The following is a 57,671-nucleotide window of genomic DNA, read 5'->3' as shown; positions in this document are numbered from 1 at the left end:
GCCGTGATGCCGGCCAGGTCGCCGCCCATGAAACCGCGCAGCTTGGCCGCGTCGTCCTTGCGGCCGTATGCCAGGTCGTTCGCCTTGTCGCCGTTGTTGAAGCGGTCCGTCAGCAGGAAGTAGACGGTGGCGTTCTCCCAGACGAAGGGCTTGCCAGCAGGCTTGCTGGTCGGGGTCTGTGCGTTGGCCTGGGCAGCGAAGGCCAGCAGCATGGAGGCGGCAAGGACGGGAAGTTTCATGCGGGTTCCTGTGGTTGGTGGGTGGGTCAGGTGATCACGGTCGGGCTCTCGCGGCCGGTGCGCTGGCGCAGTTCGGCCACGCTGTCGGCGATGGCGATCAGTTCGGAGAGGGCCTGCTGGGTGTCGAGTTCGTGGTGCGCCGGGTCGGCCTCGTAGCGCTCGAGATAAAGGCGGATGGTCGCGCCTTCGGTGCCGGTGCCGGACAGGCGGAACACGATGCGCGAGCCGTCGGCCATGATGATGCGGATGCCCTGGCGCGTCGCGACCGAGCCGTCGACCGGGTCGGTGTAGACGAAGTCGTCGGCCAGCGAGACGCGGAAGCTTCCCAGCGGCTGGCCCGCGAGGGCTGGCAGCCTGGCGCGCAGCGCCGCCATCATGCCGTCGGCGGCGCTGGCATCGACCGCCTCGTAGTCGTGGCGCGAATAGTAGTTGCGGCCGAAGCGGGCCCAGTGCTCGCGCACGATCTCGTTCACGGATTTTCCGCGCGCGGCCAGCAGGTTCAGCCAGAACAGCACGGCCCACAGCCCGTCCTTCTCGCGGATGTGGTGCGAGCCGGTGCCGTAGCTCTCCTCGCCGCACAGGGTGGCGAGATTGGCGTCCATCAGGTTGCCGAAGTACTTCCAGCCGGTCGGGGTTTCGAAGCAGGTAATGCCGAGCGATTCCGCCACGCGGTCGGCCGCCTGGGACGTCGGCATCGAACGCGCGATGCCGGTGATGCCGCCGGCGTAGCCCGGCGCCACGGTGGCGTTGGCGGCGATGATGGCCAGGCTGTCGGACGGCGTCACCGCCAGGCCGCGACCGACGATCATGTTGCGGTCGCCGTCGCCGTCGGATGCCGCGCCGAAGTCCGGTGCGTCAGGGCCGTTCATGTGGGCGATCAGGTCGGCCGCATTGACCGGGTTCGGGTCGGGGTGGCCGCCGCCGAAGTCTTCCAGCGGTTCGCAGTTGACCACGGTGCCGGCGGGGGCGCCCAGCATGCCCTCGATGATCGCCTTCGCATACGGCCCCGAAACCGCGTGCATGGCATCGAAGCGCATCCGGAAGCCGCCCGCGAACAGCGTACGGATGGCATTGAAGTCGAACAGGCGCGCCATCAGCTCGGCGTAGTCGGCGACCGGGTCGATGATCTCGACCACCATGTCTTCGATGCGGGTGGTGCCGAGCTGGTCGAGGTCGACGGGGCCGGCGTCGCTGATGTGGTAAGAGACCAGCGCCTGGGTGTTGGCGAACATCGCCTCGGTGATCTTCTCGGGCGCAGGGCCGCCGTTCTCGATGTTGTACTTGATGCCGAAGTCGCCTTCCGGGCCGCCCGGGTTGTGGCTGGCCGAGAGCACGATGCCCCCGAAAGCCCCATGCTTGCGGATCACGCAGCTCACCGCCGGCGTGGACAGGATGCCGCCGCGGCCCACCAGGCAGCGCGCCACGCCGTGGGCGGCGGCCATGCGCAGGATGGTCTGGATCGCTTCGCGGTTGAAGAAGCGGCCGTCGCCGCCGACGACCAGGGTGCGGCCGCGGCCTTCACCCAGGGTCAGGAAGATCGCCTCGACAAAATTCTCGAGGTAGCCCGGCTGCTGGAACTCGGTTACCTTCTTGCGCAGGCCCGAGGTGCCGGGCCGCTGTCCAGCGAACGGCGTGGTCGGGACGGTCTGAATGCTCATGCTTCGCTCCTGTCATTATAACGTGATGCAACATGTTGAAATGTTGGTAAAACGTTACGATACGACAGGCGCGAAATCACTGGCGCGCGGGGTTTAGACGCTCGACTTCACAGGGGCTGCGCGGTCGGTGACGAACAGGGTCAGCACCGCCGCCAGCAGCATCGAGGCGCCGCCCAGCGCCACCGTCATCACGGTGTGGCCGCCGAAGAAGTGCTTGGTCACGCCGCCCAGCAGCAGGCCGCTGCAGATTTGCGGGATCACGACGAAGAAGTTGAACAGGCCCATGAAGTAACCCATGCGCTTGGCCGGCAGCGAGCCCGCCAGGATCGCGTACGGCATGGTCAGGATCGAGGCCCAGGCCAGGCCGACGCCGATCATCGGCAGCATCAGCATGTTGCGGTCGGTGATCAGGACGATGCTGGCCAGGCTCAGGCCACCGATCGCGAGGCAGGTCGCGTGCACGGTCTTGCGGCTGGTGGCGCGCGCGAAGACCGGCAGGATGAAGGCGGCCAGCGCCGACACGCCGCTGTACACCGCGAACATGATGCCCACAAAACTGCCGGCCGACTGGAAGGCGGACGACTGCGCGTCGGTGGTGCCGTAGACGTTGTCGGCGATCGCCGAGCCGGTGTAGATCCACATCGCGAACAGCGCGATCCAGGTGAAGAACTGCACGAAGGCCAGCTGCACCATGGTCTTGGGCATCTTGGCGAAGCCGCCAATGATTTCTTTCAGCGCCACCTTGAGGCTGCGCGCGTGCTTGCGCTCCGCATTGAAAGCGTCCATGTCGGCAGGCGGCAGTTCGTCGGCGGTGACGACGGTCCACAGCACGGCCAGGAAGAAGATGGCGCCGCCGGCGTAGAAGGAATAGCGCACGGTGTCGGGGATGGTGCCGCCGATCGCTTCGTTCGACACGCCCATCGACTCGAAGAACCAGGGCAGAAGCGAGGCGATCACCGCGCCGCAGCCGATGAAGAAGGTCTGCATCGCGTAGCCCGCGGTCTGCTGCGAGGCGTCGAGCTTGTCGCCCACGAAAGCGCGGAACGGCTCCATCGACACATTGATGGCGGCGTCCATCAGCCACAGGACGGCGACGGCCATCCACAGCGCGGCGGAATTCGGCATCAGGAACAGCGCGATCGCGGCCAGCACCGCGCCGATGAAGAAGAAGGGACGGCGGCGGCCCCACTTTGGGTGCCAGGTGTTGTCGCTCAGGTAGCCGATGATCGGCTGCACCAGCAGGCCAGTGACGGGCGCGGCGAGCCAGAACAGGGCCAGGTCGTCGGGGTTGGCGCCCAGCGTCGAGAAGATGCGGCTGGTGTTGGCGTTCTGCAGTGCGAAGCCGAACTGGATGCCGAAGAAGCCGAAGCTCATGTTCCAGAGCTGCCAGAACGACAGGCGCGGCTTGAGCACGCCAGTTTGCATATCCATGTGTGTCCCCAATGTGGCCCGGACCTTGCGGGCTCTCGTGTGATGCAGGCAGCCCGAATGCGGCTAACCTACAGGTAGCTGTAGCAAAATAACATGGCGATTTCTGAGTGTCAATCGAAGAGCTCTCATAGTAGAATCGCCACAACAGAGGTGGCTTTACGGCACAGCTCTGTAGTCAAACAACATAAGAATCGATCCAGGAGACCCTGCCATGCCATCGCTTCGCCCTAGCTTCCTTCCCCTGCTGCTGGCCACCGCCCTAAGCGCGCCGGCAGTTGCCGCCGACAAGCCCGAACCGCCGAAAGCCTCGACCGCCCTGCCCGGCGTCAGCCTGCTGGGCAGCCCGATCGAGATCCCGGGCCTGGCGCGCAAGCGCCAGCTGCGCCTGTACCTGCCGCCGGGTTACGCCACCTCCGGCAAGCGCTACCCGGTACTCTACATGCACGACGGCCAGAATTTGTTCGACGTCGCCACCGCCTATGCGGGCGAATGGAAGGTCGACGAGACGCTCGACGCGCTGGCCAAGGAAGGCAAGCTGGAACTGATCGTGGTCGGCATCGACAACGGCCAGGAAAAGCGCATGACGGAGCTGAACGCCTGGGACAACGCCAGGGCCGGCAAGGGCGAAGGCCGCGAGTACACGGACTTCATCGTCAAGACCGTCAAGCCGATGATCGACCAGAGCTACCGCACCCTGCCGGATCGTGCGCACACCGCGATCATGGGCAGCTCGATGGGCGGCCTGGCTTCGCACTATGCGCTGGTGCAGTATCCGGAGGTGTTCAGCAAGGCGGGCGTGTTCTCGCCGGCCTACTGGACGGCCCAGCCCTCGTTCGACTTCGTGGCCGCGAAGCCGGTGCCGAAAGACGCGCGCATGTTCTTCCTGATGGGTGGGAAGGAAGGGCCGCAGATGAATGCGGACGTCAAGCGCATGGCCGAGGTGGTGAAGAAGACCGGACACCCGGCGGCGAACACGGTGCTCAAGATCGTGCCGCAGGCGGAGCACAATGAGGCGTTCTGGGCGGGGGAGCTGCGCGAGGCGCTGTTGTGGATGTTTGCGCCGGAGGGGGCGCAGGTCGCGAGTAGCAAGTAAGGAAGTGACTGATCAGCCCTAATCCTCGATTACACCGTTAACCCGTCGTTCCGGCGAAGGCCGGAACCCAATTTTGCGTGCGTCTGGCGAACTCCGATTGCACCACTTAGCACGCTAACTTGGATCCCGGCCTTGAACTGCCACACAAAAGTTGGACATCTGTTTTATGTAGCCTGAGCGTGCTTGCCCCTGCATTGAAGCGGGGTCAGGCCGCCCAAGGTGGTACTGATGCGTTTGGTATTGTAATACCCGATGTATTCATCGATCGTGGCTCGTAGTGCCTTCGCGTCAGTAAAGCTCTGCCCGTGGAAGCATTCGGTCTTGAGCACGGCGAAGAAGCTCTCCATCNGTAGTGCTCTCGGCGCCTGCAAAACGCTTCATCGCCATGCAGTCGATACGCATCCACCCAACGCCGGATCACCGGCGCTGGGATGCCCTGCTGGGCTGCCAGGCGGTGATAGCCTAGCTGCCCCTCCAGATATTGCTTGATGACCCTGAGCTTGATCTCTTTTGTGTACTTAACCATCTACCCCTCGAAAGTGGACAATAGCTGTCCAACTTTCTTGTGGCAGTTCACCTTCGCCGGGAGTCATGGGCGCCAGTGGCGCGCATGACGGTTCAACAGGTAGTGGCCGTGATCAGCCTTTGCGGTGCGGCTTCTTGAAGCCCTTCTCCGCCACACGGCGATCCGCACCCGGCTTGGCGAAGCTCTTCTTCTTCGGCGCCGTGACGATCGGCGCTTCCTGCCCGTCACGCGTCATGTTCAGCTGCTGCCCCGCCACCCACACGGTCTTCAGGTGGTCGACCAGCTCCTGCGTCATGTCGTCCGGCAGGTCGATGGTGCTGTAGTCGTCGTAGATCTCGATGCGGCCCATGTACTTGGCGGGCATGTTGGCTTCGTTGGCGATGGCGCCGACGATGTTGCCCGGCTTGACGCCGTGCTGGTGGCCGACTTCGATGCGGAAGGTGGCCATGCCCGGCTCGGGCGCGCGCTCCACACGCTCCTTCTTGAAGGCCGGCTCGCGCGCTTCGCGCACCGGGCGCGCCGGACGGTCTTCCCAGCTGCCGGTGTCGCGCGGTGCAAACTCCGCCTTAGGCTCGCGGTCGGGCTTTTCCAGCAGCAGCGGCACGTCGCCTCGGCCCAGCTTGGCCAGCGCGGCGGCGATGTCCACGGCCGGCACGTTATGCTCGCGTTCGTATTCCTCGATCAGGCCACGGTACTGCTCCAGGCCGCCGCCGGCGAGCATCTCGGTGATCTGTTCCTTGAACTTCGCAATACGCACGTCGTTCACCGCCTTCATGGTCGGCAGCGACATCGGCTCGACCGGCTGGCGGGTGGCGCGCTCGATCGCCTTGAGCAGGCCTCGCTCGCGCGGGGTGATGAACAGGATCGCTTCGCCGCTGCGGCCGGCGCGGCCGGTACGGCCGATGCGGTGGGTGTAGCTTTCCGGGTCGGACGGCACGTCGTAGTTGATCACGTGGCTGATGCGCTCCACGTCCAGGCCCCGGGCGGCGACGTCGGTCGCCACCAGGATGTCGATCTTGCCGTTCTTGAGCTGTTCGATGGTGCGTTCGCGCGCCTGCTGGGTCATGTCGCCGTTGATGGCCGTGGCCGCGAAGCCGCGCGCCTGCAGTTTGCTGGACAGTTCTTCCGTGCCCAGCTTGGTGCGGGCGAAGATGATCATGCCGTCAAAAGGCTCCGCTTCCAGGATGCGGGTCAGCGCGTCGAGCTTCTGCATCCCGGACACCAGCCAGTAGCGCTGGGTGATGTTGGCGGCGGTGCCGGTCTTGGCCGCGACCGTGACTTCGGCCGGGTCGCGCAGATAGGTCTTGGCGATGCGTTTGATCGCCGGCGGCATGGTGGCCGAGAACAGCGTGGTCTGGCGCTCCGGCGGGGTCTGCTGCAGGATGTGCTCGACGTCGTCGATGAAGCCCATGCGCAGCATCTCGTCCGCTTCGTCCAGCACCAGCGTTTTCAGCTGCGAGAGATCGAGCGAACCCTTTTCGATGTGGTCGATCACGCGGCCCGGCGTCGCCACCACCACGTGCACGCCGCGGCGCAGCGCCGACAGCTGCGGGCCGTAGCTCTGGCCGCCGTAGATCGGCAGGACGTGGAAGCCCTTGATGTGGGCGGCGTAGCTCTGGAAGGCTTCGGCCACCTGGATCGCCAGCTCGCGGGTCGGCGCCAGCACCAGCGCCTGGGGCACGGCCTGCTTGATGTCGATGCGCGACAGGATCGGCAGTGCGAACGCGGCGGTCTTGCCGGTACCGGTCTGGGCCTGCCCGAGCACGTCACGGTTAGCCAGCAGCAGCGGAATGGTCGCGGCCTGGATCGGCGATGGCGTTTCGTAGCCGACGTCCTTCAGCGCTTTCAGTACGGGCGCGGAGAGGTCGAGGTCGGCGAAGTTCGGGAGGGGGGTGTCAGACATGGCAAAACTTTCAAAGTTGATACTAAAACCGCAGTTTACTCTCTCACGCGGAGAGGGCGGGCACTATTTGGAACGGGACCGGCTGTATCCGTACGGCAAGCCCCAAAGAAAACGGCCCCAGGCGCTGCCGCGCATGGGGCCGCAATGATACAGGTTCGCGCGCTACATCTTCTTCGCGGCGCACATCCTGGCGATGTACTCATTATGCGAAGGCATGACCTCGACGCATTTGGCGATCACCTCGCGCACGCTCGCCAGGTAGTCGGCGATGTCCGCTTCGGACTGCGTATCGGCCAGCGGGTGGTAGCCCTCGATCGGCATGTTCTGCCCTTCGAACACCTGGATCCAGCCGACCTCCGAGAACAGCTCGTTGTCGACCCGGACCACGCGCCCGTGCGAGCGGTACATGTCCATCTTGTGGCGCAGGGTGTCGGGAATGGCCATGTTGGCGCACTCCTTCCAGTACTCCGAATCGGTGCGCTGGTTCAGGTGGTAGTGCAGGACGATGAAGTCGCGGATGCGTTCGTACTCGAAGCGCGCCTGGCGGTTGTATTCCTCGCGGTCGACACTGCTCCAGCGGCGGTCCGGGAAGAAGTCGATCAGGCGCTGGATCGAGGACTGAATCAGGTGGATGCTGGTCGACTCGATCGGCTCGAGGAAACCGCTGGCCAGGCCAATGGCCACCACGTTGCGGTTCCAGGCCTGCTTGCGCATCCCGGTCTGGAACTTGATCAGGCGCGGCTCGGCCAGCGCCTTGCCGTCCAGGTTGGACAGCAACGTGCTTGCCGCTTCGTCGTCGCTGATGAAGCGGCTGCAGTAGACGTGGCCGTTGCCGGTGCGGTGCTGCAGCGGGATGCGCCACTGCCAGCCCGACTTGTGCGCGGTCGCACGGGTGTACGGCGTCATGGCGGCCACCGACTCGCAGGGCACGGCCAGCGCACGGTCGGCCGGCAGCCAGCGGGTCCAGTCCTCGTAGCCCGTTTCCAGCGTCTGCTCGATCAGCAGGCCGCGGAAACCCGAGCAGTCGATGAACAGCTCGCCCTCGACCCGCTCGCCGCTCTCCAGCACCACCGCATCGACATGGCCATCCGGTTCACGCTGGGTAGCGCGCTGAATCTTGCCTTCGATGCGGGTCACGCCGCGGCTTTCCGCCAGCTTGCGCAGGAATTTCGCGTACAGGCCGGCGTCGAAGTGGTAGGCGTAGTTAATGTCGCGCAGCGGCGAATTCTGCACGTCGAAGCGCGGCGGCATGAACTTGTTGGCCTTGGCCGCCATGCGCGTGATCGAATATTCCTCCAGCGGCGCGGCCTTCCCCGCCATGCGCATCTTCTGCCAGTACTGGTCGAAGTTGACGGTGGCCAGGTCCTGGCCAAGGCGGCCGAAGCCGTGCATGTAGCGGTCGCCAAGGCGGCCCCAGTTCACGAACTCGACGCCCAGCTTGAAGCTGCCCTGGGTCTCGCGCATGAATTCGTGCTCGTCGATGCCCAGCACGCGATTGAAGCGCTGGATCATCGGGATGGTCGCTTCGCCGACGCCGACGATGCCGATCTCGTCCGACTCGACGAGGCGGATGTTGTAGCGGCCATTGAGCATGGTGGAGAGTGCCGCCGCGGTCATCCAGCCGGCGGTGCCGCCGCCGACGATGACGATGTCCTTGAGTGCTTCGTTTTGCATGAAATATCCCGGATACGAAAAACGACCCCTGGCAGGCACAGGCCCGGCAGGGGTCGTTACTTTACCTCAGTTCAGCTTAGAACTTGTAGCTGGCGCCGAAGTGGTAGGTACGGCCGTAGGCGCGGCGGTTCGACGGATTGTTTTCGTCGGTGGTGTACTCCAGGAACGGTGCGTTGTTCCAGTTCTGCGCCTGGGCGTACACGCTCAGGCCCTTGAGCCAGCCGCCCTGGAACTCGTACGACGCCTGCAGGTCGACGATGGTCTCACCCTTGATGAAGGTGAGCTGCGCGTTGTCCTGGAAGTCCGACACCTGGCCCAGGAAGCTCGAACGCTTGCGCGCCGCCGCGGCGATCTGGAAGCCGTTCTTCTCGTAGTACAGGCGCAGGTTGCTCACCTTGCGCGACAGGCCTGGCAGCGGAATGCTAACCGGGCCGCCGTTGATGTTCGTGAAGCCACTGCCCGGCAGTTCCACGTTGCTCTTGGTGTCCGAGTGGTTGGCCATCACGCCGAAACCGTCCAGGTACTGGGTGAGCATCGAGAACGGGATGTTCACGGCCAGCTCGAAGCCCTTCAGGTTGCCGCCGTCGCCGTTGACCGGCTGGTTCAGCAGGCCGATGGTCGAGCCGGCGTACGGACCGGTCAGCGGCAGCGGGGTGGTCGGGGTCACGAACGGGCCGAAGTCGTACACGCGCGGCACGCGCAGGATGTAGGTGTCGAGCTTCTTGTAGAAGATGGCGGCGCTGACATAACCCTTGTTGCCGAAGTACTTCTCGTACGACAAATCCAGGGCCTTGGCGCGGAACGGCTTGAGCTGCGGGTTGCCCGAGCTGCCCGACAGGATCGGCACGCCGGTGGTCGAGACGCCGAAGCCGTTACCGGCGCGCAGGTCGTCCAGGTTGGCGCGCGAGACCACCTTGGCCACGCCCAGGCGCAGCATCTGCTCGTTCTTGAGGTCGAAGCTCATGTTCAGGCTCGGCAGGACATCCCAGTAGCTGTCGCCTTCGCTGGTACGCTGTGCCGGGCAGGTCGCGGCGGTGTTGCCGGTGCAGCGCGAGCGGTCGACGACGTAGCCGCCGCCGCGCTGGTTGGTGTGGATCGCCTGCAGGCCGACGTTGCCGCGGTAGTTCAGGCCGAACAGCTCACCGTCCAGGTCGCCCATGAGGTAAGCGGTGTTGATACGCTCGCTCACATCCCAGAACTTGTTGTAGATGTCCGCGTCGACCTTGTTGGCCAACTGATAGACCGAACCGAGCGAACCGCGCGGATCCCAGGACACGACCTGGAAGCCCGAGTTGCCGGCGAAGGCGACGTCGCTGCCCGGCACGGCGGCGGCGGCGTACGGACCGCCGGCGATGACCAGGCGACCTTCATCGCCGGTACGCGCCTTGTCGCGCGAGGTGTGGTTGAAGCCGAAGCTGGTGGCGGCGATCGGGCCGAACTCGACGGCGCGCTTGGCGGTCAGGCGGATCGACTTGACTTCGTCTTCGATGTACGGCTGCGCGAGGTAACCGGCCTGCGGCGAGGCTTCGCCACCCGACCAGCCCATCACGTCGGTCAGGCGCGCGATGCTGCGGTCGGCGTAGTTCGAGCCCGGGGTGTACTTCACTTCGGTGACGTTGGCGCCGTTGAAGTTGGTGTAATTCAGGGTGTCCTGGGCGCGGCCGGCGATACCGGCGGTGGTCTCGTAGCGCGAGCTCAGCTTGGTCGCCTTGGACCAGGTCAGGTCGGCCGCGGTGGTCCAGTCGGCGATCTTCAGTTCGCTGTTCCAGCCGACGGTCTTCAGATCGTCCTTGGCGCCTTCGTAGTGGTTACGCACCACACCTTTCCAGTTGCTGATGGTGCCGCTGGTGGCCACGCCGTTGCTCACGGTCGCGGCGCTCAGGACGTGCGGCAGCTCGTAGGCGCCGCCGCCGTTGTAGGCCACGCCGCCTTCGAAACCGGTCTTCTTCTGGCCGGTTTCGCCGGCCGAGTAGAACAGGTCGACGGTCGACTTGAAGTTCTTGTTAGGACGGAATTGCAGCGAGGCGAAGGCGCCGTCGCGTTCGTGCGAATCCACCACGGTGTCATAGCCGAAGCCGCCCGGGGTCTTCACGGTGCCGCCGTTGTACGCCATGTCGGCCACACCCCAGGAATTGAAGGTGGTCTGGCCGCCGCCGGTTTCTTCATAGCGGGTGAAGCCGACCGCCACACCGATGGTGCGGTTGGCGAACTGGTCGACGTAGGACAGGGTGGCGCGCTTGCCGTCGCCTTCCGGCAGGCCGTCCGGGTGCTTCACGCCGAGGCGGGTCTTCTTGTAGCTGACGGCGACGGTGCGCTTGCCGAAGTCCAGCGGCTGCACGGTGCGCAGGTCGATGGTCGAGGCCAGGCCCTGGCCGATGACGGCTGCGTCCGGGGTCTTGTAGATGACGATGGAACCCATCAGTTCGGCCGGGAACAGGTCGAACTCCGGCGAACGGGCATTGCCGGTCGAGGCCATTTCGCGGCCGTTCAGCAGGGTGCCGTTGAAGCTTGGCGACAGGCCGCGGACCGAGATGTCCGAAGCGCGGCCCGAACCGCGGCTACGCTGGGCGGTTACGCCCGGCAGGCGGGCGATCGACTCGGCAACCGACTGGTCCGGCAGTTTGCCGATGTCTTCGGCCGAGACGGCTTCGACGATCGACGAGGAATTTTTCTTGATCGAGATGGCCGCTTCGATACCGCGGCGGATACCGGTCACCTGGACGGTGGCGACGCCCGGCTGGGCGGTCGCGCCCGGCGGCGTCGGCTCGGCGGCAGCTGCTGCCTGCTCGGCCGAATTCGGCTGGGTCGCGACGCTCGAGGTGGCGCTGGTGGTGGTCGTGGTGTTGTCCTGTGCCTGCGCGTAAGCGCTGCCCGCGAACACCGACAGGAAGACTGCGCAGCCGGCGGCTACCGGGCTCAGCTGGAATGCATGGCGAACCGGCTCAGCGGTGCGCTTGGTTGCGAAGATACTCATTTGTCCCCTCATATAGACCAATAATTTTTTCCCGAAACTACAGCGCGACAGCCAGCTGCACGGCAGCCTCAAGCAAACGCATTTAGACGTTCTGTCAAGGATTCTGTATTAAAACTAGATGCACTGTCAACGGGAGTTGCTTGTTACTACGATAACCACCACATTTTAACTATTTCGCGGGTTGAGCACGTCTTTTTCGTTGTATTTGAGCTACAAGACCACGTACAGACGGCTGTAGTCGGACTACAAATGCCCTACCCAGCGGCATTTTGTTGATTATTTGCACCAAAACAGTGCAACTCTCGAAGCAAGCTGAATTCGAAGTCTTTAAGAAACACCGTTACGGTCAAACAAAATCTGTACTTTGACTAGATCATGAACGGCTGGGCACGCTAGGCGATCCATAGTATTCTCGGGGCACCACAACCACATGCGGCTGTACCTCTGCTTGCGTCGTTCTGTAGTCTGACTACGCCAAGGCATGGGAAGCGCCCGATACCGACATGAGACACTTCCTCGCGAGCCTGCTGATCGGCAGCGCCGCCCTCGCCCCCTGCGCCGTCCTTGCCCAGTCTCCCGCCATCGCCCACATGGAGCCGCCATTCTGGTGGACCGGCATGCAGCACAAGGGCTTGCAGCTGATGGTCCATGGCGAGGGCATCGCCGAGCTGGCGCCCAGCCTGGCCTACCCCGGCGTGCGCATCGCCTCGGTAACCCGCGTCCCCAACAAGAACTACCTGTTCATCGACCTGGACATCGGCGCAGAGGCGCAGCCCGGCAAGTTCGACATCGTATTCAGCGGCGCCGGCCGCGAGACGCGCTACGCCTACCAGCTGCTGGCGCGCGAGCCCGGCTCGAGCCAGCGCGTCGGCTTTAACAGCAGCGACGCCATCTACCAGGTCATGCCCGACCGTTTCGCCAACGGCAATCCGGCCAACGACAACACCCCCGACACGCTGGAAAAGGCGAAGCGCGCGGACGGCTCCGGGCGCCATGGCGGCGACATCCAGGGCATCGTCGATCGCCTCGACTACATCCGCGACCTCGGCTTCACCCAGCTGTGGCCGACGCCGCTGGTCGAGAACAACATGCCGGCCTACTCCTACCACGGCTATGCGGCCACCGACCATTACCGCATCGATCCGCGCTACGGCAGCAACGAGGACTTCCGGCGCTTGTCTAGTGAGGCAAAGAAGCGCGGCATCGGCCTGATCCAGGACGTGGTGCTGTCGCACATCGGCAGCGGGCACTGGTGGATGAAGGACATGCCGACGCCGGATTGGATCAACTACGGCGGCAAGTTTGTGCCGACCCATCACCACCGCGTCGCCGTGCAGGACCCGTACGCCTCCAAGGAGGATGCCGACAACTTCACGCGCGGCTGGTTCGTCGAGTCCATGCCCGACCTGAACCAGTCCAATCCTCTGGTCTCCAATTACCTCATCCAGAACAACATCTGGTGGATCGAATACGCGGGCCTGTCGGGCCTGCGCATCGACACCTTCGGCTATTCGGACACCGCCTTCCTGTCCGAGTACACCAGGCGCCTGATGGCGGAGTATCCGAAGCTGAACCTGGTGGGCGAAGAATGGACCAAACTGGTGCCGGTGGTCGCCCGCTGGCAGCGCGGCAAGCAGAACTTCGACGGCTACCGCGCCTCGACCCCGAGCATGATGGACTTCCCGCTGGCCGAAAGCATGCGCACGGCCTTGAGCGACAAGAACGGCCGCAATGTGTTCGGCGAAGTCTACGAGACGCTTTCGCTCGATTACCTGTATCCGGAGCCGGGCAACCTGGTGCTGTTCGAGGCCAACCACGACGTCTCGCGCATCTGGAGCGTGGTCGGCGAGGACATGGACCGCTACCGCATGATGATGGTGTTCCTGATGACGATGCCGCGCATCCCGCAGCTCTACACGGGCGACGAGATCCTGATGACCAGCGCCACCGGGGAGCGCAACGACGCCAGCTACCGCAACGACTTCCCGGGCGGCTGGACCGGCGACAAGGTCGACGCCTTCGCCGGCAAGGGCTTGAGCAGCCAGCAGCGCGCAGCGCAGGAGCTGGTGCGCAAGCTGGCCAACTGGCGCAAGGGGCAGCCGCTGATCCACCACGGGAAGCTGATGCACTACGGCCCGCGTGACAATACTTACGTCTACTTCCGCTACGACGGCCAGAAGAAGGTGCTGGTCGCCTTCAACAACAATCCGAAGGAGATGGTGCTGGATGCGCGGCGCTTCCACGAGATGCTGGAAGGCGTATCCGGCGGCGTGGATGTCCTGAGCGGCAAGCGCTTCGAACTGGCGAAGGAGCTGCGGCTGCCGGCGAAAGCCAGCGTGATCCTCGAGCTGGACGCCGCGCGATGAAGCGCCGCCTGCTCGCCTCTGCCGCCCTGCTCGCCTGCCTGGGGGCAAGCGCGCAGGAAAAGGACCTGTACATCCGCGGCGCTTTCAACGGCTGGGGGACCGACAATGCCCTGGCCCACAAGGGCAAGGGCGTGTACGAGGCCGACATCCTGGTCAGTCCCGGCAACCACGCCTTCAAGGTGGGCAGCCGCGACTGGGCTGACGAATGGGTGGCCAATGCCAACCAGAGCGTGACCGTGGCGCCCGGCACGGCCTACCGGCTCCAGACCCAGCCCGGCCCGGAAGATTATCTGTTCGTGCGCCAGACCGGCACCTACCGCTTCACGGTGGACGCCTCGAACCCGGCCGCGCCGACCCTGCGCGTGCTGCGCCTGGAAACGCCAGCAAGCGCTGCCGCACCTGATCCGCATGCGGGCCATGAAGCGGTCGCCCTCACCTGGCCGACCTGGGACGGCAAGCAGGAAAGCGCACGCTTTTCCTCGCTAGATGCGGCAGCGGCGCTGCGCCGTTATGCGCACTCCACCACCCTGAGCCTGCGCGACCCCGGTCCGCAGCATAGCGAATACGCCGAGCAGCCCGGGCTGCCGCGCATCCGCAGCGGCAATCTTGCCTTCGACGCGCTGTTCGCGCTGGCCGGTGCGGAGATGCGCCTGGATGCGGTCAGCCAGATCCGGGACGGCAATTACAACGGCGGCGCCGCGATCCCCTGCGAATGCTTCGCCACCGGCGAGAAGTGGCACTACGTCTGGACCCGCGACCTGTCGTATGCGGCCGACCTGGGCCTGGCCCTGCTCGACCCGCAACGGGTGCGTAACTCGCTGGAGTTCAAGCTGTCCGGCTGGCGCAAGGGCGTTTCGGTCGCACCGCAGGTGGCGGGGACGCCGGACGGCCTGCAGATCGTGCAGGACACCGGCAGCGGCGGCAGCTGGCCGGTCAGCACCGACCGCGTCACCTGGGCGTTCGCCGCCGAGGAAGTGCTGCGCACCCTCCCCGCCGGCGACCGCGCCCCCTTCGCAAAACGCGCCTTGCAGGCGCTGTCGAACACGATCGATAACGACCGCCTCGCCGCCTTTGACGCGAAGACCGGCCTGTACATGGGCGAGCAGTCCTTCCTCGACTGGCGCGATCAGAGCTACGCCGCCTGGATCCCGAACGAGCTGGCCTCGATGTCCACCTCGAAGTCGCTGTCGACCAACGTCGGCCATTACAAGGCCCTCACGCTGGCGGCCAAGCTCGCGGGCGAACAGGGCGACCGGGCCAGGGCGCGCCGCTACACGGCCTGGGCCAATGCCCTGGCGCGCGCCATCAACAGCCAGCTGTGGCTGGAGGATGCCGGCATGTACAGCAGCCTCACTGCCGGCCACCTCGACGGCGCGCCGCTGCACAAGTTCGACTGGCTCGGCCAGTCGCTTGCCATCGTCACCGGCATCGCCAGCGAGGAGCGCGCGCGCTCGATCCTGGCGCGCTATCCCCATGGTCCGATGGGCGCCCCCGTCATCTGGCCGCAGCAGCCGGGCATGCCGGTCTATCACAACCGCGCCTTATGGCCTTTCGTGACGGCCTACGGCCTGCGCGCGGCGACCCAGGCGAAGAACGTGGCGGTGGCCGACGCGGCCTACGACTCGCTCATGCGCGGCGCGGCGCTCAACATGTCGAACATGGAGAACCTTGAGTGGCTCTCCGGCCAGCCGCTGCTGCTCGACGAGCGCCATCCGAACCTGATCGGGCCGGTGATCAATTCGCGCCGCCAGCTGTGGTCCGTCGGGGCCTACCTGGGCTTGGTGGTGAACAGCGTGTTCGGCGTGACGGCGCAGGATGACGGCATCCTGCTGCAGCCCTTCGTCACCGCCAAGCTGCGGCGCGAGATGTTCGGCGCCGCCGGAGAGATCGCCCTGCACGAGCTGCGTCTGCACGGCAAGCGCATCGACGTGGTCCTGCGCCTGCCCGCGGCGAGCCGGGACGAGGGTTACTACGCGATCCAGGACATCCGCGTGAACGGCCGGCGCAGCGGCGAGCGGATCGCGCTGGCGCAGCTACAGGACGAGAACCGCATCGAGATCGTGCTCGGGCGCCTGGAGCGCGGCCAGCAGGATATCCGCCGCGTCAAGGACGACCCGTACGCCGATGGCGGCACCACTTTCGGCCCGCGCGAGCCCGCGATCACGCTTCTCGAGCGCGGCGCGAACGGCACGACGCTGCGCTTTGAATCCGGTAGCGGCGATGTGCGCTACAACGTCTACCGCGACGGCAAGCTGGTGGCCGAGGGCCTGGGTGCGACCAGCTGGACCGACCGCGGCGCCAGCCCTTACGCCTGCTACGCGCTGGAAGCGCAATCCGCCAACGGCAACCGCAGCCACCACAGCATGCCGCGCTGCCTTGATCCCGGCATCGAGATTCCCATCACCGATCCGCGCACGGTCTCGAACCTCACGCCGAGTCCACCGAACGCACGCTTCGCGGCGCCGCGCCTGGAAGCCTGGGGCCAGCGCGCCGACCGCTACGCCGTCGAGCGCATCGAGGTGCCGGCCGTCGGCAGCTATGCCGTGCAGGTGCGGTACCACAACGCCGCCAACCAGGTGAACCTGGGGATCAGCGGCGGCGTGAAATGGCTGGCGGTGAAGGATGCGCGCGGGAAGATCGTGGCGCAGGGCGTGGTGCAGCTGCCCCATGCCCCGCTGGCAAAGGCGAACACACCGAGCGTGTATTCGACACCGCTGGCAGCCCAGCTCAAAGCGGGCCGCTACCGCGTCGAGATGAGCGACTTCTATAACATGAGCTATCTCGACAGTAACAGCAGCTTCAGCGCGGCGGGCGGAACGACGGGACCATCGAATCGCTTCGATATCTATGGAATCAAGCTGCTGCGGGTGAATTAGCTCAGGCGGCTTCGACTTCCCCAGGCTCCGGTCGCGCTTCCTTGCGCGACGGTCCCTGCACCATCAGCAGCAGGCGCCCTTCCAGCACGCGGAATTCGAGCGGCATCGCCATCTGCTCCACTTCGCCGTCCGCCGCGACCTTCATGCGCTTGCGGCCATACACTGCCGGGGTGCGCACGGTCAGGCGCTTGAAGGCGAAGGCCTCGACCTCGTCGTCGCTGCCGAGCTTGCCCAGCATGCCGCGCACCAGCAGGCGCAGCAGGCCGAGCTTGCCCATCGGCCGCGGCGCGATGGCGACCAGCTGGCCGTCCTCTACCGCTTCGATCAGGCCGTCGCGCATGCCGACCTGTTCCAGCTGCAGGCGGTTATTTCCTACGAACAAAGTCGTGGTGCGGATGCGGCGTTCCTTGCCGTCGAGTTCGAGCGAGATGCGCAGGTGGCGGTGCGGGCGCAGCGCCATCTTGACGGCCGAGAAGAAAGCGACGACGCGGCTGCGCCCGTACTGGCGCTTGTCGTGCTCGCGCTCTTCCAGCAGTTTCGGATAGAGACCGACGCTGGCGTTGACGAGGAAAATCTTGTTGTTGAGCAGGCCCACCTGCACCGCCCGCATCTTCGCGCGCAGCAAGGAGTACACGGCTTCGGCCAGGTCTTCGGGTATGCCGTGGGTACGGCCAAAATAGTTGAAGGTTCCCTGCGGCAAAACGCCGAAGGGACAGCCGGCCAGCACGGCTTCGTGCGCCACCGTGTTGATGGTGCCGTCGCCGCCCGCCGCCACCAGGATGCCGCCTTCGGCCAGCGCGCGCGCCGCCATGCTGCGCGCCTTGTCCGCCAGCTCGGCTGGATCGTCCACCAGTTCGAGTTGGCAGCGGCGGCCGGCGCCGGCAATGACTTGTTCAATGGTAGTACGCCGCAACTCGGTCTCGGAATGGCCGGATCCGGCGTTCAGGACGACGAAGAACGGGGCGTCGGGGCGCGGCTCGGTGGTCGGCATCGATGGCTCGTGTGTCGGTTGGTGGATAGGCAGGGCAATGCTACCACCACCGCACGAGGCGCAACGTGCGTTAGCGCTCGTCCAGCAGGTCCATCAGGTAAAGGTTGAGTTCCGGCTCGCCCGCCACCACGACCCGCCGGCCCTCGTAGCGCATGCCGAGCCTGAGCAGCAGCTGGATCGAGGGCGTATTGCCCTGGGTGGTGATGGCCGCCAGGCGCGGGATGCCGAGCTCACGCGCATGCGCCACCACGCCCTGCGCCGCCTCGAACGCATAGCCCTGCCCGCGGTAGCCCGGCAGGAAAGCGTAGCCGAGGTCGACGTCCTCCAGGCCGTCGCGCTTGATCAGGCCGGACAGGCCCACCGGCTGGCCGTCGCCGAGGCGCTCCACCAGGTACATCGAGTGCCCGCGCTTGCGCTGCATGGTCATCGGCCCATTCTCGATCGACGTCCTTGCTGCCTCCATAGTGCGCACGCCGCGGTCGCCGATATGCTCGATGAAGGCGGGATCGTTGAGGATTTCGAGGTAGACAGCGGCGTCGCTCGGGGCGACCAGGCGCAGGCGCAGGCGTGCGGTGCGAAGGATTTCAGGAGGAAGTGTCGTCATGCGTCCGTGGTTGGCCAATGGTCGGGGTCCTGCAGCAGCTGGTACATCACGTAGGCGTCCACGTAGCCGAGGCGCTTGTGGCGGTAGGCCTTGGGCAGGGTGCCGACGATCGAGAAACCGAGTTTCTTCCACAGCCGGATGGCGGCGGTGTTGGTGCTCACCACGTAGTTGAACTGCATCGCGAGGAAGCCCTGGCGCTTGGCTTCGAGCAGGCTATGCTCGCCGAGCATGCGGCCGATGCCCGCTCCCTGCGCCGACGGGCTGACCATGTAGGAGGCATTCGCCACATGGTGGCCGCGCCCGACCTGGTTCGCCACCAGGCGGTACATGCCGAGCAGGCGCGCGCCGGCGCTCGCGACAAAGGTCGACACCTCGGGCCCGAGCCAGTAGGCGTGGCCCGCCTCGCGCGAGGTGGCGGTGGTGAAGGGATAGGTCTCGCCGGCGGCGACGTGCGAGCAGAAGATGCCCCACATCGCGTCGAAGTCTTGCTCGCCGGCCGGGCGAATCTGGATGTCTTTCACGGCTGTCTTGAACGCGTTACTGAACTGGAAAGCGTTCTATTCTAGCCTCAAATCGCGGCCCGCTTCAGGAATCGTGCGGCCCTGTTGTGTACATTAATTCCCACTTAAGTCCTATTGCGGGCCTTGATGCGGCATCCGGAAGTCGGTGCTGGCCGGGCGTCCCGGCAGGTGCAGCGTCGCCTGCGCCGGTGCGGCTTCGGCCACGACCGCGCCGCGCCGCAGCACCATTCGGCGAGCCGCGCGCAGGCGGATCGCTTCCACCGTGGACCCGGCGTCCAGCAGCACCAGGTCGGCGTAGCAGCCCGGCGCCAGCCCGTAGCCCTCGAGGCCGAGGATGCGCGCCGGCGTCTCCGTCACCGCGAGATAACACTGGTGCATCGCCTCGGTGCCCGTCATCTGCGCCACGTGCAGTCCCATGTGGGCCACCTCCAGCATGTCGCCCGAGCCCATGCCGTACCAGGGATCGAGCACGCAGTCGTGGCCGAAGGCGACGTCGACACCGGCGCCCAAGAGCTCCGGCACGCGCGTCATGCCGCGCCGTTTCGGGTAGGTGTCGTGGCGGCCCTGCAGGGTGATGTTGATGAGCGGGTTGGCGATCGCCGCGACGCCGCTTTCCGCGATCAGGGGCAGCAGCTTGCTCACGTAGTAGTTGTCCATCGAGTGCATCGAGGTCAGGTGCGAGCCGGCCACCAGTCCCCCCATACCGAGGCGCTGGGTCTCGGCAGCCAGGGTCTCGATGTGGCGCGACATCGGGTCGTCGGTCTCGTCGCAGTGCATGTCCACGCGCCGGTCATGCTGGGCCGCGAATTCGCACAGCAGGCGGATCGATTCGGCGCCGTCCGCCATGGTGCGCTCGAAGTGCGGGATGCCGCCGACCACGTCGACACCCATCGCGATGGCGCGCTTCAGGTTGTCGAAAGCGCCGGGGCTGCGCAGCAGGCCGTCCTGGGGAAAGGCGACCAGCTGCAGGTCGAGGTAGGGCGCGACCTGCTTGCGCACGTCCAGCAGCGCCTCGACGGCGAGCAGGCGGTCGTCGCAGATGTCGACGTGGGTGCGGATCGCCAGCAGCCCGCGCGCCACCGCCCAGTCGCAGTAGCGCAGCGCGCGTTCGATGATCGCCTCCTGGGCCAATTGGGGCTTGAGCTCTCCCCACAGGCGGATGCCTTCCAGCAGGGTGCCGCTGCGGTTCACCCGCGGCAGGCCGTAGCTGAGGGTCGAGTCCATGTGGAAGTGCGCATCCACGAAGGGCGGGCTGACCAGGTCGCCGTCGGCGTCGATCTCGCGCGCGCCCTGCGCGCCCAGCCGTTTTTCCACGGCGACGATGCGTTCGCCGTTGATGCCGATGTCGATGCCGCGGCTGCCGTCCGGCAGGGTGGCGTTGCGAATCACGATGTCCATGCGCACTCCTCCTTGTCAGCCTGATTGTATCCATTTCCGCACAGACTTGACGGTTGAGCAAAGTTTGATGCGCATCGCAATGCTGCAGTGCAATATTTCCTTTATAAAACTATACAAGAACGCTTGGCAAGGTCGTGCATTGAGGGCTACACTAGCCGATATTGCAGTGCGCCATAAATGACTGACAAGGAAACCACATGACCCCATTTAGCGAGCAGTTTTCCGCAGTACGCAAGGCACAATTCGATTTCTTCGATTCAATGACCAACCAGGCCATCGAGAGCGCCGGCCGCCTGGCCGCCCTCAACCTGGCGGTCTCGCGTGACGTGACCCAGCGCTCGCTCGGCGCCGGCTTCGCGCTCTTGAATTCGCGCGACCCGCGCGACGTCCTCGTCCTGGGCGGCCAGGCCGAAGAACAGGTGCGCAGCCTGTTTGCCTATGGCCGCGAACTGCTGGGCATTGCCAGCAGTGTGCGTCCGTATGCAGTCCCGCTACGCCCGCTGGCGCTGGCAAAGGAGCAGGCCGTCGAGACCGTGGAAGTGGTCGAGCAAAGCGTCGCCGCGCCGCTGGAAGCTGTCGCTTCCACAGTTGTCGAAGCGACGACCGAGCCCGTGGTCGTGGCCGAGCCGGAACCGGTGCCCGAACCGCTGCTCGCCGCGGCAGAACCAATCCCGGTCGCCGAGCCGAAAGCCATCGCCAAGGCCGCCGGCAAGGGCACGGCCCGCGCCGCAGAGGTGCCGCACCCGGCCGCCGCCCCCGTGGCGCCCCTTGATGTGGCCGAGCTGCCCAAGGTCGAGCTGAACGCCGTCTCCGCCAAACGGAAGAAGTAAGCAGCGCACAGGGGCTCTGCGCCGGATTGGCAAAGCGACTACACTAGCGGGCTTCGGCCCGCTTTTGTTTTTGCGCGCACCAATCTCCAAGGAAATACTGCATGAGTCTCGCAAGGCTGATCGGCGGCTTCGTCCGCCGGCACTGGCATGCCTATGTCTCGTCGGCCTTCATGCTGGCCGGCGTGGCCATCTGCACGGTCTTAATTCCGCGCAAGGTCGGCAAGCTGGTCGACGGCCTGGCGGCGCACAATCTCGACCAGCACGCGCTGCTGGTCGGCCTGGCCCAGCTGCTCGGCCTGGGCGTCGCCATCTACGTGCTGCGCGTGGGCTGGCGCATCCGCCTGTACTCGGCCGCCTACAACCTGGGCGTCGAGCTGCGCACCCGCCTGTACGCGCGCCTGGCCGCGCAAGGCCCCGGCTTCTACCAGCGCCAGCGCACCGGCGACCTGATGGCGCTGGCCACCAACGACATCGACGCCATCGAGATGGCGGCCGGCGAAGCGATGCTGGCCGGCTTCGACGGCACCCTCACCCTGGTGATGGTGCTGGGCATCATGACGCTTGGCGTCGACCCGCGCCTGGCCGGCATCGCCCTGTTGCCCTTCCCGCTGATAGCCTTCGCGTTCTGGCGCATCTCGAGCCAGGTCCACACCGCCGAAGCGGACGCGCTCAAGCGCTTTTCAAGCCTCAACGACCACGTGCAGGAATCGCTGTCCGGCGTGCGCACCTTGCGCGCGCTCGGCCTGGAAGCACGTAGCGCTGCCCAGTTCAGCGAACTGGCGGGCAACGCGGCCGCCGCCAGCCTGAACGCCCAGCGCTGGGAAGCGGCCTACGAGCCGGCGGTCGGCCTGACCCTGACCGCGGCCACCGGCCTGACCCTGGGCCTGGGCGGCTACCTGATCTGGCACGACGAACTGACGGTCGGCGCACTGACCAGCTTCTCGATGTACCTGGGCCAGCTGATCTGGCCGATGTTCGCGGCCGGCTGGGTGCTGTCCCTGATCGAGCGCGGCAAGGCCGGCCTGGCGCGCCTGCAGCCGCTGCTCGACATGCCGCTCACGGTGGAAGACAAGGGCACGCTGGAACAGGTGGGCCGCGGCGCGCTGGCGCTCGACGGCGTCAGCTTCTCCTATCACGAGGCGGAGCGGCCAGCCCTGAACGAGGTAACGGTGCGGGTGGAACCGGGCCAGACCCTGGGCCTGGTCGGCCCGACCGGCGCCGGCAAGTCGACCCTGCTGCGCGTGCTGCTGCGCCAGGCCACGCCGCAGCGCGGCAGCGTCACTTGGGCCGGGCAGCCGCTGGAAGCCTATCGCCTGGAAGCGCTACGCGCAGCGATGAGCTGGGTGCCGCAGGAATCCTTCCTGTTCTCCGCCACCATTGCGGAAAACATCGCCCTGGCGCGCCCGGGCGCCTCGCGCGCGGAGATCGAGGAAGCGGCCAGGATGGCCTCGATCCACGACGACATCCTGCGCTTCCCGCACGGCTACGACACGCCGGTCGGCGAAAAGGGCATCACCCTGTCGGGCGGCCAGCGCCAGCGCGTCGCGATCGCGCGCGCCCTGCTGGCCGACAGCGCCCTGCTGCTGCTCGACGACGCCCTGTCGGCGGTCGACACCGGCACCGAGACCGGCATCCTCGAACACCTCGACGAGTTGCGCGCAGCCCGTCCCGAGCGCGCCGCGATTATCGCCAGCCATCGCCTGTCCGCCGTCAGCAAGGCCGACCGCATCGTGGTGCTGCGCGATGGCCGCATCACCGAATCCGGCGCCCACGACGAACTCCTGCAACTGGATGGCTGGTATGCCAGCCAGTGGCGCTACCAACAACTGGAGGCCAGCATTGACGCAGACTGATGCCAAGACCGATCAGGCCAACATGCGCGCCCAGACCGCGCAGGCGGCGCGCCTGCTGCGCCGCGCGGCCGAGCCGGATCGCCGCCACCTGGTCTGGGCCACCTTCTGGCTCGCCATCGCCGCCGGGCTCGAAGTACTCGGTCCCCTGCTCGGCAAGGCCCTGATCGACGACCACCTCTTGACGCGCAATCTCGACTGGACCCGCATGTCGCTGCTGCTGGGCGGCCTGGTGGTGACCGGCTGGGCCTCGTCCTGGATCCGCTACCTGCAGCTGATCCGCCTGTCGGGCCTGGCGATGCGTTCGGTGCGCCGCCTGCGCGAATGGGTCTACGGCCACGTGCTGCGCCTGCCGATGGCCTTCTTTGATCGCGCCATCACCGGCCAGCTGGTGAGCCGCGTGACCAACGACACCGAGGCCGTCAAGACGCTCTATATCCAGGTGCTGTTCGTGATGCTCGATTCGTCCATCGTGCTGGTCGGGACCATGGCCGCGATGGCCTGGCTCGACTGGCGCCTGATGCTGGTGGTGCTGGCACTGGTGCCGGCGGTGGTCGGCATCGTCTGGCTCTACCAGCGCCTGTCGGCGCCGGCGGTGACGCGCGCCCGTTCCCTGCGCAGCGACATCAACGGCCAGATGGCCGAGTCGATCGGCGGCATGAGCGTCCTGCAGGCCAGCAATGCCCAGCTGCGCTTCGGCGAGCGCTTCCTGAACACGAACCGCGCCCACCGCAAGGCGCGCCTGGCCGAGCTGAAGGCCAATGCCTTCCTGCTGCGCCCCGCGCTGGACCTGCTCAACGTGGTGCTGTTGACGATCGTGATCTACGGCTTCGGCCAGCGCCAGATGAACGCGGTGGAAGTGGGCGTGCTGTACGCCTTCATCAGCTACATTGCGCGCGTGGTCGAGCCGCTGATCCAGATCACCATGCAGTTCAGCGGCCTGCAGCAGGCGGTGGTCGCCACCGCGCGCGTTTCCAGCCTGCTGGACGAAACCGGCGCGGCCGAACACGCCGCCGGCCGCATCGGTACCGAAGCGGACTTCGACCCGCAGGCCCCGGCGGTGCGCGTGCGCGACCTGAACTTCGCCTATGTGCCGGGCCAGCGCGTGCTGCATGACCTGTCGCTCGACATCCCGCAAGGCGCCTTCTTCGGCATCGTCGGCCACACCGGCAGCGGCAAATCGACCCTGCTCTCGCTGCTGCTGCGCTACTACACGGCGGATGAAGGCAGCATCGAGATCGGTGGCCTGCCCCTGGCCTCGATCGGCAACGAACGCTTCCGCAACGAGGTCGGCCTGGTGCCGCAGGATCCGTTCATCCTGGCGGCGACGGCCTACGAAAACATCGACATGGGCCGAGGCCTGCCGCTCGAGCGCATCGAAGCGGCGGCGCGCGCGGCGCATGCGCACGGCTTCATCGCGGCCCTGGAACAGGGCTACGAGACCCAGCTCGGCGAAGGCGGCTCGCGCCTGTCCTCGGGCCAGAAGCAGCTGGTGGCGATCGCACGGGCCCTGGCCGGCGAGCCGCGCATCCTGCTGCTCGACGAAGCCACCTCGCGCATCGACAGCGCCACCGAGCAGATCGTGCAGGAAGCGCTGGAGGAACTGCGCGGCAAGGTGACCATCATCGCCATCGCGCACCGGCTGTCGACCATCCGCGCGGCCGACCGCATCATCGTGCTGAACCACGGCCGCATCCTTGAGGCGGGATCGCACGAGGACCTGATGCGCATCGAGGGCGGCTTGTACCAGCGCCTGTACCTGCTGCAGCAGATCGCGCTGTAGTCAAGGGCGCGACAGGTCCTGCGCGACCTGCGTCGCCACCTTGTCGAGCAAGGCGAAATGCCGCCCCAGGCCCTGCTGCAGGGCCGCCGGCACGCTGTCGGCGCACAAGCCGAAGCGCATGCACAGGTCGAGGGTACGGATCGCGCCCGGACCGCACTCGGCGCCCAGGCGGCAGCCGACCAGGAGATGGCCGAAGGGGGCGACACGCGCGTTGGCATCCATGTCGCCCGCCGCCGGCGCAGGCAGGTTCTGCACCACCGCGGCCGTTGCGAGCAAGGAGATCGTCGTGGGATCGCCCTGCGCGAAGGCTGCACTCAGCACGGCAGCCCTGCCTCCAGCCCCATCGGCAGCCAGATAATTGGACAGGGTCTGCATTGCCGTGTCCTGGTCCGGATCGGGATGCCTGGCCGCCCGCACCTGGCGCTGCGCATCCTGCAAGCCCTCCCGGGTAAAGTCGCAGCGCCGCTGCAATTCAGAAGCGGCCTGGCGGCGCGCAGGCGGCAGGGCGTCCCCGTCCTGCGCCAGTACGCGCCCGCACAGTTCCAGCGCCTGCATCGCATAGTGGATGGCATCGTCGTCCGGCTTGCGCATGCGCTCATAAAAGAATTCGCGCAGGTTGCGCGCGCGCTGGAAGCTGGCATCCATGTCGCGCCAGCGCGTAGTGGCGCCCTGCGCCGCGCCAGGTGGCGTGACGGCGGTCCTTGCGCCGCGTGGCGCCGGTGCGGCGATGGGCAGCGCGGAAGCCACCGGTGCAGGCGCGGTGACGCGCAGGGGCTCCGATGTGGGAAGGGTCAGTACCACGACGGCGGCCAGCAGGCCGCTGAGCGCGGCGCCGATGGCGATTTCACGAATGCGCATGCCTTGGATCTTATCAGGCCCGAGACCAGTTGAAGCAGCCAGCCGGCACCCCTGCCCCGCTGACCAGCAGCGCGCCATGCCGGTAGAAGTCCCAGCGCTTCGCGGCGGGCACGGCGACCACCACCACGCCCATGCTCCGGTCGCTCCAGACCAGGCGCGCACCCGTCGCATCGAGCGCGGCGAACACCTGGCGCGGTCCGGCGCCCGGCTCGAACACGACGGTGGCGAAGCCGCTCTGCGCCGGCGGCGCCAGGGCCCATGCGCCTGCGCTGGACGTCACTGCCGCCAGCAGCAGCATCGCAGCGCCGCCACGCAGGCCAGGGCCGCCGCCGCGGCGCAGGCGCAGGCCGAACAGCAGTGGCAGGATGCCGAACAGCGCCAGCCACAGCAGGTCCCATGCCAGCGGATTGCCGCTGTCGATGCGGATGCGGTGGATCCCCAGCAGCCAGTGCGACAACAGCGCATCGACCACGTGCCAGAGCCCGAAGCCGACCAGGGCCGCACCCACCAGCGGCCAGCCCCAATTTCCCTGGCCACGCCGGTGCACGCGCCACAGGCCGGCCAGGCCGGCCAGCGCAATCAGGTACATCAGCGCATGAAAATAGCCGTCCCACAGCACCTGCAGGCGCAGGTCGTCAATGCCGGGCACCAGGCTCAGAAGATGGTGCCACTGCAGGATCTGGTGCAGCAGGATGCCGTCAAAGAAGCCGCCGAGCGCGAAGCCGAGCACGGTGCCCCAGCGGAACCACGGTGTTTTCCACATCGCAATCGTCTCCCAGAACAGGTCCAGGCCAGTATAGCCATCACCGCAGCCCGCCCTTGCACCATTCGCAAAGGCGCTAGCTGCGGCGGCTCCAGGCGCTGCCCGCCGCCAGTGCGACCAGTCCCGCCGCCAGGAAGCTGGCGGCGGACTGCAGGTTGGCTGCGCCGTGGAAGCCGACGATGTCCAGCATCGGCAGGCCCCTGGCGTTGAGCATGAGGTAGAGGCCGAACAGGAACAGGCCCAGGAACAGGCGCGGCGTGCGGCTCAGCTGGCCGAACAGGGCGGCGCAGCCGGAGAGCGCCACCACGCCGGCAAGCGCCGCGAAGGCGCGCACCGGTTCCTCGACGCTCCAGCGCAGTACCACCACGCCCGTGAACAGGAGGCCGAGCAGCAGCGCGGCCGCCCACTGGCGCAGGAAGCGGCGCCGCACGCCGCCCGGCACCGCGCCGGTCAAGCCTTCGCAGCCGGCGCTGAAGTCGCGCGTCGTGCTCTCGCTGCACAGGATGCCCCAGAAGGCGACCGCTCCGGCCAGCTGCGCCGGCAGCGCGCTAGCGGGCAGCAGCAGGCCGCCCACCACGCAGGCGGCGATGGCGAGGATGGCGCTGGGTGCGCTCACCAGCACCAGGCAGGCGTCGGCCAGCACCTGTCCGGCGAAGCCCGGCAGGCGCACGGCCAGGGCCATCAGCGGCTGCACCACGCGCGCCAGCGGCCGCAGCCAGCCGTTCAGCAGCGCCAGCGGCGAACGGCGCTGGCGCGCCTTGCCGGCCTTGACGCGATCCGGCGAGAAGCGGTGGAACAGCAGCACCGCGGGCAGCAGCGGGACCACGGCAAGCATGCACGAGACCAGGCACTTCCCAATCTGCGTAGAACTCCACAAGGACTGCGGCATCGCGAATGGAGCCAGCAGCGGATCGAAACGCATCGCGCCGATCCCGACGCTGTCCGTGTGGAGGTGCAGGCGCAGCACCTCCATGGCCTGCGCCATGCCGGTGAAGTCGAACACGGTAACCAGGGGCGATGCGAACTTCTCTTCCACCATGCCGCCCAGCGACAGCAACACGGTCCACACGAAGAAATACAGGATGTCGCCGCCCTTGCCCATCAAGGGCGCCCAGCTGTCGCACAGGAGCGCGCAGCTGGCCGTGAACAGCACCATCGGCAGCAGCATCACGGCATAGGTCTGCAGGTATATGCCTGGCTGAACCGGGCCGTCGCCGCGCAGCAGGTGCAGCGCGAGGGTGGTCAGCATGAAGGCGCCGAGCAGCAGCAGGAGGTAGCCGACGGCCCCGAGCCAGCGGCTGGCCACCAGCAGCAGGTTTCCCGCCGGGGTAGCGCCGACCACGCCGCCGATCCCGCTCCTCAGGTCTTCGCCGGTACGGCCGCGCGCCAGGTAGAAGCCCGCCAGCGAGAATAGCATCCCGGCGATGGTGGCGCTGCCGAGCGCCAGCGCGGAGCTGGTGTACAGCACCCGCGCCTTCTCCACCATCAGCAGCGCCCTACCGGATACCGGATCGCTGATCATGGCCCAGGTGACGGCGACCACGGCCAGCACCGCCACCATGGTGGACAGGCGGCGCAGGCGCAGCCGCACTTCGTTGGCCGCCAGCGTGGTAAGAAGCTGCGCGCTCATGCGGCCTGCTCCTGCTGCGCGTAGCGCTGCGCCATCAGGGCTTCTTCCAGGCTCGGCTCGGCCTCGCGCGCGCCCTGGCAGGGCAGTTCGGGATGCGCGATACGCAGCTGCATGCGGCCGTCCTGGCGCTGGGCCTGCAGCACGTGCACGCGCTCGCGCAGCGCTGCGTAATCGGCTTCCTGCACGCTGACGGTCCAGAGCTGGCCACGGGCGCGGCGCAGGATCGCATCCGGCGTCTCGTGCGCCACCAGGCGCCCGGAGCGCATGATCGCCAGCTCGGTCGCGATGCTTTCGACGTCCGACACGATATGGGTCGACAGGATAACCAGCTTGCCCAGGCCCAGTTCGGCCAGCAGGTTGCGAAAGCGCAGGCGCTCCTCGGGGTCCAGGCCGGCGGTGGGTTCATCGACCACCAGGATGTCGGGGTCGTTCAGCAGCGCCTGGGCGATGCCGAGGCGGCGCTTCATCCCGCCCGAGAAGGAAGCGGCGGGCCGGTGCGCCTGATCGTGCAGGTTCACCAGCGCCAGCAGGCGGCGGACGCGGGCCGTGTCGCGCACGCCCTTGAGGGCGGCGAAGTACTGCATGAACTCGAAGGCGCTCAGGTTCGGGTAGACGCCGAAGTCCTGCGGCAAGTAGCCGAGGCGGCGCCGGATCGCATCCGGCGTGCGCACGATGTCGGCGCCGTCGAACAGGATCTGGCCGGCGCTGGGGCGCGCCAGCGTGGCGATCATGCCCATCAGGGTGGACTTGCCGGCGCCGTTGTGGCCGATCAGGCCGACCACGCCCTGGTCCAGCGACAGCGTCACCCCATCCACGGCCTTCAGGTCCTTGCCGAATTGTTTCGTCACCCCGCGCAGCTCGAGCATGTCATCCCCTTTGCATTGTTGTTGGCTCGACTATAGGGAAAGCGTCGGCGCCTATTCCAGCCATTTGCGACAGGCGGTCAAAATCGTGGGCTGAGCGTCAAATGAGAAGACGCCTTGGTTTGCCTCCACAATGTGTCATTTTGGTGACAATTGAAGAGAAATCGAAATTTCCACTTTGCAACAGGAATATAATGAATTGATAAAAACCAGATGTCGCTCCGCCTGCGCTCCGAGACCTTTCATGCCTTCTCCCCTGCTTCGCAAGCTATTGCGTGCTCGTCCCGCGGCGCTCGCCGCGGCGCTGTGCATTGCGGCGGCCGCTGCGGCAGCAGGCGACGCCGCACCGCTGGCGCAGCGCCTGGCGGAAATCCGGGAACTCAACAAGTACGTCCCTGAGCGCGCCCTGCCGATGCTGCTCGCGATCGAGCAGGAAGGCCGCGCCGCCCCGCTGCCCGAGCGCATCGAATTCCTCAACCAGCTGTCGAACGGCTATGACGGCGTCGGCAAGCTGGCAGAAGCCACCGCCGTGGCCGACGAGCTGGTGGCCCTCGGCCACAAGCACGACAACAAGGTGGCACTGGCCAAGGGCATGCTGCGCAAGGCCTACATGGCCTACCGCCGTTCCGAACTGGCGGAATCCCACCGCCTCATCTGGGAAGCCGAACGGCTGTCCGCGGCCACCGACAACATCGAGCTGAAAGTCCGCGCCACGATTTCCTCGGGTGACTCGTACACCGAAGAAGGCAACTTCCCGAAGGCGCTCGAGCGCCTGCAGGCGGCGGTGGCCCTGTCCCGCGCACATGGCGACCCGACCCATCTCGTCATGTCGCTCAACGCCCTGGCCGGGCTGTACGAGCACATGCGCGAATTCGACAAGGGCTTCGAGACCCTGGCCGAAGCCGTCGAGGCGGCGCGCAAGACGAATTCCCCGGGCCGCACGGCAACGCTCAAGCGGACCGAATACACCCTGGCGGCCGCCACCGGCCAGTACGCCCGCGGCCTGAAGGCGCTACAGGAAAGCCTGGCGATCGAACGCCGGATCGGCGCCGATTCGCTGGCGGCCTATTCGCTGGTGAACCTGTCCGACTGCTACCTGAAGCTGCGCGACTACCGCAACGCCGCGTCCTACGCCGAGCAGACCATCACGGCGGCGCGCGCCCTGAACGACGCCGGACTGGAAGCGACCGCGCGCCTGAACCTGGGACAGGCCTACCTGGCCACCGGGCGCCTGGCCGACGGCAAGCGCCATATCGAAGCCGGCATGTCGGCCTATGAGAACCTGGGCGACCAGCCGCAGCTGCAGGCCGTGCTGGTGGAATACGGCCAGGCGCTGGAACGCGCGGGCGACCTGCCCGGCGCGCTGCGCGCCTACCACCGCGAGCGCAGGATCTCGAACGAGCTGTTCGAAAAGCGCCGCCAGCGCGCCATGCTCGACCTGCAGGAAAAGTACGAGACCGAAAAGAAGCAGCGCCAGATCGAGCTGCTGCGCAGCGAGAACGAAGTCAATCGCCTGGAGCAGCGCGTCTGGTGGCTGCTGGCGGCCGTGTTCGGGCTGGCCTCGATCGTGGTCGGCCTCCTGTACCGCAAGGTGCGCCAGGCCAACGCCAAGCTCTACGAAAAGAACAAGGAACTCAAGCAGCAGAGCGTGCGCGACCCGCTGACGGGCTTGTACAACCGCCGCCACTTCCTGGAATACATGCGCACCACGCCGCAGCCGGAGCTGCCCGAGGCCGACGGCCAGTGTGGCGCGCTCTTCCTGCTGGACGTCGATCATTTCAAGCACATCAACGACACCTGGGGCCACGCGGCCGGCGACGCGGTGCTGACCGCCATCTCCGCCAGCCTGCGCGAGATCCTGCGCGAGACCGACATGATCGTGCGCTGGGGCGGCGAGGAATTCCTGGCCTTCCTGCCGAGCATTCCGCGCAAGGACCTGGACGACGTGGCGCAGCGCATTCTGAACGGCATCTCGGCGGTGCGCATCGCGCACGGCGGCCACAGCCTGATGGTGAACGTGTCGATCGGCTTCGCGCCCTTCCCGCTCGCCTGCGGCGCTCTGGTGCTGCCGTGGGAACGCGCGGTCAACCTGGTGGACATGGCGCTGTACCTGGCCAAGGCCCACGGCCGCAACCGCGCCTATGGCGTACAGGGCTTCGGCGACCCGCAGCAGGTGTGCATGGAGGAGATCGAGCAGAACCTCGAAGGCGCGTGGCGCGCGGGACAGGTCAAGCTGTCGGTGGTGATGGGACACCAGCCGGAGATGCGCGCCAGCGCGTAATGTAGGGTGGGCGGGTTCCTCGCCCACGCGGTCAACTGTTAATCAGCCGCTTTCTGGATCTTCTCGCCGGCGTCCTCCACCTTCTTGCCGACTTCCTCGGTCGCCCGCTTCAGGCCGCCCTTGGCATCCTTGGTCGCGTCCTTGATCTTCTCGCGCGCCTCGTCGGCGGCGCGGTCGGCCTTGGCCAGCTCCTTGTCGAGCTGGTTGGTCACCTTGGCGCCGGCATTGTCCAGTGCCTTGCCGGCGCGCTGCGCCGGTCCCATCGCATTTTCATCACGGCTGCAGCCTGCCAGCGCGGCAAGCAGCAACAGCGTGCCCAACATGCTCGTTTTCATGTCTGCCTCCTGAAGCCTGCTTGCCGTAAAGCATACACCTGCGTCAAAAAACACGGCTGACTGTTGACGTTCACTCGCCGCGCCCCGGGTCGGCCAGCGGATGGTCGCGCTCGTCCCGAATCTCCAGCTCGAGCTTGCGGGTTTCGTCGTCATCGCCCCAGCGCTTGGTGAACACGGCCAGCCGCGCCAGCGCCTTGTCGTAGGTGTGCGCGCGGCGCAGTTTCTGGACGGCAGCGCCGGTGTCGCGCCAGGCCCTGGCGCGCTGCTCGGCGCGGGTGCAGTCGGCCGCCGCCTTGTTCAGCGACTGCTGCACCTGGCGCAGCTGCTCGGGCGTGGCGCGGGTGCCGCGCAGGGCGATGAGTTCGTCCTGCGCTTCCCTCGCCGTGCATTCGACGGCCAGCGCCACCGCGCGGTCCATGCGCCGTTCGATGCGCGTGCCCTCGGGCCGCACGGTCATCCAGATCAGCCATAGGGCCGCCAGCCCCATGATCCACCAGCGCAGCTTGACCGGCGCCCGCTGGGGCGGCGGCGCCGGCGAGGCGTTAGGTGCGCCGCGGCCGACACCGGGTGGCGGCGGGATACCGCGCCCGGGCTGCTGCGACTGCGGCGGTTGCGGCGGGACGGGCGGAGGCGGCGACGGTGCAAGCGTCGGCGGTGGCGCCGCTGCTGCCTGCACCGGTACGGGCAGCGGCACCGGCGGTGGCGCGACGCGCGCCGCTTCCACCGGCGGCTTCGCCAGCATCGGCGGAACCGGCGGCGTCACGGGCTGCGCCGCCTGGGCCGTGCCGCACCAGGGGCAGAAGTTCACCCGCCTCGGCATCAGGCGCCCGCAGTGCGGGCCGATGCAGCGGTAGACCGCGTCGTCTTGCACCATGCCGTCCTTCATTCGGGATCCGGGATGCCGTCGGACGCGCTGCTGCCGGCGTCGTCCGGATCGGGAATCGCATCGCCCAGCAGCGCCGCCAGTTCAGGCAGCGCGCCGACCGTGCTCCACTTGTCCAGCTTCGGGTTCCAGGCCATGTTCCAGGCGCGCGTCGAACCGTCGATCTCGCCGCGCGCAGCCTGGCGCGCGATCTCGTCGATCGTGTAGGGGCCGCGCTGGGCGCCCTGCACGAACAGCTTGTAGCGCGGCCCTTCCTGCGCTGCCGGCGCCTTGCCCAGTTCCACCACGGCCGCGGGACGGCGCTGCAGCAGCGCCGCCGCCGCCTCGTCGCTGTGCAGGTACTGCGGCAGGATCACGCGCTTGTCCACCGGCCGCTCGACCTCCCAGCTGTAGGCGTCGCTGGCCGAATCCGGCACGGTGTCGGTCCACTGCCCGATGCCGGCCAGGGCGGTCTCGATCTGGCTTGGCGACAGGGTCGGGTCGAGCGCCGCGGCGCGCCGGATCCACTGGTCGTACAGGCGCCGCGCCGTGATGTTCGGCAGCGAGGGCGACGGCAGCTGGGCGCCGGTCTCGTCGACCTCCAGGCGCGGCTCGTACACGCGCAGCTGGTAGTGGCGCATCAGAGCCGCCAGCAGCACCAGCTGGTGCGGGCCCACGTTCGCCAGGCGGTGTCGTACCGCGCCAATGACACCGTCGCGGTAGTACGGCGGCAGGCCGTTGGACCGGATCGCGTACTCGTTGCCGATCTGGAGCCACTCGCCCGATCCCGGCTCGACCTCGAACAGGTACTGGCCGCGCGGCTGGAAGCTGGCCTCGCGGTCGCCCAGGTCGGCCTTGCGCCGGATGACGCCGAGCGCGATCGCCTGCAGGAACCATTCGTAGTCGTCGGCCAGGCGGTTCAGCTCATCCATCGAAGGCGAGAGCGGATGGCGGAAGCGCGTGGCGTCGAAATGCAGGTGGGTCGGGATTTTCGGGTTCTCGATCTGGTACGAGGCGCGCCAGGTCGGCAGGCCCCGCAGCACCGTCATCGGGTAGCCGGACAGCTCGATGTAGCACACCGCCTTGCCGGCGATGCCGGTGTTGACGATCGAGATCAGGTCACCGTGGAAGTACCCGGTCGGCACCGCGGCGCGCAGTTCGGCCTCCATCTTGCCCCAGGCGCCGACGTCGCCCACGCCGATGAAGCACTTGAACTGGTCGGCGTTCGGCGTGAACTCGGCCGAGAAGCGCGCGTTCACCCAGGGCATGGCGCTGCGGATCCATTCGGCGAACACGCGCTGGCGCTCCTGCGGCGTCATGCTCGACAAGCGCTCCAGCAGCGGATCGACGGGTTCGGGCTGCTCCAGCTCCTGGTTCGACAGTTGCAGCTGGGCGCGGCGGAACAGTTTCAGCAGCAGGTCGGCGCGCAGGCGCTCGTCGCCCAACTGCGGGAACAGGCGCGCCGAGCCGCCGAATTCGAGCAGCACTTCCTCGCTCCAGGCGCTGACGTCGCCGGTGAGGCGCACGGGCGGCGGCAGCACGTCGCTGGCGATCTTGATGTAGGTGGCGTGCTCCTGGCGCGCGTCGGCGCGCAGCTGGCTAATGCGCTGGTCGGCCGCCAGCAGCATGGCCTGGACCTGGCGCCGGCCCTCCTGGAATTCGCCGGCGACGCCGCTCCACTGGGCGTTGCCATGTTCATCGGTTGCTTGCGGTTCGCCCAGCCAGGCCGACATATTGCGCATCACCTCGATCGACTGGTTGGCGGCCACCGCCAGCAGGTGGAAGCGCAGGTAGTCGGCGATGTCGCGCTTGAGGTGGTTCATCACCTCGCGTGCCTGCGGTTCCTTGCCGAACAGGCGGCCGGCGGCCTGCGACAGATTGTTCAGCGACTCTTCCACCTGGCGCGTGCGCAGGGCGTCGCGGATGTCGCGGTAGCGGCGGCCATTGCGCTCGGCGTTGCCGAGGTCGCGCTGGGACAGGCGCGCCTTGACCTGTTCCAGCAGCGACAGCACGAATTCCAGCCCGCCCTGCTTGCGGTCGTCCAGCAGCGCATACAGGCGGTCGCGCACGCGCGTTTTCAGGCGTCCCGTCAGCTCGCCCGTGTGGCGCTTGATGCGGTCCTCGCTGGTCTCGGCGGTGGCGCCGGCCTCGCGGATGGCGTCGCGCTCCAGCTGCGGCAGCAGCTCGGCCACCTTCTCGCGCCATTGCTTGATGTCGTAGGAAGCCATGATGCGGTCGACCTCGAGCTGCACCTTGCTCTCAACCCGTTCGAGCAGCGAGCGGCCGTCCTTGTCGAGCAGCAGGGTATTCGTCAGCGCATATTCCGGGAAGGGCGTGACGTCCACCGTCCCCTTGCGAAAGTCCGGGAAGGTGTCGAAGGGACGCTCGGCCATTTCCATCTGATCGCGCATGAAGCTGTCGCGTTCCTGGTCCCCTGCCCGCCTTGCCACGGTGCCGTCGGTGCTCACTAGGCCGAAGAAGGCCTTCACCATCAGCCCGGCCAGTTCGTAGGCGCGGATGTCGTCGCGCAGGCTTTGCTGGGTGTCGAGCACGGCCTGGCCGAAGGCGGAGTAGACCTTCGAGTAGGACAGGCGCATGTCGCCGAAGCGCTGCTCCGGCACGCGCGGGTTGTAGGGTCCCAGCTTGTGCTGCTGCTGGTTGACCGCCACCGAGCGCTTACGGTTGGCGAAGTCGGCCGAAGCGAAGTCTTCGAACAGGGTGTCGGCCACCATCTGGTAGACGTCCTTGACGTCGAGCGTGGCCTTGTTGGCGAGGTTCGCGGTGTCGACGAAATAGACGTCGTCGAAGGGCGCGCCGCGGCCGGTGATGCTGTCCGGGTCCATCCAGTGGACCTGCGCGTTCATGTCGCGCATCGCCGTCTCCAGTTCCATCAGGGTGGCGTAGGCGTTCGCCTCAGTACGCTCCTTATTGGCCTTGGCGAAGCCGCCCGGCATCAGGAGCACCAGGTCGACCTGGCTGTCCGAGACTTCCTGGCGCGCGATCGCTTTCGACAGCCAGCCCAGGTCCAGCACGCTGCCGGCGCCGGTGCCGCCCGCGCAGGAGGCGATGACGACGATGCGGAACTTCGAGGTGTCGACCTGCAGGCCGAGGCGCTGGTAGTTCTCCTTGCGCTCGATGCCGGCATTACTGCTCAGGAAATTCAATGCGCCCTTGATGCGTCCCCTCAGCTTGGGATACTTGTCAAACAAATACAGCCGCGCCAGTGCGCGGATCTGGCCCGCCCCTTTCGACGGGTCGATGCCGAGCGAGCGCAGCTTCTTGGGACGCAGCGGCATCCAGCTTTCGATCAGCGGGAAGCGCGCCAGGCTGTCGTCGGACTCGTGGTACTGCGGCAGGTCGAGCGTCTCGACCAGGCGCTCCTCGTCGCTCAGCTTCACCAGTTCATACCAGGGGTCGGTGCGCTGCGACTTGCCCTCGTCGATGACGGCATTGTTGTCGAGGTCGAAGTGCAGGAAGCGCGCCACCGGGAAGTCGCCGATCGACTCCACGCGGGTCGGGTGGTGCCGGTTCCAGACCGCCGACAGGATGCGGCGGCGGATGCGCATCATCACTTCCATGCCGGTGCCGCCGGCGCCGATGAACAGCGTCGGGCGCAGGTCGACTTTTAATTCCGCTTTGGCGTTCAGGGCCGCGGGGTTGGGGAAATCTGCCATATCGTTCTCTTTTCTCGATTACCTGCGGCCGATGAACAGCGCCGCCACCAGCGCCACCAGCCCCACCGCCACCAGCGGCCCGGTCACGGCAAAGGTCAGGAATTTACTCGCATTGATAATGGCCAGCACCGCAGCCGCCGACAGGAAGCCCAGGCCGACAAACAGCAGCCAGCCGGCGCTGCCCGCCGAGGAAGGCGCCACGCGCCGCACCACCAGGTGGTGCACGTAGGCGTTGCGCACGAAGAAGTACACCACCAGCAGCACGATGAAGACCACCGCGCCGATCGCCAGGTCGCGCGTCGAGGTGTCGGTGGCCGGCACGGGCGCTTGTGCGCTGCCCGGCACCACCTCGACCGGACGGCCCGCGGTCTCCGGCTGGGTCTGGGGCAGCGAGTCCTGGGGCGAGGCCGATTCTTCCGGCAGCTTGAAGCCGGGATCGCTGGGCGACGGTGCGGATGGTTTCTGGGTGCCTTGCATGGGGGTTTCCTTTCCTTTTTATTGTTAACGTCCTAAGCGCACCTGCGCACCTTCGCGCAGGTCGGTCAGCTGGTGGCCGAACAGGGTGGTTCTCAAGACCGCCACCTGGGTGCCGGCCTTGTCGTAGATCGGCTGGGTGGTGCCGGGCCGCGCGCGCATGGTGCGCAGTTCATCCTCGACCGTCACCTGGGCCACGCGTGGCCGACCGTAGGCCCAGGCAGCGGCAGCGCCTGCGGCGAGCAGGCTTGCCACGATGCCACCCAGGGCCGCCAGCGGTCCCATGCCGTAATGCACCCGCACCTCGATCGGCAGCACCGCGTTCGACGCCTGGATGGAAGGCGGCGGCGTGAAGATGTCGGGCAGCGGGTCGCCCGGGAACAGCTCGGCCATGCGCTGGCGGAAGGCCTGCGACAGCGCCAGCTGCTGGTTCGCCAGGTGCAGCTCGATCCGTCCCGGCAGCACATAGGCGGAGCCGGCCGACTTGAGCGCCGCCATTGACCATTTGTCCGGCAGCTGCGCCACCGGCAGCTGCATCGTCGAGCCGAGCGGCTGCGGCTTGCCCGGCGCCAGGCCGTTCACGCGGGTGCTGGCCAGCTCGATCTTGCGGTCTTCCCCGGCCAGCAGCGAACGCGCGCCCAGCGTGGCCGAGACGATGGTGTAGGGGTACATTGTGTTTTCCAGGTTCCAGCGGATGCGGGCGTGCGGGGTGCGCGCATCGGGATCGACGTCGGCGCGCAGGCCGCCGCCAGGGGCCTGCGAGAAAGCCACGCCGGGCGCATCTTCGACCTGGGCCGGGACCAGGCGCACGGTGTCGCGGTCGAGCGGCTTCAGGCGCGCCGGCTGCTCGGTGATGACGCTGGCGATGCGGCGGGAGGCCAGCAGGCTGTCCAGTGCGCGGCTGCCTTCCTTGCCGACCGCGAACGCGTACACCATCAGGCCATTCGCCTGGTAATGCCTGCCCTGCACGGGCATGCGCAGCGGGAAGGCCACCACCTTGTCGATCGCCGCGCCGCGGTGGATCAGTTCATAGAACTCGCGGTTGCGCGCCGCCGTGGCCTGGTCGTTGTTGGGACTGTTGCGGTTGTTGGTGAGCAGCCAGACGATGCCCGCCTTGCCGCCCAGCGCCGTGGAGATGGCCGCCTGCACCGCCTCCCCCAGGTCGGTGTCGGCCAGCGCAGCGCTGCCGGGTTTGCGCGCCGTGTCCAGGTTCGCCAGCGCCTCGTTGACGCGGCCGCGCACGGTCTTGCCGTCGGCCTTGAGCGACAGCAGCGCTTTCGGTGACGGTGCGCCAGGGAGCGACTGGTTGAAGCTTGCCAGCACCAGCGCGTCGCCGGGCTGCACCACGGCCCCGGCCAGCGCGCCGACCAGCGGCTTGAACTGCGACTTGGGGTCGCTGTAGAAGGGCTCCATCCAGCCCGAGTTCTGCACCAGGAAGACGTGCGGCGTCGCACCGGCGCTGGCCGCGAGAAGCAGCAGCGCCAGAAGGGCGAGGACGTGCCGGACAAGCGCCCTCATGCCTGCTCTTCCAGGCGCCAGCCGCGCATCGCGTTCCAGTCCGGATGGTGCAGCCACAGGCAGCCGTCGTAGACGAAGGGCACGCACTCGAGCGGCCGCGCCAGGCGCACGGCTTCATCGAGGATGACGTTGCGGCGGCCGATCCATTCGACCGTGGTGCGCGCGATCACGCGGTTTTCCAGCGCATCCTCGGCGCGCCCGGTGAACTTGTGCATGCGCAGCACCAGCCCGCTCGGCTGGCTGCGGTTGTTGTTGAATGCGCGCAGCAGCGGCAGCACCAGGGTGTCGTCCTGGTTCAGGTCTTCCACGTGTTCTCCCGACCAGGGCTCATCGACCACTGGGTGGCCGCGCCGGAACAGGAAGTTGGCGAAGCCCAGGCGCGCGCCGTCGATCGGCATGGTCTCGGGCCGCTCGCTGCCCAGTTCGAGGAAGGAATAGCCTTGGCCGTCATGGCCGATGTGCCACAGGCGCCCATCGCGGCTCTGGGTCGGGCCGCCGAATTCCAGGCGCGGCTGCCAGTCCGGCGGCCAGGGCGTGAATTGCGGCGCCTCGCCCGGGCGCCAGGCCAGCTGGCCCTGGGCGTGCAGCCAGAACAGGCGGCCGTCGTAGCCGATCGGGCGCGACCAGCCGGAAGCCGGCACATCCGGGCAGGCATATTCTTCGACGGCGTCGATGTCGACGCGCGCCCCCCACAGGCGCACCGCGCCCTCCGGCGCGATCAGGCAGGCGACGTGGCGGCGCATGACGCCGGGCGCGGCCACCAGCGGCGCCTGCAGCAGCGGCTCGGTGCGGTAGCTCTCGCTGACGGGATTGATCCACAGGCGCTGCAGGCCGCCATTGGTGGGCACGATGGCCACTTCACCGCGGCGCGGTTCCAGCACCGGCAGCCAGGCGTAGCTTGACGTGGTGAAGGCCAGGCCGGCCGCGCCTTCGTCGGGCGCCATCACGTGCCACAGGCCGCCCACCGGGTCCCAGTACTGCAGCACGCCGCGGGTATGCGCCAGCGCCAGCAGGCGCTGCTCCGGAAAGCCGTAATGGGCGGCGGCGAACACGCAATGCGAATTGGGCGGCACCGGCATGCTCAGGTCGCAGCGGCCGAGGTGTGGCGCGGCCGGGCGTTCTTCCAGACTGTCGCCCAGCGGCAGCGAGCTCACCGGCAGGCCATGCGGTACGTGGCGCGGCAGCATGGCGTCGCCGCCCGCCCCCCACCAGCCGGGCTGGCGCGAGGGCGTGCCGGGAAGGCGCTGCAGCGGCTTGCCGCAGTTCGGGCAAAAAGCGAAACCTTCGGGATAGATGGGGGCGCAGCCGCAGCTCGTGGGCAGCGAGGCGCCGAGCAGCCGAGCGACGTCGGGCAAGCGGCCGGGCGCATGGGCCTGCCAGTCGATGCGGCCCAGCCCTTCGCTGGCCAGCAGCTCGAACTGTCCGCTACGCTCGTCTTCCTGCCAGACACTGGCAGGCGTTTCCCATCGGTATGTCATCCCTTGCCCTGTGCCCTAAAATAATTGATCGAAACCTAGTCGAGACCGTGTTGTTGTTGCTCAAATCATAGCGCCGGCCACTGCCGCGCGGCGCTCCGTACACGGGGTAGCGCGCCCTGACACCCGGAGGATCAATAGATGAGCCATTTGCGGGTCCATGCACGGAACTTTTGGCAAACATACGTATAATGGCGGCGATTTTCCCTTCATTTCCGCCGAACATGCATACCCCAGCTTCGCCCGACCTGCCCCCGCAAGAGGCGCTCCCCGCACACGCCGTCGACGCCGCCAGCGCACACCTGGGAGACATCCTGGCGATCGCCGTCGAGCACGGGCCGGCGCAGCGGGCGCTGGTGGTCTACGACGAACGCACACCCCTGGCGCGCGCGCTGACCGAGGCTTACCGCCGCAACCTGCCGGACGCCCGGTTCATCGAATTCGACGGCGCCACGCCGGAAGACGTGCTGGCGGCCTTCCGCGCCATGGGGGCGAAGGACCTGGTGGTGCTGGTGCAGTCGACCAACTTCCGCCTCGATGGCTTTCGCATCCGCGTGGAGCTGTTCAAGCTGGGGCTGAAGGTGATCGAGCACGTGCACCTGTCGCGCATGCCGGGCCCGCAATCCGAGCACTACATCGAATCGCTGGCCTACGACCCTGCCTACTTCCGCGGCACCGGCCGCGCCCTGAAAGCGCGCATCGACGTGGCGCCGCATGCGCGTGTGGAGGGCGGCGGAGAGACGCTGTATTTCAGTTCGCCGCTCGAGCCGGCCAAGCTGAACGTGGGCGATTACAGCGAGATGCACAACGTCGGTGGCCAGTTCCCGATCGGCGAAGTGTTCACCGAGGCGCTCGACCTGGAAGCGGTGCACGGCCGGGTGCAGGTGCACGTCTTCGGCGACACCAGTTACCGCTCCAACCGCCCCGACGTGCCGGTGACCCTGGTCATCGAGCGCGGGCGCGTGGTGGGCACGGAGAACGCCACCCCCGCCTTCCAGCAGGTGCTGGACAACATCACCGCCGACGAGGGCGAGGTCTGGGTGCGCGAGCTGGGCTTCGGCCTGAACCGCGCCTTCACGCGCGAGCGCCGCGTCGACGACATCGGCACCTACGAGCGCATGTGCGGCATCCACCTGTCGCTCGGCGCCAAGCACGGCGTGTACCCAAAACCCGGCTTCAAGCGCAAGGACGCGCGCTACCACATCGACGTGTTCGCGGTGACCGATGCCGTGTATCTCGGCGAGGAACGTGTTTACGCGGACGGCGGATGGATTTGTAACAAGTAACTTTCTATCAGGTCACAAGTGCTACCATGGTTCGTTTGTAACCATTTCGTAGGCCGTTCTATGGCAGGTAACGTACTTTCCTGCGTCGACGAGATCCAGTCCATCGGCGCCGTGCCGAAAATCCTGGAAACCGTCGCCGCCATGACCGGCCTGCGCTTCGTGTGCATCGCCCACGTCACCCCGGATTCGTGGACCGCCTGCGCGGTCCTCGACAAACTCGAATTCGGCCTCAAGCCGGGCGACCCGCTCGACGTCACCACGACCCTGTGCGAAGAAGTGCGCGATACCGGCGCCGCCGTGATCATCGACCACGTGAGCGAAAGCGAGCGCTATCGCGACCACCATACGCCGCGCATCTACGGCTTCCAGAGCTACTTTTCGATTCCCGTGTTCCGCCCGGATGGCCAGTACTTCGGCACCCTGTGCGGACTCGATCCGGAACCGGCGCGCCTGACCGATACCGTCACGGTGTCGACGCTGCAGCTGTTCACGGAGCTGATCGCCAAGCAGCTCGAGAGCGAGCACTCGCTGGGCGAAGCGCGCGCCGCGCTGCTCGACGAACGCGAGACCGCCGAGCTGCGTGAACAGTTCATCGCCGTGCTCGGGCACGACCTGCGCACCCCGCTCGGCTCGGTGCTGTCGGCCAGCGAGATCCTGCTGCTGAAACACCAGGACCCGTCCACCCGCCAGGTGGTCGAACGCATCCGCCGCAGCACCCGGCGCATGGCGGCCCTGGTCGAGGACGTGGTCGACTTCACGCGTGGCCGCATGGGCGGCGGCATCGCGCTCGACCTGCGGCCAGTGAAGGGCGCCGACCTGCGCCTCTATGACGTGGTGGACGAGCTGTCGGGCCTGTATCCGGAGCGCGTGATCGACACCGCGATCCAGCCCGGCCTGTCGCTGCACTGCGACCCCGAGCGGCTGGCGCAGCTGCTCTCGAACCTGCTCAAGAACGCCCTTGTGCACGGCAGCGAACACCATCCGGTCTTCGTGGTGGCCCATGTGCGCGAAGGCCGTTTCACGCTGCGCGTCACCAACGGCGGGCCGGACCTGAGCCCCGCCGTCATCGACCAGCTCCTGAAACCCTACTGGCGCGCCGCTTCGCGTGCCGGCAGCGAAGGCCTCGGGCTCGGCCTGTACATCGTCGACCAGATCGCGCGCGGCCACGGCGGCGCGATCGAAATCGGCTCGAGCGCCGGCTCGACCTCGTTCACCTTCACCATGGATGTCGCAACCGTGGCCTGACTTTGCACTTGCGCTGACTGTTCCATTTCCCGATACTGCTTACCGATGAGGTAACACGACAACGCAGACGGGAGACAGGATGGACGCAGTGTTTGCAAGGCGCGCAGTCACGGCATGCGCATTGGGTAGCTTCGTATTGGCCTGCATCCCTGCCCAGGCGCAGGACGGGGACGCGATCGCGCGTATCGAGCGCGGGCTGCGCCCGGCGGTGGCGATCCAGGGCGCCAAACTCGACACGCGCACGCTGGCCGGCGAGATGCAAAGGCTGAACGTGCCCGGCGTGAGCATTGCCGTCATCCGCGGCGGCAAAGTCGCCTGGGCCAAGGGCTATGGCGTGACCCACGCGAACGGCGCCCCTGTGACGCCGCAGACCCTGTTCCAGGCCGCCTCGATCAGCAAACCCGTCACCGCGATGGGCGCCCTGAAGATGGTCGAAGCCGGCCAGCTCGACCTCGACGCCGACATCAACACCGTACTCACCAGCTGGAAGCTGCCGCCGGGTCCGGACAAGCGCCCGGTCAGCCTGCGCCAGCTGCTCTCCCATACTGCCGCCACCACGGTCTCGGGCTTCCCGGGGTATGCGGCCGGCGCGCAGGTGCCGACGCTGGTGCAGGTGCTGGACGGCGCCGCGCCCGCCAACACAGGGCCGGTACGCATCGAGGGCATGCCGGGCGACGCCTGGAAGTATTCGGGCGGCGGCTACAGCATCGTGCAGCAGGCCATGATCGACCGCGCAGGCCGTCCCTTCGACGCGCTGATGGACGACACGGTGCTCAAGCCGCTCGGCATGAGCGACAGTACCTTCGCCCAGCCGCTGCCCAGCGCCCTGCTGGCGCGCGCCGCCTTGCCGCATAACGCGAAAGGCGCGGCCTACCCGGGCGGACCGTACACCTATCCGGAACTGGCGGCGGCGGGGATGTGGACGACGCCGACCGATCTGGCGAAATTCGCGCTCGCGGTGCAGCGCGCCGCGGCCGGCGGTGACGCCGTGCTGTCGCCGACCATGACGCGCACGATGCTGCGCCCGGTGATGAACAACTACGCGCTCGGCCTGGAAATCGACGGCAAGGCGCCACAGCATGCCTTCGGCCACGGCGGCAGCAACATGGGCTACCAGAACTCGCTGTACGCCTATGTCCAGCGCGGCGAAGGCGCGGTCGTCATGACGAACGGCGACGCCGGCGCAGAGCTGGCGCAGGAACTGATCCGCGCCGTGTCGGCCGAATACCGCTGGCCGACCTACCAGACCGTGATGCGCAAGGCGATCTCGCTGCCGGCTGCCACCCGCGCCAAGCTGGCCGGGCGCTACGGGATCAAGGGCCTGGGCACCTTCGACATCGCCGAGCGCGAAGGCAAGCTCATGGTCGCCCTGCGCGACAACCAGTGGGAGCCGCTCTACGCCGAATCGGCGCGCACGCTGTTCGTGCTGTCGCGCGAGCTGGAGCTGCACATGGCCGACAAGGGCGGCCGCCTGAAGAGCGGCGCCTTTGACGTCGCCTTTACGCGGCAGCGCTGAGTTCCAGCGCCGGCATCCGCAGCGGGCAGGCGTCCAGCGGGTCGGCCAGGCGCTGCGCCAGCCCTGCCCGCAGTTGCGCCAGGCCGGCAATGCGGGCGTCGATGTCCGCCAGCTTGCGCTCCAGCGCGGCGCGCAGTTCGCCGGCCGATGTCGCCGGATCCTGCAACAAGGGCATGCCCGCCTCGATCTCGGACAGCGTGAACCCGAGCGACTGGGCCGTGCGCAGGTAGCACAGCCACTCCACCGCCTCCGGCGGATAGTCGCGGTAGCCATTGCCGCGCCGGCGCGCCGTGAGCAGGCCGCGCTGCTCATAGAAGCGCAATGCATCGCGGCTCAAGCCGGTGGCCGCCGCCAATTCTCCGATCTGCATGCTCATTCCTTCAAAAAGCGCTTGACCCTGGAGTTTACTCCAGGGTTGAGGATGTGGGCTTCTTTCATCAAGGAGTTCGATCATGCTGCTCTCTACCGCCGCCAACCGCCGCATCGTCAAGGCCAGCGCCATTTACGACCTGGTCGTCACCGCGGCCTTCGCCACGCCCTGGACCTTCGCCCTCGCCCACGGACACATCTCGTCGCTGAACGCATTGCTGGGCGGCGCCGCGCTGCCCGCCTTCGCGCCCTTCCACCTGCTGTTCGCCTGCCTGATGGGCAGCATCGTGCTGGTCTGGTCGGTTCTCCGGATCCTCGAACCAACCCAGCGCCTGGGACGCTTCGATGGCGCCGGACGCTTCCTGTTCTCGCTGTGGATGGCCTGGTGCCTGGCGGTGACCGGCGCGCCGGTGCTGTGGCTGTTCGTGTTGCCGGAGTTTGCGTGGGGCGTGGCGCAGTGGTGGCCGGTGCGCCGGGATTCCTGATGCCCGCCTCATCAGACGAAGTGTGCAGGTGAATATCTATATTTCCATATGGATAGAGCACTAGCGTAAAGGCAGGGATAGAATGCCGTATTCGCTTCCTACACATCACCTTGCCGGGTTTCCCGACATGGTGACTGCAGCCAGCCCGATCGACTCGCTCACACTGGCTCACCATGTCTCCTCTCGTCCTCGTCGCGGAAAGCGATGAATTAACGCGCCTCACCTTGCTCTACATGCTCGATGCGCTGGGCTATATTGCCAGTGGTGTCGACGACATGGACGATATGTTCAGCGCGATGGAACGGGTCGCGTTCGATATCCTGATTGCCAGCCTCACTTTCCATGATCCGGATGCGACAGTCATCGCACGGGAAGCCAAACTGCGTCAACCCGGGATCAAGGTCATCGTCGCAAGCGGGTATTATCCCGAAGAACGGCTGAAGCCGTGCATCGACGCCTTCGTCCAGAAACCATTTTCGATGGCCCAGATGGACGCCGCGATCAGGCAGTTCGGATTGATATTCCCGCCTGGGCCTGACGCGCAAGCAGTCATATCGGACTAGAATATTCCATGCTCAGCAACGAACAACGTGACCTGTACCGGCGCAACGGCTTTCTCCTACTGCCCGGTTTCAAAAGCCCTAGCGAGATCGCCGCGCTGCGCCGGCGCGCCGAGGAAATCGTCGACGCCTTCGACCCGAACGAATCACGCGCCATCTTCACCACCAAGGACCAGGAACGCGCGAGCGACGCCTGGTTCCTCGGCTCGGACAACACGGTGCGCTGCTTCTTCGAAGAGGAAGCTTTCGGTGCGGACGGCCAGTTACGTCAGGCCAAGGCCCTGTCGATCAACAAGATCGGCCATGCGATGCACGACCTCGACCCGGTGTTCGAGGCCTTCACGCGCGACCCGAAACTGGCCGCCGTGGCGCGCGACCTCGGCCTGGAACAGCCGCAAGTCTGGCAGTCGATGTACATCTTCAAGCAGCCGGGCATCGGCGGCGAGGTGCGCTGGCACCAGGACGCGACCTTCTTCGACAGCGACCCGATCACCGTGACCACCTTCTGGTTCGCACTGGAAGACGCCACCGTCGACAACGGCTGCCTGTGGGCCGAACCCGGCGGCCATCGCGGCCCGCTGCGCGAGCGCTTCCTGCGCGATGGCGACCAGATCATGATGGAAAAGCTGGACGCGACGCCCTGGCCGATTGATGGCACGGCAGTCCCGCTGGAAGCCAAGGCCGGCACCCTGGTCTGCTTTCACGGCCTGCTGCCGCACTACAGCGCACCGAACCGCTCGCCGGTGTCGCGCCATGCGTTCACGCTGCATGCCACCGATGGCCGCGCCGCCTACTCGCCGCGCAACTGGATCCAGCGCGGTGCCGGCTTCCCGGTGCGCGGCTTCGACTGAGCCGCCCCGCGCTACATCACCCTGACCCAGCCGCCCTTGTAGAGGATCGGCCCGCTCGGGCCGTCGGGATTCGGCGAACCACCGGCCGGCTCCAGACTAACCGCCAGCAAGGCTACGTCGCCGCCGAGTGCCTGGCGCGTCAGCGGCAAGCTCAGTTCGCGCCCGCTACCCAGCACGCCCAGCGAGCGCGGCTTGCCTACACGCGATACCGCCCACAACTGCAGCACCTGGTTCGGCGCGAGCGGCTGCGTTTCCACCAGGCGCACGCTGAGACGCTGGCGCTCGCGATCCGCCAGCACCAGCAGTCCGGTGCGGGCCTGATCGTCGGTCAGGGTGGCGATGTCGCTGATCGCAGGCTCGCTGCGTTCCTTCATCACCGTCACCAGCAGCAGCGCCGCTACCATGCTCGAGGCAGCGCCGAAGGTGCGCCAGAAACCGAGCGCCCCGTGGCGCCAGAACTGCCAGGCCGGCGCGTTCCCGCGCAGGCCCAGGCGGCTTTCGATGCCGCGCCAGACTTGCGTGCGCGGCGCCACCGGCGGCACGAATTCCGCCATCGCGCCGAGGCGCTCGTTCCATTCCGCGACCGTGCGGCGCAGCGCCGCATCGTTGTGCATGTAGCCTTCGAAACGGCGGCGCGCGTGGCCGCGCAGGGTGCCGATGACATAGGCGGCCGCGAGCCGGTCGCGCAGGATGTCCTTGCCGCGCAAATTCATGGCGCCCTCCCACCGCCCGTCAGGCAGGCCTGAAGGCGCGCCAGGCTGCGCCGGATCCATGTCTTCACCGTCCCCACCGGCAGCGCCAGCTTGTGCGCCACGTCGCTGTGCGACAGGTCATGGAAGAAGGCCAGGCCCACCACGTGCCGATGCTTTTCCTCGAGCGCCGACATGCAGCTGGCCAGCGCCTTCGCCTGGCTGCTCAGCTCCAGGGCATCGGCGGGATTCGCGGCCGGATCGCTCAGGCTCGCCAGTACGCTCGCGTCGAAGTCCTCGCCGTCGATCTCGACCTCGCTCTGCAGGCGCCGCAGCAGGTCGAAGGACTTGTTGCGGACGATGGTCGTCATCCAGGTCATGGGCGCCGCGATGCCGGCCTGGTAGTCGGCGGCATGGCGCCAGATCGATACAAAACTCTCCTGCAAGGCTTCCTCGGCCAGCTCGCGCCGGCGCAGGATGCGCAGCGCCAGGCCGTACAGGCGCGGCGAACTGGCTTCGTACAGCTCGCGGAAGGCACGCGCGTCGTTCTGCGCGGCGCCACGGATCCACGAACTGAGCTGTAATGGATTTAGCGAATTTGACGACTGCAGCACAGGATTGCCTTCCCGAAGACGAATGTTACTGACGATTTTGCGTCCGAGTCAGAAACTTAACATATTTACGTTTAGGAAAGACAAAAAATATTTTGAATCCGATAAGGCCCGGGCTGCGTATATGCCTGTGTAGCCGTGCCGCGACGATCCTAGTGTCTCCAGCAAGCTCGCCGAATCCCCTGGAGGGGACCAATAACATCAAGAGGAGAACGTCATGCAATTTGGAAAGCATCACCCCTGGGCCGCCGCCCTCCTGTCGGGCGCAGCGCTGGCCGCGCTGGCGCTGCCCGCCGCGGCCTCGAGCCACCGCGAAGCCCCGTTCCTGACCAACGCCCCGAAGGTCGACGGCACCGACTTCTACCTGTTCCGCAGCTACGCGCCGGGGCGCGAAGGCTACGTGACCATGATCGCCAACTTCATCCCCTTCCAGGACCCGCAGGGCGGCCCGAACTTCTACCAGTTCGACAACAACGCCCTGTACGAAATCCACGTCGATAACAACGGCGACGCCAAGGAAGACATCTCCTTCCAGTTCCGCTTCAAGAGCACCTCGAAGCGCACCGCCCTCACCGTGGGCGGCAAGCCGGTCCTGATCCCGCTGATCAATTCGAACACCATCAGCGGCGTCAACCCGGCCTCGCTCAACGTGCGCGAAACCTACACCATCGACATGGTCAAGGGCGACCGCCGCAGCGGCACCCGCACCCGCCTTGCGGCGGCCAGCGGCGGCGCGACCGAATTCGATAAGCCGGTCGACAACATCGGCGACAAGACCTTCGGCAGCACCACCGGCTACGAGACCTATGCCAACCAGCACATCTATGATGTGAACATCCCTGGCTGCGGTACCGGCCGCGTGTTCGTCGGCCAGCGCAAGGAGCCTTTCTACATCGCCGTCGGGAAGATCTTCGACCTGGTCAACCTGAACCCGCTCGGCGCCGAAGTGAACGGCAACAAGAACGACCTCGAGAACAAGAACGTCAGTGCGATCGCGCTCGAACTGCCGATTGCCTGCGTCACCGCGGGCGGCGAACCGGTCATCGGCGCCTACGCCACCGCCAGCATGCGCCAGGGCCGCCTGATCAACCCGGCCCCGGCGAGCGGCATCAACAACGCCGTCAAGGAAGGCGGCGCCTGGGCCCAGGTCTCGCGCCTCGGCATGCCGCTGGTGAACGAAGTCATCATCGGCATGGACGACAAGGACCGCTTCAACACCTCCAAGCCGAAGGACGACGCGCAGTTCCTCACCTACGTCACCAACCCGACCCTGCCGGCGCTGATCGAGACCCTGTTCCCGTCCGCCAAGGCGCCCACCAACTTCCCGCGCAACGACCTGGTTACCGCCTTCCTGAAGGGTATCCCTGGCGTGAACCAGCCGAAGAACGTGGTCGCATCCGAGATGCTGCGCCTGAACACCAGCGTGGCGCCGACTGCGCTGGCGGCGCAGAACCCGATGGGCGTGGCGGCGGGCGACAACGCCGGCTTCCCGAACGGCCGCCGTCCGGCCGACGACATCGTCGACATCGCGCTGCGCGTATCGATGGGCGCCCTGTGCGTGCTGACCGGCGCCAACGATGCGCTGGGCGTCGGCTGCAAGCCGGCCGACGCGCCGGCCGGCGGCCTGGCCCTGACCGACGGCGTGCGCAAGAACGCTGCGGCCTTCAAGCCGGCCTTCCCCTACCTGAACACCCCGCTGCCGGGTAACCAGTAAAGGAGAACGCCATGAAACCGATGATCCACCGCACGCGCAGCGGCGCGCTGCTGGTGTCGCTGGCCCTGCTGCTGGGGGCCTGCGGCGGCAGCAACGACCGCCCGCACGTGGTTGAACCGCCGCCGCCGACCGGCACCAATCCGCCGCCGGCCCAGGCCGACTCGTTCTTCATGCTGGTCGCCTCGCGCGTGGCCGCGCTATTCGATAACGACGAACCGGTCGCGATCGACAGCGCCACCCCGACCACGCCGGAAAACACCGAGCCGGAACCGCTGCCGTCCACCTGAGGCGGCAGGATGGCGGGACGCGCCTGCGCGTCCCGCCGCTTTGGAGAACGATCATTGCAATGATGCCCAAGTTTCACCCCCTGCTGCTGGTGGTGCTGCTGACCTGCAGCGCCGCCGCAGCGCCCTATTTGCCTTCCAGCGGCGGCCAGGTGCTGGAACGCCTGCCCGCCCGCTTCGACCCGGTGCAGCGCGAACTCGCCCAGCTGCGTGCCGAACTGGCCGCCAATCCGCGCGACCTGGCGCGCGCCTCCGCGCTGGCGCGCCGCTGCATCGAGCAGGCGCGCCGTGATGGCGACCCGCGCTACCTCGGCTACGCCCAGGCTGCGCTGGCGCCCTGGTGGAAGCTGCCGCGCGAACGCGCCCCGGCCGAGGTGCTGGTGCTGCGCGCCACGCTGGCCCAGAGCACCCACTCCTTCGCCGATGCCCTGGCCGATCTCGACGAAACCGTGCGGCGCGATCCCGGCAATGCCCAGGGCTGGCTGACCCGCGCCACCATCCTGCTGGTGACCGGCGACTATGCCGGCTCGCGCAGCAGCTGCGCGCGCCTGCTCGGACGTGCGCCGGACCTGGTGCTGCAGACCTGCCTGGCGGCCGTCGGCAGCGTCAGCGGCCAGGGGCGTGCCAGCTATGAGCGGCTGGCGCGTACCTTTGCGGCCCGTGCCGACGCGCCGGCGCCGCTGCGCGCCTGGTCCGCTACCTTGCTGGCCGAGATGGCCGAGCGCCTCGGCGAGCATGCCAAGGCCGAGACCCATTTCAAGGAAGCCCTGCGGATCGACCCGCAGGACAGCTATCTGCTGGCCGCCTACGCCGACTTCCTGCTCGAGCGCGGCCGCGCGCGCGAGGTCCTGCCCCTGCTCAAGGGCCGCAGCCAGGCCGACGCCCTGCTGCTGCGCCAGGCGCTGGCCCAATCCGCCATCGGCTCGCCCGGGGTGGTGAGCCAGAGCGCGGCGCTGCGCGCACGCTTCGAAGCGGCGCGCCGACGCGGCGACACGGTCCATCGGCGCGAGGAAGCGCGCTTCGCCCTGGCGCTGGCCGGCGACCCGGCGGAAGCGGTGCGCCTGGCAAAGCTCAACTGGGCGGTGCAGAAGGAACCCGCCGACCTGCGCATCCTCGCGCGCGCAGCGAGCGCCAGCGGCGACGCCGAAGCCGCGCGCCTGGTGCGCGACTGGCTGCGCCACAGCAAACTCGAAGACCGCAGCCTCGACGCCAATGCCGTGCGCGGAGGCGCGGCATGATGCGGCGCCTGCTCGCTCTGTTTGCGCTGGCTTTCCTGACGTGGGCGCCCACCGCTTACGCCCACAAGGCCAGCGACAGCTACCTGAACCTGACTGTCGACGGCGCCCGCATCGACGGACGCTGGGACATCGCCCTGCGCGACCTGGAACTCGCGGTCGGCCTCGACGCCGATGGCGATGGCGCGCTGACCTGGGACGAGGTGCGCGCGCGCCACGGGGCAATCGCCGCCTATGCGCTGGCGCACCTGAAGCTGTCCTCCGGCGGCAGCGATTGCCCGCTGCAGGTCACCCAGCAGCTGGTCGACAGCCATACCGACGGCGCCTACACGGTGCTGATGCTGCGCGCCTCCTGCGCGGCGCCGGTCGACACGCTGGCGCTGCACTACACGCTGCTGGCCGAGCTCGACCCGCAGCACCGTGGCCTGCTCGCCCTGCGCCACGGGAACGCCACCTCGAGCGCCATCCTCGGTCCGGACAACCCGCATCCGCAACTGCGCCTGGCCGAGGCCGACAGCCTGCGCCAGTTCCTCGAGTACGCCAGGCAGGGCGTCTGGCATATCTGGATCGGCTTCGATCACATCCTGTTCCTGCTGTCGCTGCTGCTGCCGGCGGTGCTGCTCTACCGCGAGCGCGAATGGATCGGGCGCGAGGGCTTGCGCGACGCGGTGCTCGACGTGGTCCGGGTGGTGAGCGCGTTTACGCTGGCCCATTCGCTGACCCTGACCCTGGCCGCCCTCGGCGTGCTGGCGCTGCCTTCGCGCCTGGTGGAATCGGCGATCGCGGCCTCGGTGATCGTGGCGGCGCTGAACAACCTGCGCCCCTTGTACCAGCGCGGGCGGGTGCTGTTCGCCTTCGGTTTCGGGCTGCTGCACGGCTTCGGCTTCGCCAGCGTGCTGGCCGACCTGGGCTTGCCGCAGGGCGCGCTGCTCTTGTCGCTGGTCGGCTTCAACGTGGGCGTCGAGATCGGCCAGCTGGCGATCGTCGCGGTGTTCCTGCCGCTGGCCTGGTGGCTGCGCAAGGGACTGTTCTACCGGCGCGTCCTCATGCTGGGCGGCTCGGCCGCGATCGCCCTGGTGGCCGCGGTCTGGCTGCTGGAGCGGGCGCTGGACCTGCAGCTGGCGCCCTGGAGCGGGGGCGCAGCATGAGCCGGCGTCTCGCGCACGCCATACATATGCACTATGTATCAGCTTTTTTACAAATCCTCCGAGCAATTGTAAATAGGTAAAGCTAGAATACTTTTTCCTATTCCAATTAAAATTCCAGGGGAAATATGATACGTCTGCCTATTGGACTGGCCGCGCTGTTCCTCAGCGCCTCGGTTTTGGCCGCTCCTCCTTTCGACGACAAGTTCCGCCAGCTCGACGAGCTGCTGCCGACGCCGGGCGCCGTGCGCACCGCCTCGGGCGCACCGGGCCACGCCTACTGGCAGCAGCGCGCCGACTACACGATGCGCGCCACGCTCGACGAGAACAAGCGCGCCATCAGCGGCTCGGGCTCGATCACGTACCACAACAATTCCCCTGACACGCTGAAGTACCTGTGGCTGCAGCTGGATGAGAACATCTACAAGCCGGATTCGGCCGCCCGCCGCACCGCCGTCCTGCCTTCGCGCGAAGCCTGGCAGGCGCGCGGCACCGACGGCGTGAAGTTCGACGCATTGCGCACCCTCCTCGAAGGCAATGCCTTCGAAGGCGGCTTCAATGTCCGCAACGTGCGCGACAGCGGCGGCCGTCCGCTGAAGTACACCATCAACGGCACCATGATGCGCATCGACCTGCCGCAGGCGCTGCGTCCGGGCGCCAAGGTGTCGTTCAGCCTCGACTGGAACTACAACATCAACGAACAGAAGATCCTCGGCGGCCGTTCGGGCTACGAGAAGTTCGACGACAAGAACGATCTGTTCGAGATCGCCCTGTGGTTCCCGCGCATGGCGGCCTACTACGACGTCTACGGCTGGCAGCACAAGCAGTTCCTGGGCGCCGGCGAATTCACGCTGGAGTTCGGCGACTACGACGTCCAGATCACCGTGCCGTCCGACCACATCGTGGCCTCGACCGGCGAACTGCAGAACCCGGGCGAAGTGCTCAGCGCCGCACAGCGCGAGCGCCTGCGCCAGGCGCGCACCGCCAAGAAGCCGGTGCTGATCGTGACCCAGGCCGAGGCGGAAGCCGCCGAAAAGGGCCGCGCCACCACCAGCAAGACCTGGCACTTCAAGGCCAAGAACGTGCGTGACTTCGCGTTCGCTTCGAGCCGCAAGTTCATCTGGGACGCGCAGGGCATCAAGTCCGGCAACAACGACGTGCTGGCGATGTCCTACTATCCGAAGGAAGGCAACCCGCTGTGGGAGCGCTATTCGACCCACGCGATCATCCACACCATCGAACAGTACAGCAAGTATTCCTTCGACTATCCGTACCCGACCGCGATCTCCGTGAACGGCCCGGTGGGCGGCATGGAATACCCGATGATCTCGTTCAACGGCCCGCGTCCGGTCAAGGACAAGAAGACCGGCGAGCTGACCTACTCGAAGCGCACCAAGTACGGCCTGATCGGCGTGATCATCCACGAAGTCGGCCACAACTACTTCCCGATGATCGTCAACTCGGACGAGCGCCAGTGGACCTGGATGGACGAGGGCATCAACTCCTTCGTGCAATCGCTGGCCCAGGAAGCCTGGGAAGAAGACTGGGAAGAGATGCGCGGCCATCCGCGCCAGATCGTCGACTACATGCGTAGCCAGAACCAGGTGCCGATCATGACCAACTCGGAGTCGCTGCTCCAGTTCGGCAACAATGCCTACGCCAAGCCGGCGGCCGCACTGAACGTGCTGCGCGAAACCATCCTCGGCCGCGAACTGTTCGACTTCGCCTTCAAGGAATACGCCGAGCGCTGGAAGTTCAAGCGCCCGACCCCGGCCGATTTCTTCCGCACCATGGAAGACGCTTCCGGCACGGACCTCGACTGGTTCTGGCGCGGCTGGTTCTACACCACCGATCCGGTGGACATCAGCGTCGACGGCATCACCGAGTACACGGTCAGCACCAAGGATCCGGAAATCGAAAAAGCCTGGGCGCGCGCACGCAAGCAGTCCGAGCCGATCTCGATCACCGACCAGCGCAACAAGGGCATGCAGCGCCGCGTCGACCGCTTCCCCGAGCTGAAGGACTTCTACAACGAGAACGACGACTTCACCGTCACCAACAAGGACCGCAACCGCTACAACGAAACGGTGGCCGGCCTGGAAGACTGGGAAAAGAACCTGCTCAAGGAAGGCAAGCACCTGTACCTGGTGGACTTCTCGAACAAGGGCGGCCTCGTCATGCCGCTGATCGTCGAGATCACCACCAAGAGCGGCAAAAAGTACATCGAGCGCATCCCGGCCGAAGTGTGGCGCTACTCGCCGAAGAAGATCACCAAGCTGTTCATTACGGACGAAGAGATCGTGGGCCTGACCCAGGACCCGTACTGGGAGACCGCCGACATCGACGTGAGCAACAACTCGTGGCCGGCCAAGCCTGTGCCGTCGCGCCTGGAACTGTTCAAGACCGAACGTGACCCGGCCACCGGCAACCTGATGCGCGACTTCAATACCAAGCTGGCCCCGCCGAAGACCCCGGGCCAGGCCGAGGCGCCGAAGTCCGAGTAAGGCAGCGCTGGACACGTGGGCGGCATCCGCCCGCGCGTTTGAACACCGGCAGGGCTGCGCGCCCTGCCGTTTCTTTATCGAAGACGAACGAACAGAATGAAAACGAAGCAACTGCAGGCGCTGATCGGCGCCTTGTTCCTTACCAGTGCGGCGCACGCGGCGCCTGCGTTCGACGACAAGTTCCGCCAGCTCGACGAGCTGCTGCCCACCGCCACCGAGACCCGCACCGCTTCCGGCGCGCCGGGCCACCGCTACTGGCAACAGCGCGCCGACTACCGCATGCGCGCCACCTTGGATGAGGACAAGCGCACGATCACGGGCTCCGGCACCGTCACGTACACCAACAATTCGCCGGACACGCTGTCGTACCTGTGGGTGCAGCTGGACCAGAACATGTTCCGCGCCGATTCCGACAACCGCCGCATCTCGACCCTGCCCTCGCGCGATGCGTGGCAAGCCCGCGGCACCGACGGCGTCAAGTTCGACACCCTGAAGGCCACCCTGGAACAGCGGCGCTTCGAGGGCGGCATCCAGGTCACCGCTGTGACTGGCGCCGACGGCCGTGCGCTGCGCGCCACCGTCAACAAGACCATGATGCGGATCGACCTGCCGCAGCCCCTGAAACCCGGCGCGCGCACGTCCTTCAACATGGCGTGGACCCTCAATATCCCGGAAGCGAACGTCGTCGGCCGCCGCACCGGCTTCGAGAAGTTCGACGATGGCAACGATATCTACCTGTCGGCCCAGTGGTTCCCGCGCATGGCGGCCTACTACGACGTCAAGGGCTGGCAGAACAAGCAATACATGGGCGACGGCGAATTCACGCTGGAGTTCGGCGACTACGACGTGCAACTGACCGTCCCGGCCGACCACGTGGTCGCCTCCACCGGCGAATTGCAGAACGCGGATGCGGTATTGAGCCCCGCCCAGCGCGAGCGCCTGCGCCAGGCGCGCACCGCGAAGAAGCCGGTCGTCATCGTCACCCAGCGTGAAGCCGAGAGCGCCGAGAAGGGCCGCTCGAAAGCGACCAAGACCTGGCACTTCAAGGCGCGCGACGTGCGCGACTTCGCCTTTGCCTCGAGCCGCAAGTTCATCTGGGACGCCCAGGGCATCAAGAGCGGCGACAAGGACGTGATGGCGATGTCCTACTATCCGAAGGAAGGCAACCCGCTGTGGGAGCGCTATTCCACCGCCGCCGTGATCCACACCCTCGAGCAGTACAACAAGTACTCCTTCGACTATCCGTACCCGACCGCGATTTCCGTGAACGGCTCGATCGGCGGCATGGAATACCCGATGATCTCGTTCAACGCCGGGCGCCCCGTCAAGGACAAGAAGACCGGCGAGCTGACCTACTCGCGCGGCACCAAGTATGGCCTGATCAGCGTGATCATCCATGAAGTGGGCCACAACTACTTCCCGATGATCGTCAACTCGGACGAGCGCCAGTGGACCTGGATGGACGAGGGCCTGAACAGCTTCCTGCAGTTCCTGGCCGAGCAGGCCTGGGAAGAGGACTATCCGGGCCGCCGCGGCGAGGCGCGCGACATCACCGCCTACATGCGCAGCACCAACCAGGTGCCGGTCATGACCAATGCGGAGTCGACCATCCAGCGCGGCAACAACGCCTACGCCAAACCGGCCACCGCGCTGAACATCCTGCGCGAGACCATCCTCGGCCGCGAGCTGTTCGACTTCGCCTTCAAGGAATACGCCGAGCGCTGGAAGTTCAAGCGCCCGACCCCGGCCGACTTCTTCCGCACCATGGAAGATGCGTCGGGCACGGACCTCGACTGGTTCTGGCGCGGCTGGTTCTACACCACCGACGCGGTCGACGTGAGCGTCGACGGCATCACCGAGTACACCGTCAGCAGCAAGGATCCGGAAGTCGAAAAAGCCTGGCAGCGTGCGCGCCACCAGGAAGAAGCGATGTCGATCATCGACCAGCGCAACAAGGGCATGCAGCGCCGCGTCGACCGCTTCCCCGAGCTGAAGGACTTCTACAACGAGCACGACAACTTCACCGTCACCAACAAGGACCGCAACCGCTACAACGAGACGATGGCCGGCCTGGAAGACTGGGAAAAGAACCTGCTCAAGGAAGGCAAGCACCTGACCCTGGTGGACTTCACCAACAAGGGCGGCCTGGTGACGCCGCTGATCGTCGAGATCGAGACGAAGAGCGGCAAGAAGACCATCGAGCGCATTCCGGCGGAAGTGTGGCGCTATTCGCCGAACAAGATCACCAAGCTCTTCATCACGGACGAGCCGATCGTCAGCCTGACCCAGGACCCGTACTGGGAGACGGCGGACATCGACGTCAGCGACAACGCCTGGCCGCGCAAGGTGACGCCGTCGCGCCTGGAACTGTTCAAGACCGAACGCGACCCGGCCACCGGCAACCTGATGCGCGACTTCAACACCAAACTGGCCCCGGTGAAAACGCCGGCCGCGGACAAGAAGGCCGAGCAATGAGCGCACGCCGTCTCAAGGCCTGGCTGGCCGCCGCCCTGCTCCTGGTGAGCGCGGCGGCGAGCGCGCACCGCTTCCACATGGGGATCACCGAGCTCGCGTTCAACCAGCGCACCAAGAGCACGGAGATCATCCATACTTACATGGCGCACGACATCGAGGACCTCCTGATGAACCTGTACGGGCGCCAGTTCGACCTGGGCGACCCGGAAGACCAGGCGGTGCTGCGCAAGTATGTCGAGGGACGCTTCTGGCTGCAGGGCCAGGACAAGGCGCGCCTGCCGGTGCGCTGGGTCGGCATGACCGTCGACTCGCACAGCGTGGTGATCTTCCAGGAACTGGAAAACGCCCCGCTGTCGAAGACCGTGGTGATCCACCAGGGCGTGCTGATCGACTTCCTGCCCGAGCAGGTCAACACCGTCAACCTCAACAACGCGGGCGCGGTACGTTCGCTGACTTTCACCAAGGCCGCCGTCGAGCAGTCCACCGACGACAAGCAACCTTGAATATGCTTCGCTTCTGCCCCATTGCCTGCGCCATCGCGGCGCTGTTCGTCTACCAGCCTACGCTAGCCGACGACTTCGTGCTCCAGCGTGTCCTGGTCGAAGGCACGCGCGCCAGCCAGATCGGGATGACCGATTCAGCCAGCTCGGGCAGCGTCGGGGCCAAGGAGCTGGCGCAGCGCACCGTCTACCGTCCGGGCGAACTGCTGGAAGCGACGCCCGGCCTGATCGCCAGCCAGCACAGCGGCGAAGGCAAGGCCAACCAGTTCTACCTGCGCGGCTTCAACCTGGACCACGGCACCGACCTCGCGACCTGGGTCGACGGCATGCCGGTCAATCAGCGCAGCCATGCGCACGGCCAGGGCTGGACCGACCTGAATTTCCTGATCCCGGAAATCGTCACCCGCCTCGACTACCGCAAGGGCCCGTACTCGGCCACCGAAGGCGACTTCTCCTCCGCCGGCAAGGCGACGATCTCGTACGCGAACCGGTTGGTGGCGCCACTGGCGTCGGTGACGCTGGGCGAGGACAATTACGCGCGCACGGTGCTGGCCGGATCGCCCGAACTGGCGGGCGGCAACCTGCTGTATGCGCTGGAGCTGATGAAGAACGACGGCCCGTGGACGCGGCCGGACGGCTACCGCAAGATCAATGCGGTGCTGCGCTACAGCCGCGGCTATGCGAATAACGGCTGGACCGTCACCGCGATGCACTACCGCGGCCACTGGAACGCCACCGACCAGATCCCCCTG

46 protein-coding genes (2 of these 46 only partly in view) are annotated in these 57,671 nt (G+C 66.9%); 21 read left to right on the top strand and 25 right to left on the bottom strand.

Translation table 11 applies throughout. The annotated features are described in order from the left end of the window. The 3 genes from GV068_RS20075 to GV068_RS20065 all read right to left on the bottom strand — a co-directional run. Window positions 1–239, bottom strand: the 5' portion of a protein-coding gene (locus GV068_RS20075) for an alpha-amylase family glycosyl hydrolase (protein WP_159701938.1). Its footprint begins 1,435 nt before the window's first position; only the first 239 of its 1,674 coding nucleotides appear in the window; its start codon is at window positions 237–239; the stop codon falls past the left edge of the window. Window positions 240–265: 26 nt separating this feature from the next. Continuing rightward, window positions 266–1,897 carry an alpha-D-glucose phosphate-specific phosphoglucomutase gene (locus tag GV068_RS20070; RefSeq protein WP_159701935.1) on the bottom strand — a complete coding sequence of 544 codons (1,632 nt, stop codon included), beginning with the start codon at window positions 1,895–1,897 and terminating at the stop codon, window positions 266–268. Between the two features lie 93 nt (window positions 1,898–1,990). Beyond that, window positions 1,991–3,328, bottom strand: a complete 1,338-nt coding sequence (locus tag GV068_RS20065) for an MFS transporter (protein WP_159701932.1) — start codon at window positions 3,326–3,328, stop codon at window positions 1,991–1,993. Between the two features lie 211 nt (window positions 3,329–3,539). On the opposite strand from GV068_RS20065, the gene GV068_RS20060 reads away from it, so the two are divergent. Next, the gene (locus GV068_RS20060; RefSeq protein ID WP_159701929.1) at window positions 3,540–4,421 is read left to right on the top strand and encodes an alpha/beta hydrolase; all 882 of its coding nucleotides are present in this window, start codon (window positions 3,540–3,542) and stop codon (window positions 4,419–4,421) included. A 164-nt stretch (window positions 4,422–4,585) separates the two neighbouring features. On the opposite strand, the gene GV068_RS25505 is transcribed toward GV068_RS20060, so the two are convergent. From GV068_RS25505 to GV068_RS20040, 5 genes are all read right to left on the bottom strand, one after another. Next, window positions 4,586–4,768, bottom strand: a complete 183-nt coding sequence (locus GV068_RS25505) for an IS3 family transposase (RefSeq protein ID WP_373888422.1) — start codon at window positions 4,766–4,768, stop codon at window positions 4,586–4,588. 2 nt (window positions 4,769–4,770) lie between these two features. Further along, the coding region (locus tag GV068_RS25500; protein ID WP_373888433.1) for a transposase at window positions 4,771–4,947 on the bottom strand (177 nt) is incomplete at its 3' end. A 112-nt stretch (window positions 4,948–5,059) separates the two neighbouring features. Then, on the bottom strand, window positions 5,060–6,850 hold the full coding sequence (locus GV068_RS20050) for a DEAD/DEAH box helicase (RefSeq protein WP_159701923.1): 1,791 nt from the start codon (window positions 6,848–6,850) through the stop codon (window positions 5,060–5,062). Window positions 6,851–7,012: 162 nt separating this feature from the next. Continuing rightward, window positions 7,013–8,524 (bottom strand): tryptophan halogenase family protein, encoded by a 1,512-nt coding sequence (locus GV068_RS20045; protein WP_159701920.1) that lies wholly within the window; start codon window positions 8,522–8,524, stop codon window positions 7,013–7,015. A 76-nt stretch (window positions 8,525–8,600) separates the two neighbouring features. Then, window positions 8,601–11,498, bottom strand: a complete 2,898-nt coding sequence (locus GV068_RS20040) for a TonB-dependent receptor (RefSeq protein WP_159701917.1) — start codon at window positions 11,496–11,498, stop codon at window positions 8,601–8,603. Window positions 11,499–12,001: 503 nt separating this feature from the next. Between GV068_RS20040 and GV068_RS20035 the strand changes: the two genes are divergently transcribed. Together GV068_RS20035 and GV068_RS20030 are read left to right on the top strand one after the other, a co-directional pair. Then, a complete protein-coding gene (locus tag GV068_RS20035; protein WP_159701914.1) occupies window positions 12,002–13,864 on the top strand; it encodes a glycoside hydrolase family 13 protein in 1,863 nt (620 codons plus the stop codon). Then, on the top strand, window positions 13,861–16,740 hold the full coding sequence (locus GV068_RS20030) for an esterase (RefSeq protein WP_159701911.1): 2,880 nt from the start codon (window positions 13,861–13,863) through the stop codon (window positions 16,738–16,740). The genes GV068_RS20035 and GV068_RS20030 overlap by 4 nt, the downstream gene beginning before the upstream one ends. Window position 16,741: 1 nt before the next feature. Here the strand turns inward: GV068_RS20030 and GV068_RS20025 are convergent, their stop codons facing one another. The 4 genes from GV068_RS20025 to GV068_RS20010 form a co-directional block, all read right to left on the bottom strand. Beyond that, window positions 16,742–17,731, bottom strand: a complete 990-nt coding sequence (locus GV068_RS20025) for a diacylglycerol kinase family protein (protein ID WP_159701908.1) — start codon at window positions 17,729–17,731, stop codon at window positions 16,742–16,744. 70 nt (window positions 17,732–17,801) lie between these two features. Beyond that, window positions 17,802–18,335 carry a GNAT family N-acetyltransferase gene (locus GV068_RS20020; protein ID WP_159701905.1) on the bottom strand — a complete coding sequence of 178 codons (534 nt, stop codon included), beginning with the start codon at window positions 18,333–18,335 and terminating at the stop codon, window positions 17,802–17,804. Next, the gene (locus tag GV068_RS20015) at window positions 18,332–18,856 is read right to left on the bottom strand and encodes a GNAT family N-acetyltransferase (RefSeq protein ID WP_159701902.1); all 525 of its coding nucleotides are present in this window, start codon (window positions 18,854–18,856) and stop codon (window positions 18,332–18,334) included. Before GV068_RS20015 ends, GV068_RS20020 begins: the two co-directional genes overlap by 4 nt. 111 nt (window positions 18,857–18,967) lie before the next feature. Next, the gene (locus GV068_RS20010; protein WP_159701900.1) at window positions 18,968–20,254 is read right to left on the bottom strand and encodes an amidohydrolase family protein; all 1,287 of its coding nucleotides are present in this window, start codon (window positions 20,252–20,254) and stop codon (window positions 18,968–18,970) included. A 197-nt stretch (window positions 20,255–20,451) separates the two neighbouring features. Here GV068_RS20010 and GV068_RS20005 point away from each other — a divergent pair, with 197 nt between their 5' ends. From GV068_RS20005 to GV068_RS19995, 3 genes are all read left to right on the top strand, one after another. After that, a complete protein-coding gene (locus tag GV068_RS20005; protein ID WP_159701897.1) occupies window positions 20,452–21,084 on the top strand; it encodes a phasin family protein in 633 nt (210 codons plus the stop codon). A gap of 101 nt (window positions 21,085–21,185) precedes the next feature. Continuing rightward, on the top strand, window positions 21,186–22,937 hold the full coding sequence (locus GV068_RS20000) for an ABC transporter ATP-binding protein (protein ID WP_159701894.1): 1,752 nt from the start codon (window positions 21,186–21,188) through the stop codon (window positions 22,935–22,937). Window positions 22,938–22,959: 22 nt separating this feature from the next. Further along, a complete protein-coding gene (locus GV068_RS19995) occupies window positions 22,960–24,717 on the top strand; it encodes an ABC transporter ATP-binding protein (protein ID WP_159705307.1) in 1,758 nt (585 codons plus the stop codon). Here GV068_RS19995 and GV068_RS19990 read toward each other — a convergent pair whose 3' ends face one another. The 4 genes from GV068_RS19990 to GV068_RS19975 form a co-directional block, all read right to left on the bottom strand. Further along, window positions 24,718–25,575, bottom strand: a complete 858-nt coding sequence (locus GV068_RS19990; protein ID WP_159701891.1) for a hypothetical protein — start codon at window positions 25,573–25,575, stop codon at window positions 24,718–24,720. It abuts the gene before it with no gap. Window positions 25,576–25,588: 13 nt separating this feature from the next. Continuing rightward, the gene (locus GV068_RS19985) at window positions 25,589–26,338 is read right to left on the bottom strand and encodes a DUF2243 domain-containing protein (protein ID WP_159701888.1); all 750 of its coding nucleotides are present in this window, start codon (window positions 26,336–26,338) and stop codon (window positions 25,589–25,591) included. Between the two features lie 76 nt (window positions 26,339–26,414). Continuing rightward, window positions 26,415–27,968 (bottom strand): hypothetical protein, encoded by a 1,554-nt coding sequence (locus GV068_RS19980; protein WP_159701885.1) that lies wholly within the window; start codon window positions 27,966–27,968, stop codon window positions 26,415–26,417. Then, window positions 27,965–28,834 carry an ABC transporter ATP-binding protein gene (locus tag GV068_RS19975; RefSeq protein WP_159701882.1) on the bottom strand — a complete coding sequence of 290 codons (870 nt, stop codon included), beginning with the start codon at window positions 28,832–28,834 and terminating at the stop codon, window positions 27,965–27,967. The genes GV068_RS19980 and GV068_RS19975 overlap by 4 nt, the downstream gene beginning before the upstream one ends. Window positions 28,835–29,075: 241 nt before the next feature. On the opposite strand from GV068_RS19975, the gene GV068_RS19970 reads away from it, so the two are divergent. Next, the gene (locus GV068_RS19970; RefSeq protein WP_159701879.1) at window positions 29,076–31,112 is read left to right on the top strand and encodes a diguanylate cyclase domain-containing protein; all 2,037 of its coding nucleotides are present in this window, start codon (window positions 29,076–29,078) and stop codon (window positions 31,110–31,112) included. 38 nt (window positions 31,113–31,150) lie between these two features. Here GV068_RS19970 and GV068_RS19965 read toward each other — a convergent pair whose 3' ends face one another. From GV068_RS19965 to GV068_RS19940, 6 genes are all read right to left on the bottom strand, one after another. Next, the gene (locus tag GV068_RS19965) at window positions 31,151–31,447 is read right to left on the bottom strand and encodes a hypothetical protein (protein WP_229464377.1); all 297 of its coding nucleotides are present in this window, start codon (window positions 31,445–31,447) and stop codon (window positions 31,151–31,153) included. Between the two features lie 70 nt (window positions 31,448–31,517). Further along, entirely contained in the window at window positions 31,518–32,333 is an 816-nt protein-coding gene (locus tag GV068_RS25355; protein ID WP_267874536.1) for a zinc ribbon domain-containing protein, read from the bottom strand. Then, window positions 32,330–35,983: a tubulin-like doman-containing protein gene (locus GV068_RS19955; protein WP_159701876.1), complete on the bottom strand. Its 3,654-nt coding sequence runs from the start codon at window positions 35,981–35,983 to the stop codon at window positions 32,330–32,332. Before GV068_RS19955 ends, GV068_RS25355 begins: the two co-directional genes overlap by 4 nt. Before the next feature lie 18 nt (window positions 35,984–36,001). After that, a complete protein-coding gene (locus tag GV068_RS19950) occupies window positions 36,002–36,460 on the bottom strand; it encodes a hypothetical protein (RefSeq protein ID WP_159701873.1) in 459 nt (152 codons plus the stop codon). 24 nt (window positions 36,461–36,484) lie between these two features. Then, window positions 36,485–37,975, bottom strand: a complete 1,491-nt coding sequence (locus GV068_RS19945) for a hypothetical protein (RefSeq protein WP_159701870.1) — start codon at window positions 37,973–37,975, stop codon at window positions 36,485–36,487. Beyond that, on the bottom strand, window positions 37,972–39,453 hold the full coding sequence (locus tag GV068_RS19940; RefSeq protein ID WP_159701867.1) for a hypothetical protein: 1,482 nt from the start codon (window positions 39,451–39,453) through the stop codon (window positions 37,972–37,974). Before GV068_RS19940 ends, GV068_RS19945 begins: the two co-directional genes overlap by 4 nt. Window positions 39,454–39,674: 221 nt before the next feature. On the opposite strand from GV068_RS19940, the gene GV068_RS19935 reads away from it, so the two are divergent. The 3 genes from GV068_RS19935 (at window position 39,675) to GV068_RS19925 (ending at window position 43,497) form a co-directional block, all read left to right on the top strand. Then, window positions 39,675–40,736 (top strand): hypothetical protein, encoded by a 1,062-nt coding sequence (locus GV068_RS19935; RefSeq protein ID WP_159701864.1) that lies wholly within the window; start codon window positions 39,675–39,677, stop codon window positions 40,734–40,736. 60 nt (window positions 40,737–40,796) lie between these two features. Next, a complete protein-coding gene (locus GV068_RS19930; protein ID WP_159701861.1) occupies window positions 40,797–41,981 on the top strand; it encodes an ATP-binding protein in 1,185 nt (394 codons plus the stop codon). A 79-nt stretch (window positions 41,982–42,060) separates the two neighbouring features. After that, the gene (locus tag GV068_RS19925; protein ID WP_159701858.1) at window positions 42,061–43,497 is read left to right on the top strand and encodes a serine hydrolase; all 1,437 of its coding nucleotides are present in this window, start codon (window positions 42,061–42,063) and stop codon (window positions 43,495–43,497) included. On the opposite strand, the gene GV068_RS19920 is transcribed toward GV068_RS19925, so the two are convergent. Continuing rightward, a complete protein-coding gene (locus GV068_RS19920; RefSeq protein ID WP_159701855.1) occupies window positions 43,481–43,867 on the bottom strand; it encodes a MerR family transcriptional regulator in 387 nt (128 codons plus the stop codon). The two genes, GV068_RS19925 and GV068_RS19920, sit on opposite strands and share 17 nt — an antisense overlap. Before the next feature lie 82 nt (window positions 43,868–43,949). On the opposite strand from GV068_RS19920, the gene GV068_RS19915 reads away from it, so the two are divergent. The 3 genes from GV068_RS19915 (at window position 43,950) to GV068_RS19905 (ending at window position 45,762) form a co-directional block, all read left to right on the top strand. Continuing rightward, the gene (locus GV068_RS19915; RefSeq protein WP_159701853.1) at window positions 43,950–44,351 is read left to right on the top strand and encodes a hypothetical protein; all 402 of its coding nucleotides are present in this window, start codon (window positions 43,950–43,952) and stop codon (window positions 44,349–44,351) included. 173 nt (window positions 44,352–44,524) lie between these two features. Further along, window positions 44,525–44,914, top strand: coding sequence for a hypothetical protein (locus GV068_RS19910; RefSeq protein WP_159701851.1), 390 nt, complete (start codon window positions 44,525–44,527; stop codon window positions 44,912–44,914). Window positions 44,915–44,922: 8 nt separating this feature from the next. Then, a complete protein-coding gene (locus GV068_RS19905; RefSeq protein ID WP_159701849.1) occupies window positions 44,923–45,762 on the top strand; it encodes a phytanoyl-CoA dioxygenase family protein in 840 nt (279 codons plus the stop codon). Between the two features lie 11 nt (window positions 45,763–45,773). On the opposite strand, the gene GV068_RS19900 is transcribed toward GV068_RS19905, so the two are convergent. Together GV068_RS19900 and GV068_RS19895 are read right to left on the bottom strand one after the other, a co-directional pair. Then, complete coding sequence (locus tag GV068_RS19900) at window positions 45,774–46,475, bottom strand: anti-sigma factor domain-containing protein (protein ID WP_159701847.1); 702 nt, start codon at window positions 46,473–46,475, stop codon at window positions 45,774–45,776. Continuing rightward, the gene (locus tag GV068_RS19895) at window positions 46,472–47,065 is read right to left on the bottom strand and encodes an RNA polymerase sigma factor (protein ID WP_308637448.1); all 594 of its coding nucleotides are present in this window, start codon (window positions 47,063–47,065) and stop codon (window positions 46,472–46,474) included. The genes GV068_RS19900 and GV068_RS19895 overlap by 4 nt, the downstream gene beginning before the upstream one ends. Before the next feature lie 214 nt (window positions 47,066–47,279). On the opposite strand from GV068_RS19895, the gene GV068_RS19890 reads away from it, so the two are divergent. From GV068_RS19890 to GV068_RS19855, 8 genes are all read left to right on the top strand, one after another. Continuing rightward, the gene (locus tag GV068_RS19890; RefSeq protein ID WP_159701845.1) at window positions 47,280–48,776 is read left to right on the top strand and encodes a DUF4331 domain-containing protein; all 1,497 of its coding nucleotides are present in this window, start codon (window positions 47,280–47,282) and stop codon (window positions 48,774–48,776) included. Between the two features lie 11 nt (window positions 48,777–48,787). Beyond that, entirely contained in the window at window positions 48,788–49,063 is a 276-nt protein-coding gene (locus GV068_RS19885; protein WP_159701843.1) for a hypothetical protein, read from the top strand. Between the two features lie 59 nt (window positions 49,064–49,122). Further along, window positions 49,123–50,298 carry a tetratricopeptide repeat protein gene (locus tag GV068_RS19880; RefSeq protein ID WP_201303321.1) on the top strand — a complete coding sequence of 392 codons (1,176 nt, stop codon included), beginning with the start codon at window positions 49,123–49,125 and terminating at the stop codon, window positions 50,296–50,298. Continuing rightward, window positions 50,295–51,443: a HupE/UreJ family protein gene (locus tag GV068_RS19875; protein ID WP_159701841.1), complete on the top strand. Its 1,149-nt coding sequence runs from the start codon at window positions 50,295–50,297 to the stop codon at window positions 51,441–51,443. The genes GV068_RS19880 and GV068_RS19875 overlap by 4 nt, the downstream gene beginning before the upstream one ends. Window positions 51,444–51,568: 125 nt before the next feature. Next, entirely contained in the window at window positions 51,569–53,944 is a 2,376-nt protein-coding gene (locus tag GV068_RS19870) for a M1 family metallopeptidase (RefSeq protein ID WP_159701839.1), read from the top strand. Between the two features lie 96 nt (window positions 53,945–54,040). Next, on the top strand, window positions 54,041–56,419 hold the full coding sequence (locus GV068_RS19865) for a M1 family metallopeptidase (RefSeq protein ID WP_159701837.1): 2,379 nt from the start codon (window positions 54,041–54,043) through the stop codon (window positions 56,417–56,419). Next, on the top strand, window positions 56,416–56,922 hold the full coding sequence (locus GV068_RS19860; protein ID WP_159701834.1) for a DUF6702 family protein: 507 nt from the start codon (window positions 56,416–56,418) through the stop codon (window positions 56,920–56,922). The genes GV068_RS19865 and GV068_RS19860 overlap by 4 nt, the downstream gene beginning before the upstream one ends. 2 nt (window positions 56,923–56,924) lie before the next feature. After that, window positions 56,925–57,671 carry the beginning of a TonB-dependent receptor gene (locus tag GV068_RS19855; protein ID WP_159705295.1) on the top strand. 1,305 nt of this gene lie beyond the right edge of the window, so the window shows 747 of its 2,052 coding nt (coding positions 1–747); it begins with the start codon at window positions 56,925–56,927; the stop codon falls past the right edge of the window.

This window comes from Massilia sp. 9I (assembly GCF_902506415.1).
In the GTDB taxonomy this organism is placed as follows: Bacteria; Pseudomonadota; Gammaproteobacteria; order Burkholderiales; family Burkholderiaceae_D; genus Telluria.
The sequence above is the reverse complement of the archived record's forward strand: the minus strand, read 5'-3'. Positions and strand labels throughout refer to the sequence as shown.

Coding starts and splice junctions, on each gene's coding strand:
- GV068_RS19900 (WP_159701847.1), bottom strand. CDS start 46,475: ATGAATTTGCGCGGCAAGGACATCCTGCGCGACCGGCTCGCGGCCGCC.
- GV068_RS20050 (WP_159701923.1), bottom strand. CDS start 6,850: ATGTCTGACACCCCCCTCCCGAACTTCGCCGACCTCGACCTCTCCGCG.
- GV068_RS19985 (WP_159701888.1), bottom strand. CDS start 26,338: ATGTGGAAAACACCGTGGTTCCGCTGGGGCACCGTGCTCGGCTTCGCG.
- GV068_RS19975 (WP_159701882.1), bottom strand. CDS start 28,834: ATGCTCGAGCTGCGCGGGGTGACGAAACAATTCGGCAAGGACCTGAAG.
- GV068_RS20025 (WP_159701908.1), bottom strand. CDS start 17,731: ATGCCGACCACCGAGCCGCGCCCCGACGCCCCGTTCTTCGTCGTCCTG.
- GV068_RS19990 (WP_159701891.1), bottom strand. CDS start 25,575: ATGCGCATTCGTGAAATCGCCATCGGCGCCGCGCTCAGCGGCCTGCTG.
- GV068_RS20040 (WP_159701917.1), bottom strand. CDS start 11,498: ATGAGTATCTTCGCAACCAAGCGCACCGCTGAGCCGGTTCGCCATGCA.
- GV068_RS19940 (WP_159701867.1), bottom strand. CDS start 39,453: ATGACATACCGATGGGAAACGCCTGCCAGTGTCTGGCAGGAAGACGAG.
- GV068_RS19880 (WP_201303321.1), top strand. CDS start 49,123: ATGATGCCCAAGTTTCACCCCCTGCTGCTGGTGGTGCTGCTGACCTGC.
- GV068_RS20000 (WP_159701894.1), top strand. CDS start 21,186: ATGAGTCTCGCAAGGCTGATCGGCGGCTTCGTCCGCCGGCACTGGCAT.
- GV068_RS19945 (WP_159701870.1), bottom strand. CDS start 37,975: ATGAGGGCGCTTGTCCGGCACGTCCTCGCCCTTCTGGCGCTGCTGCTT.
- GV068_RS20070 (WP_159701935.1), bottom strand. CDS start 1,897: ATGAGCATTCAGACCGTCCCGACCACGCCGTTCGCTGGACAGCGGCCC.
- GV068_RS19890 (WP_159701845.1), top strand. CDS start 47,280: ATGCAATTTGGAAAGCATCACCCCTGGGCCGCCGCCCTCCTGTCGGGC.
- GV068_RS19920 (WP_159701855.1), bottom strand. CDS start 43,867: ATGCAGATCGGAGAATTGGCGGCGGCCACCGGCTTGAGCCGCGATGCA.
- GV068_RS19870 (WP_159701839.1), top strand. CDS start 51,569: ATGATACGTCTGCCTATTGGACTGGCCGCGCTGTTCCTCAGCGCCTCG.
- GV068_RS19935 (WP_159701864.1), top strand. CDS start 39,675: ATGCATACCCCAGCTTCGCCCGACCTGCCCCCGCAAGAGGCGCTCCCC.
- GV068_RS19910 (WP_159701851.1), top strand. CDS start 44,525: ATGTCTCCTCTCGTCCTCGTCGCGGAAAGCGATGAATTAACGCGCCTC.
- GV068_RS19980 (WP_159701885.1), bottom strand. CDS start 27,968: ATGAGCGCGCAGCTTCTTACCACGCTGGCGGCCAACGAAGTGCGGCTG.
- GV068_RS20030 (WP_159701911.1), top strand. CDS start 13,861: ATGAAGCGCCGCCTGCTCGCCTCTGCCGCCCTGCTCGCCTGCCTGGGG.
- GV068_RS19995 (WP_159705307.1), top strand. CDS start 22,960: ATGCGCGCCCAGACCGCGCAGGCGGCGCGCCTGCTGCGCCGCGCGGCC.
- GV068_RS19930 (WP_159701861.1), top strand. CDS start 40,797: ATGGCAGGTAACGTACTTTCCTGCGTCGACGAGATCCAGTCCATCGGC.
- GV068_RS20035 (WP_159701914.1), top strand. CDS start 12,002: ATGAGACACTTCCTCGCGAGCCTGCTGATCGGCAGCGCCGCCCTCGCC.
- GV068_RS19905 (WP_159701849.1), top strand. CDS start 44,923: ATGCTCAGCAACGAACAACGTGACCTGTACCGGCGCAACGGCTTTCTC.
- GV068_RS19860 (WP_159701834.1), top strand. CDS start 56,416: ATGAGCGCACGCCGTCTCAAGGCCTGGCTGGCCGCCGCCCTGCTCCTG.
- GV068_RS19955 (WP_159701876.1), bottom strand. CDS start 35,983: ATGGCAGATTTCCCCAACCCCGCGGCCCTGAACGCCAAAGCGGAATTA.
- GV068_RS19915 (WP_159701853.1), top strand. CDS start 43,950: ATGCTGCTCTCTACCGCCGCCAACCGCCGCATCGTCAAGGCCAGCGCC.
- GV068_RS19950 (WP_159701873.1), bottom strand. CDS start 36,460: ATGCAAGGCACCCAGAAACCATCCGCACCGTCGCCCAGCGATCCCGGC.
- GV068_RS20010 (WP_159701900.1), bottom strand. CDS start 20,254: ATGGACATCGTGATTCGCAACGCCACCCTGCCGGACGGCAGCCGCGGC.
- GV068_RS20005 (WP_159701897.1), top strand. CDS start 20,452: ATGACCCCATTTAGCGAGCAGTTTTCCGCAGTACGCAAGGCACAATTC.
- GV068_RS20060 (WP_159701929.1), top strand. CDS start 3,540: ATGCCATCGCTTCGCCCTAGCTTCCTTCCCCTGCTGCTGGCCACCGCC.
- GV068_RS19865 (WP_159701837.1), top strand. CDS start 54,041: ATGAAAACGAAGCAACTGCAGGCGCTGATCGGCGCCTTGTTCCTTACC.
- GV068_RS25355 (WP_267874536.1), bottom strand. CDS start 32,333: ATGAAGGACGGCATGGTGCAAGACGACGCGGTCTACCGCTGCATCGGC.
- GV068_RS19885 (WP_159701843.1), top strand. CDS start 48,788: ATGAAACCGATGATCCACCGCACGCGCAGCGGCGCGCTGCTGGTGTCG.
- GV068_RS25505 (WP_373888422.1), bottom strand. CDS start 4,768: ATGGAGAGCTTCTTCGCCGTGCTCAAGACCGAATGCTTCCACGGGCAG.
- GV068_RS19875 (WP_159701841.1), top strand. CDS start 50,295: ATGATGCGGCGCCTGCTCGCTCTGTTTGCGCTGGCTTTCCTGACGTGG.
- GV068_RS19970 (WP_159701879.1), top strand. CDS start 29,076: ATGCCTTCTCCCCTGCTTCGCAAGCTATTGCGTGCTCGTCCCGCGGCG.
- GV068_RS19965 (WP_229464377.1), bottom strand. CDS start 31,447: ATGAAAACGAGCATGTTGGGCACGCTGTTGCTGCTTGCCGCGCTGGCA.
- GV068_RS20045 (WP_159701920.1), bottom strand. CDS start 8,524: ATGCAAAACGAAGCACTCAAGGACATCGTCATCGTCGGCGGCGGCACC.
- GV068_RS19925 (WP_159701858.1), top strand. CDS start 42,061: ATGGACGCAGTGTTTGCAAGGCGCGCAGTCACGGCATGCGCATTGGGT.
- GV068_RS20020 (WP_159701905.1), bottom strand. CDS start 18,335: ATGACGACACTTCCTCCTGAAATCCTTCGCACCGCACGCCTGCGCCTG.
- GV068_RS20065 (WP_159701932.1), bottom strand. CDS start 3,328: ATGGATATGCAAACTGGCGTGCTCAAGCCGCGCCTGTCGTTCTGGCAG.